Source organism: Janthinobacterium darwini, assembly GCF_051380905.1.
Lineage (GTDB): Bacteria > Pseudomonadota > Gammaproteobacteria > Burkholderiales > Burkholderiaceae_D > Janthinobacterium.
Genome location: NZ_JBNYXX010000004.1, coordinates 336,078 through 391,741 on the forward strand (window position 1 = coordinate 336,078; position 55,664 = coordinate 391,741).

The following is a 55,664-nucleotide window of genomic DNA, read 5'->3' on the forward strand; positions in this document are numbered from 1 at the left end:
CTGCTGGCCGAGCTGGAACGCCAGCGCCGCGTGCTGGGCATGCTGGTGGGCGGCGCCGTGCTGCTGGCGGCCGTGCTGGCCACCTGCTTCGGCTTTCTATTGTCGCGCCCGCTGCGCCGCATCGAGACGGCCATCGAGCGCCTGGGCGAAAAGCGCTATGACCAGCGCATCGTCGTCGGTGGCCCGGCCGACACGCGCCGCCTGGGCCAGCAGCTCGACTGGCTGCGCCAGCGCCTGGCGGACCTCGATGCCGACAAAGAACGTTTTCTGCGCCACATCTCGCACGAATTGAAGACGCCGCTGGCGGCCCTGCGCGAAGGCGTGGCCTTGCTGGAAGATGAAGTGGCCGGCAAGCTCAGCGATGGCCAGCGCGAAATCGCCGGCATCCTGCAGCAAAACACGGCCTCGTTGCAAAATCAGATAGAAGACTTGCTGCGCTACAATACTGCCGCCTTTGACGCCCAGCACCTGGCGCATAGCAAGGTGGACTTGCTGGTCTTGCTGCAAGATGTGGTGGCCGGGCAGCGCCTGCAATGGCTGGCGCGCCGCCTGACGGTCGAGGTGCAGGGCGTGTCCCTGATCGTGCAGGCCGACCGCGACAAGCTGGCCACCGCCCTGGCCAACCTGCTGTCGAATGCAGTGCGCTTCAGCCCGGAAGGCGGCATCGTGCGGTTCAGCTTGTCCAGCGAAGGCGGCCGCGTGTGCATCGACTGCATCGACGAGGGCGCTGGTGTGGCGCCCGAGGATGCCGAGCGCATCTTCGAGCCGTTTTACCAAGGCGTGCGCCAGGTGGCCGGCGCGCGCAACGGCAATGGCATCGGCCTGTCCATCGTGCGCGAATATATTGCCGCCCACGATGGCAGCGTCACTCTTTTACCGCGCCAGGCTGGCGCGCATTTTCGGATAGAACTGCCCATATGATGACGAGAACCTCCCTGGCCGGCATGGCCACCTGCGCGCTGCTGTTGGGCGCATGCGCCGCCAAGCCTTCCACCCAGACTCCCGTGCTGGTGCAAACGCCGCCGCGCGTGGTGGTGGTGGCCGATCCCCAGCTCACGGAACTGCTGGCGTATCAAAGCGCCGTGCGCCTGATGACGCCGTCGGAACTGGTGAAGGCGCAGCTGGACCTGGCGAAGGCCGATCACGCGCCGCACAACACCATCCGCCGTGCCATGCTGCAAGCGACCGTGCGCGGTGCCGGCGACCTGGCCCGCGCGCAAGCCTTGCTGGAACCGCTAGCCACGGCCACGGGCAAGGACGCGCAACTGCTGGCGCCGCTGGTGCAATTGCTCAGCAGCCAGTACGCAGAGCTGCGCCGCCAGGAAGAGAGCATCGACAAGCTCAATGGCCAGCTGCGCGATGCCCAGCGCCGCATCGAGCAGCTCAATGAAAAACTCGAGGCGTTGAAAAACATCGAACGCAGCCTGTCCGTGCGCCCTGCCGCGGGAGCGCCGAAATGAGCGAGCAGGCCCACATTTTATTGGTCGACGACGATCCCGACCTGCTGCGCCTGCTGACCATCCGCTTGAAAGCGGGCAACTATCGCGTCACGGCCGTGGGCAGCGCGGAAGCGGCGCTGGCGCGCCTGGCGGTGGAATTGCCGGCCCTGGTCATTACCGATGTGCAATTGCCGGGCCGCGACGGCCTGGCCCTGTTCGATGAAATCCGCCGCCAGCATGCGGCCCTGCCCGTCATTTTGCTCACCGCCCACGGCACTATCCCCGACGCCGTCGAAGCCACGGCGCGCGGCGCGTTTGCGTATCTGACGAAACCGTTCGATGGCAAGCTGCTCATGGAAAAGGTGGCGTATGCCATTAACTTGTCGACCGTCATGCCGGCGCCTGCGTCCGGCGACGAGAGCTGGCGCGCCGAGCTGATCAGCCGTAGTTCGCAGATGGCCGAGCTGCTGGCCGAAGCCAAGCTGGTGGCCGGGTCCGATGCCAGCATCCTGATCCGCGGTCCCAGCGGCACGGGCAAGGAGTTGCTGGCGCGCGCCCTGCACAATGCCAGTCGCCGCGCCAAGGCGCCGTTCATCGCCGTCAACTGCGGCGCCATTCCCGAGCAGCTGCTGGAATCGGAACTGTTCGGCCATGTAAAAGGCTCGTTTACGGGCGCCGTCGGCAACCGCGAAGGCCTGTTCCTGGCGGCCGATGGCGGCACCCTGTTTTTAGATGAGATCGGCGACATGCCGCTGCCGCTGCAGGTCAAATTGCTGCGCGTGCTGCAGGAGCGGGCCGTGCGCCCCGTGGGTGCCGACCAGACGCGTCCGGTCGATGTGCGTCTCCTGTCGGCCACGCACCGTGACCTGGACGTGGCCATGGCGGATGGGCAATTTCGCGAAGACTTGTATTACCGCCTGAACGTGGTGACCTTGACCCTGCCGCCGCTGGCCGAGCGCCGCGAAGACATCTCCCTGCTGGCGAACCATTTCCTGCAGAAACTGGCGGCCAAGTACCAGAAGCCCCTGAACGGCTTCGCCCCCGATGCCTTGACGGCCCTGGTGGCCGCGCCATGGCCCGGCAACGTGCGCCAGCTGGTCAATGTGGTCGAGCAAGTGTGCGCGCTGGCCACGGCGCCGCTGGTGCCCTTGTCCCTGGTGCAACGGGCCTTGCGCGTGCCATCGCTGGAAGCGCTCAGCTACAACGAAGCCAAGCAGCGTTTCGAGCGCGACTACCTGATTCAATTGCTGCGCCTGACGGACGGCAACGTGGCCGATGCGGCGCGCCTGGCCGACCGCAACCGCACGGAGTTCTACCGTTTATTACAGAAATACGAGCTGACTCCGGCCCTGTTCCGCACGGATGGCGACCCTGTCGCTGATTAACGACAAAAATAAAGCGTGAATAATCAGAGGCTTACGAATAAATATTGATGATCTTGCCACAGGCTGTCGTCGTCAGGCGACAAAAAGCCCCGATTTTCGGGCCAGATCCGGCTGAAACGGGCTGAAAAAATCGAATTTTACTGTAAGCCTTTGATTTTGAATGAAATTTAAAAGCTGGCACGGTGCTTGCTGTATGGGTAGATGTGACGCTTCAACGTGTTGCTTTATCCAAGTAAGAAGCTTTTAACTTCATTGAGAGGAACTACCATGCAAACATCGAAACTGTTCAATACCCTGGTCGCCGCTATCGTACTGTCGGGCGCCTCGATCACCGCTTCGCATGCAGCTGACTCCGCAACAAAAGCACAAGCTCCTGCTAAGACTGTCGTGGCCGCCAACGCCGCCGCTGCCGTCCCTGATGAAACCATCACTTCCTCGGCCAAGGCCGCCCTGAGCGCCGATGCACAAGCCGCTACCCTGCCAGTCAAGGTAGCAACCCAGCAAGGTGTCGTCGTCCTGTCGGGCGATGTACCGAGCGCCGAAGCGGGTGACCGGGTCGTGCAGATCGTCGCCTCCGTGAGCGGCGTGAAAGAAATCAAGAACGAGCTGAAAGTCAAAGCCGCCGGTTAATCCCTCGCGCTGTACTTTACTCCGGGTTGCCCTGTCTGCGGACAGGGCATTTTTTTTGCCCGCAGAGTTTTTGCCGGGCAGCGATGCCCATGCCGCCAGGCAAGGAGCTCGATAATACAGGTAGAATAGCCAGCACTGGCGCCGCTCCCGGCGCTGTTTGTCATCCCCGGCACAGTGTTGCAAGGCTGCGCCGCTACCAGGCTACCGCATGTCTTCCTTCTCTCCCGCTGCCCTGTTGCGCAATCTGAAACCCGATAATTTCACCATCGCCCTGCTCGTCACCGTGGCGCTGGCCACGTTCCTGCCCTGCACGGGCCAGACGGCCGTGGTCTTCGGCCACGTCACCACCGTCGCCATCGGCGCCCTGTTTTTCTTGCATGGCGCCAAGCTGTCGCGCGAAGCCGTGGTGGCCGGCGTCATGCACTGGCGGCTGCACTTGCTGGTGCTGGCCAGCACCTTCATCCTGTTTCCACTGCTGGGCCTGGCCCTGCGCCCGCTGGCGCTGACGTTTCTCACGCCCGATTTATATGTGGGCATTTTGTTCCTGTGCGCGCTGCCGTCGACTGTGCAGTCGTCGATCGCCTTGACGGCCATGGCGCGCGGCAATGTGCCAGCCGCCATCTGCAGCGCCTCGGCCTCGAACTTCATCGGCATCTTCCTTGCCCCCATCCTCGTGGGCTTGCTGGTGGCCAAGGGCGCGGAAAGCAAGTCGTCGGTCGATGCGGTGCTCTCCATCGTCATGCAGCTGCTGCTGCCGTTTTTGGCTGGCCAGTTCCTTCGCCGCTGGATAGGCCGCTGGGTCGACCGCCACAAGGCCATGCTGAAATTCGTCGACCAGGGTTCGATCTTGCTGGTGGTCTACACGGCCTTCAGCGAAGCCGTCAGCGAAGGCCTGTGGCATACGATCTCGGTGGAAACCCTGGTAGCGCTGGGCCTGTTCAGCATCTTGCTGCTGGCGCTGGTCCTGGGCCTGATGACGTTCATCAGCCGCCGCCTCGGTTTTTCCAAGGAAGACGAGATCGCCATCGTCTTCTGCGGCTCGAAGAAAAGCCTGGCCAGCGGCGTACCCATGGCCAAGGTGCTGTTTGCCACCCATTCGCTGGGCATGGTGATCCTGCCGCTGATGCTGTTCCACCAGATTCAGCTGATGATCTGCGCCGTGATTGCGCAGCGCTACGCGCGGCGTGACGAGGGGCAGGAAGTGCCAGCGTCGACGCTGTGATCCTGGCCTTGTAGTAGCCGCATCGCCTGGTTCAAGCCGTCGACTATCACCGCATACGCCTGCCGCCGGGTCGCCTCGTCCGGCGCGCGCAGCACATACGACGGGTGATATACGGTCACCACCCAGCGTCCGTCGTGCTCGATGGGCGTGCCGACCAGCGGCGTCATGGTGGCTGAGCCATCTTGCAGAACGGACTTTAACGCCGTGCTGCCCAGCGCCACGATCACCTCTGGTTTGACACGCTCGATCTCTTCTTCCAGCCAGCCATGGCAGGCGAGGATTTCGCGTTGCGCGGGTGTCTTGTGCAAGCGGCGCTTGCCGCGTGGTTCCCACTTGAAATGCTTGACGGCGTTGGTCAGATAGATGCTGTCGCGCGCCATGCCCGCATCGTGAATCGCCTGGTCCAGCAGCGCGCCAGCCGGGCCAACGAACGGCAAGCCCGCCAGGTCTTCCTGGTCGCCCGGTTGTTCGCCGACGAGCATGATGCGCGCCTGTAGCGGCCCGACGCCGGGCACGGCTTGCGTGGCGTGCTGCCACAGCTCGCAGCGGCGGCACTGGTCCAAGGTGGTGGGCAGTTCGCGCGCTGGCTGGGCGCGCCCGGCGGCAATCGGGATCATGGTGGCGCCGCTGCGCTGGCCTACGCTGGCCGTCTGGCCCGTGCGCCGTTCGCCGTTGGCGGCGCCGCTGAGCATGGCAGGCACGATGGCGCCTTCCGGCAGATTTTTCCAGAAACGCGAGGGGATATGGCTATGCAGCAAATCCGCATTCACGCGCGCGGGATTGAAGATGCTGCGGTAGTAGGTCAGCCACAGGGCTTCACCGGCATCGTCGATATCGGCAGCGCCGCGCAGCAGCGCCGGTCCCGCATGCAAGGATGCGCCATCCCACAGCATGCTGGCTTGGGGCGTGGCGATCATCCAGCTGGTAGATCCCATGCGGCGCGCGAAGTGGCGCGCCACTTGCGGCAGCACGTCGTGCGTGGGTTCGAACCAGGCAACGAAGCGGGGGGCGCCCTCGGCCTCGCTGCGTTCGCGGAAGCGTACATACGCATGCATGTCGTGCTCCTCGCGGCGCACGGCCTTGGCCATCGCGTGCAGGCGCGCGCCGTCCGTATCGGCAGACGACATCACGTCGTGCTGGCCCAGCTGCCAGCGCCAGAGCACTTGATATAAGAATGCCCAGCGGTCATGCACGTTGAAACAGGCGGCGCCTTCCAGCAATTCGACCAGGGGACGGGGCAGGCGCAGCAGCGGAGCGCTGTTATCCGTTGCCTCCGGCGTGGAGGAAAACAGGTCGCCATCGCCGGGTTGCGATTGCCAGGCCACGTCGGCAGGCGGCACGCCGCGCGCGATCAGTTCACGTGCGGCCGCGCGCCACTCGTCGAACGACTGCGCCAGCCGCACCACTGTACTCATGCGACCTGCAGCTCCGGCCATAAATTCATCTGCTGCGGCGCTTCCGCCATGGCGCGGCGCAGGTGTTCGGAGGCGGTGGTATCGCGCGCGGGAAAGTAGTCGGCCGTGATGATGAAGGGGGCGATTTTCTTCATGCTGCAGCGCAGGCGCGACAAGTCGGCGTAGCGCACTTGCCGCAGCCGGCGCAGGTCGACGATGCGCTGCGCGTTGCGCAGGCCGATGCCGGGCACGCGGGCGATCATGTGCTGCGCCGCACGGTTCAAGTCCAGCGGAAAATGTTCGCGGTGCGCCAGCGCCCAGGCCAGCTTGGGATCGATATCGAGCGCCAGATTGCCGCCCGTGGCGGGCAGCAGTTCGCTGGCCTGGAAACCATAGCTGCGCAGCAGGAAATCGGCTTGATACAGCCGGTGTTCGCGCAGCATCGGGGGCGGCGCGAGCGGCACGCTTTTCGGGCTGTCGGGGATCGGGCTGAAAGCCGAGTAGTAGACGCGCTTGAGCTTGTAGCTGCCGTACAAGGTCTCGGCAGTGGAGAGAATTTGCTGGTCGTCGCTGGCGTCGGCGCCGACGATCATTTGCGTGCTTTGCCCGGCCGGCGCGAAGCGCGGCGAGCGCGGTTCTTCCGCTTTCTCATCGAGCTTGCGGCGGATGGCGCCCATTGCCAGTTTAATCGTATGCACGCTTTTTTCCGGCGCCAGCTTTTGCACGCTGTCTTGCGTCGGCAGTTCGATATTGACGCTGAGCCGGTCGGCATAGCGGCCCGCCTGCGCGATCAGGGCCGGATCGGCGTCGGGGATGGTTTTCAGATGGATATAGCCGCGGAACTGGTGTACCTCGCGCAACTCGCGCGCCACCTGCACCAGCTGCTCCATCGTGTAGTCGGCCGACTGGATGATGCCGGAGCTGAGGAACAGGCCGTCGATATAGTTGCGCAGGTAAAAGTCGCTCGTCAGCTTGACCACCTCGGCCACCGTAAACCGCGCGCGCGGCACGTTCGAGCTACGGCGGTTGACGCAGTACTGGCAATCGTACAGGCAGTAATTGGTCAGCAGCACTTTCAGCAGCGAAACGCAGCGCCCGTCCGGCGTGTAGCTGTGGCAGATGCCCATGCCGGAGGTGGCGCCAAAGCCGTCCTTGCCGATGGAATCGCGTTTGGGCGCCCCGCTGCTGGCGCAGGACGCGTCGTACTTGGCCGCGTCGGCCAGGATTTCCAGCTTGTCCGTCAGTTCCATGGGGTGCCTCAATATACTGTGTTTATATACAGTATATCAGGGAATGCACTTTGTGCTGGCTTGACTTGTGCCATGGCAGAACGCTGTATATCGGTGTATATTACGCTCCTTGTTCACCGTTCACTTACAAGGATACGATCATGCGTCTCACCTCGCCCGCCCGCCTGCTTGGCACCGCTCTTCTCGCTACCGCCACCACCTCCGCTTTTGCCGGCGAAGTGGTGGTGTCGGCCGCGGCCAGCCTGACGAATGCGTTCAAGGATGCGGCGCAAGGCTATGAGGCGCAGTATCCGGGCAGCAAGGTGTCCCTGAACTTTGCCGCCTCGGGCGTGCTGCTGCAGCAGATCGTCAAGGGCGCGCCCGTGGACGTATTTGCCTCGGCCGATCAGGAAACCATGGATGCGGCGCAAAAGCAGGGCCTGGTGCTGCCGGCGGACCGCATGGACTTCGTCGGCAACAGCCTGGTGCTGATCGTGCCGCACGACAGCAAGCTGGGCATCAAGAGCTTGAGCGACCTGACGCACAAGGGCGTGACCCGCGTGGCCATCGCCAACCCGGCCAGCGTGCCCGTTGGCCGCTATTCGGAAGGCGCGCTGAAAAAGGCGAATCTGTGGCAAGCCGTGCAGACTAAAGCCATCGGCACGCAGAACGTGCGCCAGTCGCTCGACTACGTGGCGCGCGGCGAAGTCGATGCAGGCTTTGTCTACGCCACCGACGCGGCCATCATGAAGGATAAAGTGAACGTGGTAATGGACGTGCCGTTGGAGGCGCCCGTGCTGTACCCGATTGCCACCATCAAGGGCAGCAGCAATGCCGCCGAAGCGAAGCGCTTCGTCAGCTACCTGCAAACGGCACCGGCGCAAGCCATTCTCGCCAAGTACGGTTTCAAGAAGCCATAATTTAAGCACGCGCCCGCATGGATATCGCCTGGACCGCGCTGGCCCTGTCGCTCAAAGTAGCGGCCTGGGCCACGGCGCTCAATTTGTTGCTCGGCATCGGTACGGGCTATCTGCTGGCGCGCGCGCGTTTTCCCGGGCGCGAGCTGCTCGACGCCCTGTTGACCCTGCCGATGGTGATGCCGCCCACCGTGCTCGGCTACTATCTGCTGGTGCTGCTGGGCCGGCGCGGCACCCTGGGCATCTGGCTGCAGGATAACTTCGGCATTAACCTGATCTTTACCTGGCAGGGCGCCGTGATCGCTTCCACGGTGGTGGCTTTTCCCCTCGTCTTCAAGCCGGCGCGGGCCGCCTTCGAGGCGGTCGACGGCCAGCTGGAGCAGGCGGCTCGCGTGCTGGGCATTTCTGAAATCGCCATCTTTTTCCGTGTAACCTTACCGCTGGCCTGGCGTGGCATCCTCGCTGGCGTGCTGCTGGGCTTTGTGCGCGCGCTGGGCGAGTTTGGCGCCACCCTGATGGTGGCCGGCAGCATCCCCGGCAAGACACAAACCCTGTCGGTGGCCGTGTATGAAGCCGTGCAGGCGGGCCAGGACGACGTGGCCAACACCCTGGTGCTGATCACTTCCTTTGTCTGTATCGTGGTGCTGCTGTCGGCTGGCCGCCTGGCGCCCGGGCGCATCGCGCACAAATGACGCCAATGACGACGCCTATGCAACTCGACCTCGACCTTCGCGCCACCTTGCGCTCCGGCAAACGCCGCTTCGACTTGCAGGTGAAATGCACGTCCGAGTGTCAGCGCATCGCCATGTATGGCCCGTCTGGCGCCGGCAAGAGCATGACCCTGAAAGCCATTGCCGGACTCTTCACGCCTGACGCCGGCCATATCCGCCTGAACGGGCGCACCCTGTTCGATTCGGCCGCTGGCATCAATTTGCCGCCGCAGCAACGCAACGTGGCGTATTTGTTCCAGGATTACGCGCTGTTCCCGCACCTGACGGTGCGCCAGAACGTGGGCTTTGGCCTGGCGCGGGGCTGGTTCAACCCGCGCGCGCGCGAAAAGCTGGCCAAGGTCGAGCATTGGCTAGCCGCATTTCATTTGCAGGAACTGGCGCACCAGTTTCCCGACGAGTTGTCCGGTGGCCAGCGCCAAAGGGTGGCGCTGGCGAGGGCGCTCGTGGCCGAGCCGGCCGCGCTGCTGCTCGACGAGCCTTTTGCCGCCCTCGATCCGGCCCTGCGTGTCAAAATGCGTCTGGAACTGAGCCAGTGGCAGCAACGCCTGGACGTGCCCATGATCCTGATCACCCACGATCCGGAAGATGCGCGCATCCTGGGCGAGCATGTGCTGTACTTGCGCGACGGACAGATCGATAACGGGGAAGAACACATGGCTTTGGGTGAACGCATTGGATAAATCAGCGACAGCGGAAATCGGCCTGCAAGGCTCGGTATGGATGACGGTGGGTGGAGAGCATCTGGGCGGCGCCGGCCGCGTGGAATTGTTGGGCGCCATTGCCGAGTGCGGCTCCATCACGCAGGCGGCGAAGCTTGTGAAGATGAGCTACAAGGCCGCCTGGGACGCCATCGACGCCATGAACAACCTGGCCGGCGAGCCGCTGGTCGAGCGCTTGACGGGCGGCAAGGGCGGCGGTGGTACGCGGCTGACGCAGCGGGGACGCCAACTGGTCGACAATTTCCGCATCATCGAGCGCGAGCATGCCCGCTACCTGTGTCAGCTGGGCAGTCAGGCGGAAGGCATCGCCGACGATCTTTTACTCATACGGAGAATGGCCATGAAAACCACGGCACGCAATCAATTCCTGGGCAAGGTAGCCGAACTGAAACAGGGCGCCGTCAACGATGAAGTCACCCTGGAATTGCCCGGTGGCCAGCACATCGTCGCCATCGTCACGCAGGGCAGCAGCGAGAGCCTGGGCCTGGTGCCGGGCGCGGAAGCGTTCGCGCTGATCAAGGCGTCGTCCATCATCCTCGTGACTGACAGCGCAGGGGCGCGCTTTTCCGCGCGCAATCAGCTGGCCGGGCTGGTGACGCGCGTGCAGACGGGCGCCGTCAACACGGAAGTGGTGCTGGATTTGCCGCGCGGCGGCACGATCGCCGCCATCATCACGAACCAGAGCAGCAGCGAGCTGGGTATCGAGCTTGGCAGCAATGTGACGGCCATTTTCAAGGCGTCCAGCGTGATTCTGGGCGTGCCGGCGTAAATTGCGTAGGTCGGATTAGCGGCGGCACGCCGCGTAATCCGACAATATTGTTGGCGTATCATGTCGGATTACGCGCAAGCGCTAATCCGACCTACTCTTTTAATCCTTCAACCGCGACAACCAATCGGACGCCGCCGCCAGCGCCTGCTCCAGTTCCTGCGCCGTGTGCGCCAGTAGCGCCGGCACCTCGTCGAGTCGACCGGCGTCGATGGCTTCCTCGGTGGCAAACGCGGCGCGGATCAGGCGTTTCGTGCCCAGGGTGCCCACGGAACCGCGCACGCCGTGCAAGATGCGCGCCACGTCGCTGTGGCGGCCCGTTTGCAACGCTGTTTCAGCGTCGCGCACGGGCGTCATGCCCTTGTTCAGCGCATCTTCCACCATGCGCCGCAGCACGCCGCGCCCTTTCGCATCGCGTCCCATCACGCGCATCAGCGGCGCCATGGAAAACACTTCCTCATCGGCAACGGGGGCCGCCTCGGTCGTCTGCACTTGCGGGCGTTTGGGCAGGTGGCGCAGGATGACTTCCATCATCTCTTCCACCACCACGGGCTTGGCGATGAAATCGCTGATGCCGGCCGTCATGCAGCGCTCGCGCTCCGACGCCAGCACGCCGGCCGTCATGGCGATCACGGGCAAGTTCAAGCGCAGTTCCGTGCGGATGATGTGGGTGGCGCTGAAGCCGTCCATGACGGGCATTTGCATATCCATCAGCACGATGTCGTAGCGCAGCGCCTCCGTGCGCAGCCGCTCCACCGCTTGCAGGCCGTCGCCCACCACGTCCAGGGTGGCGCCCATGTGTTCGAGGATGCCGCGCGCCACGGCCTGGTTCAAATGATTGTCTTCCACCAGCAGGAAATGTACGCCGGCCAGCTCCGTGCCCAGCGGCTGGTGCAGCATGCGCTGCTCGCCGCCGTCGTTCTTGGCGATCAGTGCCTGGTGCAGGGCATCGAACAGGCTCGATCCCGTGATCGGCTTCATCAGCACGACATCGGCCTCGGCCGCGCTGGAAATCTCTTCCAGGTGGTTGCGGGCGAAGGCGTTGACCATCACCACGATGGGCTGGCGCTGGCCACTGGCCGCCTGGCGGATGGCCTTGGCCGTGGCCAGGCCATCCATCACGGGCATGTGCCAGTCGGCCAGCACCACGTCATACGGTTGCTGCTGCGCCAGGCGTTCGCGATACAGTTCGATGGCGGCAAAACCGGAGTCCACTTCGTCGGCCAGCCAGCCCCAGGCCTCGATCAGCTTGACGATCAGTTCGCGTGTAGTGCGGTTATCGTCGGCCACCAGCAGGCGCAGCTGGCCGAGGGCCGGCGTGCGCCGCGTCTCGGCCGGCTGCTCCAGCATCTCGAAGGGCACGCTGAACCAGAAGCGGCTGCCCTTGCCTTCGCTGCTGGCCACGGCGATATCGCCGCCCATCATGTGGATCAGTTGCTTGCTGATGGCCAGGCCCAGGCCCGTGCCGCCGAAGCGCCGCGTGATGCTCTGGTCGCCCTGTGAAAAGGCGGAAAACAGTTGCTGTTGCTGCAGTTCCGTCATGCCGATACCCGTGTCGCGCACTTCGAAGCGCAGCCAGGCGCACCCGTTTTCTCTCTCGGCCAGGCTGACGGCCACCACCACTTCGCCGCTCTCGGTGAACTTGATGGCATTGCCGGCCAGGTTGACGAGGATTTGCTGCAGGCGCTGGGCGTCGCCCACGAGGCGCCGCGGCACGTCGGGCTCGACAGCGATGGCCAGTTCCAGCTCCTTCTCGCCCGCATTCATCGTCATCGTCGTGGCCAGGGTATTCATGACTTCGTCAAGGTCGAACTCGACGGGCGACAATTCCATGCGGCGCGCTTCGATCTTCGAATAATCGAGCACGTCGTTGAGGATGCCCAGCAGCGACTGGCCCGCCACGCGCACCATGGTCAGATACTTGCGCTGTTCCGTGTCGAGCCTGGTATTGCCCAGCAAATAGACCATGCCCAGCACGGCATTGAGGGGCGTGCGGATTTCATGGCTCATGTTGGCCACGAAGTCGCTCTTCGCCCGGTTGGCCGCCTCGGCCCGGTCGCGCTCCAGTTCCAGTTCCGCCGCGCGCGATTCGAGTTCCTGCTGCAGGCGGTCGCGTTCGCACATCAGGCCGTTGAACGCCTCCGTCAGTTCGCCGATCTCGTCGCGCTGCTGCACTGGCACGGGCGTGAAGCGGCTGCCGCTGGTGCGCAGGGCCAGCAGGGTATCGCGCAGGCGCACCAGCGGCGACAGCAGGCGCACGGTAACCCAGCCCAGAACAAAAGCGGCCAGCAGCGAAGCGAGGATGCTCCACAGCACCAGCCGGTACAGCACGCCATCAAACGGTTCGAAGGCGTCCTCGATGGGTAGCGAGGCGGCCAGCAGCCAGTTCACCGATTTCAGGCGCTTGAAGCTGTTGACGGCCGTGATGCCGCGGCTGTTGGTGCTGACCATGCTGCCTTCGCCATCGTCCTTCAGCATCTGGGTGGTCGTCAGGTTGGCGTTCGGCTGGCGCGGCTGCAGCAAACGGCTGGTATCGGGGTGCAGCACGTAGCGCGGCACGGCGCCGCGCGTGAGAATGAAGTAATAGCCGCTCTTGCCGATCTTTTCCGAGCGCAGGCGCCCCAGCAGGTTGTCCTTGTACAGGCGCAGCACGCCGATCACCACACCGGCCACCTGGCCATCGGCGGTGAGCACGGGCGCCACCATCTGCACGATGGGCATGCCGCTCGATTTGCCCAGCATCGGCTCGGTGATCATGGGCTGGCGTGTGCGCAGGACGGTCTGGAAATACTCGCGCTCGGCAACATTGATGCCGGCGCGGCCCGTGACCAGCGGCATGTCGGCCACGATGGCGCCTTGCGCATCGAGCACCAGCACGTCGTCGAACAGCACCAGCATCGAGCGGCGCGAATAGTATTCGCGCAGCTTGGCGGGTTGGGCGATCAATTCCGGCGGCTGCTGCCTGGCCGTCAGGGTGACGATTTGCAGCAGCATGCCCAGCTTGTCGTCGAGCTCGGCGGCGGTGCGGGTGATCAGGGCAGATTGCTGGCTCAGCAGTACTCGCGTGAAGTCAGCGCGCATGTGCTGCAACTGGATCATGGTGACCAGTGCGATCATGGCGATCGAGGTCAGGCTGGTGGCCAAGGCGACTTTTGCTTTGATGCCGAGAGGCTTCATGATTTCCTTTTCAGTACCGGGCGGCACAGGCGGCAGATAATGCTGTCAGGAATTTTCCTATCAATACATCAACTTGGCAAGCGGTGCCGCGCAAATTGCCCTCGCTGCAAGGGCTTTTGACGATGTTGCCATATAATTAAAGTCAGAACGTCGTTTATTCAGCGCAATTGGGGTGAAATTGGCACACGGCAACCGTGTATGCAGTAAACTCGGTATTGCATTTTCTAAAAGGTACCGACATGACTGAAGCGCTCCTCACTCCCACCTTGCCCACAGTGACCGTGGAAGCGTTGCGTGCGCGATGCTCGACCTGCAGCATGCATCAATTGTGCCTGCCGATGGGCCTCGATGTGGGCGACATGGACAGGCTGGATCAGATCATCGGCCGCCGCCGCAAGATCGTGCGCGGCGCCTCGCTGTTCCGCATCGGCGACTCGTTCCAGAACCTGTACGCGATCCGCCTGGGGCACTTCAAGACGTACCAGATCAATCCGGGTGGCGAAGAGCAGGTGACGGGCTTCCAGATGGCAGGAGAACTGCTGGGCATGGACGCCATCAGCGCCGACCGCCACCACTGTAATGCGGTAGCGCTGGAAGATAGCGAAGTGTGTGAAATCCCGTTTTCCAGCCTGGAACAATTGCTGGGCAGTATGCCTACCCTGCTGCGCCATTTCCACCGGATGATGAGCCAGGAAATCACGCGCGAGCAAAGCGTCATGCTGTTGCTGGGCAATATGCAGGCGACGCAGCGCTTTGCCGCCTTCATCGTCAACCTGGCCTCGCGCTATGAGGCGCGCGGCTATTCGGGCAGCAATTTCCAGCTGCGCATGTCGCGCGAGGAAATCGGCAACTACCTGGGCCTGACCATCGAAAGCGTCAGCCGCTTATTGTCCAAATTCAAGAAGGAAGGCTGGCTGCGCGTCTCCAACCGCGAGATCGAGATCTTGCAGCCGGCCAAGTTGAAGGCCATTACGGCCGGTACGGACGTCTGCAAGTAAGTCTTACAGCTCTTCATCCGCGTGCAGCGCGATGCTGCGCTGCAGCGGCCAGGTCCAGATGCCGGACAGGCGCCACTCGCGTTTGTCGTTTTCCACCAGCACTTGCCAGCGGCTGCGCTCGAGCATCGGCAGCGCTACCGAGAAGTTGCCGGCCGCATCGGGCTGCACCAGCAGCTTGATATCTTTTTCCGGCAAGGTCGCATGCGCCAGATGCAGCTGCAGCGGACCCTGGTAAGCCTTGCCGAAGCTGTGCACGGAACCACTGAGGCGCGCTGACGCCACGTCATACGACAGGCTGGTATCCATCGCCAGGTCGCTGGCGACAGTATCGCGCCGCAAGTCCTGGTTGATCGCCTTTCCCTGCTTGTAGTAATCGCCCACCACCAGCGCATCAGGCTGCGTAAACGCGATATAGCCCATGAAGCTGCCGACGACCACGGACAGGCCGGGACCGATCATCAGCAGCCATGGCCAGCGATGCTTGTACCACGGGGCAACGGGGGCTTGCAGCTTGAGACTGTCGGACATGATATTTCTCCTGTTTAATCGGCCAATCCCCATCCGGGGACTGGCCTTCCTACATTAGCGCGGTACGATGAATACCGCGCTTTCACGCACATGCAACGATGGGTCGTCCAGCGAGTGCAATTCGATCGCAATCTTGTTCGAGCCCTTCTCGCCCACGCCGTGCGGCACGCGCAGGCGGATCGGCCAGCCCAGCGTTTCCGTCGGCTGCAAGGTCACTTCTTCGCGCGTCAGCAAGGTCAGGCCCGGCAAGCCGGAAGCGCTGATTTTAAAATGCTGGGTTTGCTCCGAGGTGTTCATGATCTGCAAGCGGTAAACGTTTTCGATCATGCCGTCTTCCACTTCGCGTCCCATCGAACCGCGGTCGCGGATCACGTCCATTTTCAGGGGCGTGCGCAGGGCCAGCGAAGTACACACGGCGATGATGATCAGGGCCAGGATGGAAGTGTAGATCAGCACGCGCGGGCGCATGGCGCGCTGGCGGATCTGCTTCGAACTGAAGTTGTTTTCCATCGCATGGTCGGTACTGTAGCGTACCAGTCCCCGCGGCCGGTCGACCTTGTCCATCACGCTGTTGCAGGCGTCGACGCAGGCGGCGCAGCCGATGCATTCATACTGCAGGCCGTTGCGGATATCGATGCCGGTCGGACACACTTGTACGCACAGGGTGCAGTCGATGCAGTCGCCCAGCTTGTCGTTGTTGCCGGCCTTCTTGCTGATGGCGCCACGCGGTTCGCCGCGCTTGGCATCGTAAGTGATGATCAGGGTGTCCTGGTCGAACATGGCGCTCTGGAAGCGCGCGTAGGGGCACATGTATTTGCACACCTGCTCGCGCAGCCAGCCTGCGTTGCCGTAGGTTGCCAGGCTGTAGAACAAGACCCAGAACCATTCCCAGGGACCGAAATTGAGGGTGGTCACCTCGCGCGCCAGTTCCTTGATCGGCGTGAAATAGCCGACAAAGGTAAAGCCCGTCCACAGGGCGATGGCGCCCCATGCCAGGTGCTTGGCCGTTTTCTTGAAAGCCTTGCGCACGGAGGGTCCCTGCTTGTCGAGGGCCATGCGCGCGCTGCGCGTGCCCTCGATGCGGCGTTCGACCCACAGGAAGATTTCCGTGTATACCGTTTGCGGGCAAGAGAACCCGCACCACACCCGCCCGGCGATGGCCGTGACGAGGAACAACAAATACGCACAGATGATCAGCAGGGCCGCCAGATAGATGAAATCCTGGGGCCACAGCACGACGCCGAAAATGTAGAACTTGCGCGTGGTCAAATCGAACAGCAGGGCTTGCCTGCCATTCCAGGTCAACCACGGCAAGCCGTAGAACGCCAGCTGGGTAAGCCATACGCATACCCATCGCCAGGTAGCGTAGCGTCCTTTGGCCTCGCGAGGGTAGATTTGCTCGCGGGCCGCATACATCTTGATGACTTGAGGTTCCATTACGTCATTTCACGGGCGTCTGGGGATTCGACAGGCTCCAGACATACGCCGACAGCACGTGTACCTTGGACTCGCCGAGGAAATCGCTGAAGGCCGGCATGGTGTTGTTGCGTCCCTTGCGGATGGTTTCCATGATGGTATCGGCACTGCCGCCATACAGCCAGATCTTGTCCGTCAGGTTAGGCGAACCGAGCATCTGGTTACCCTTCGCATCGGCGCCGTGACAGGCCATGCAGGCGCCGAACTTGGCCTTGCCCAGCACGGATTTGACGGGGTCCGAGGTCGAGCCGGATAGGCTCAGCACATAATGGGCCACGTTCTCGACATCCTTTTCGGAGCCCAGGGCGGCGCCCATCGGTGGCATTTGCCCATTGCGGCCATGCATGATAGTGGTCTTGATGATGTCGGGCTCACCGCCATACAGCCAGTCCTTGTCGGTCAGGTTGGGGAAGCCCTTGTTGCCGCGCGCATCCGAACCGTGGCATTGCGCGCAGTAGGTCAGGAACAAACGCTGGCCGATGGCATGCGCCTGCGGATCGGCGGCCACCGTCTTCAAGTCCTGGCTCAGGTACTTGTTGAACAGGGGGCCGTAGTCGGCTTCCGCCTTCTTCAGCTCTTCCTCGTACTGGCCCGTTGATTTCCAGCCCAGGCTGCCGGCATAGTTGCCCAGGCCCGGGTACAGGAACAGATACGCCAGCGCGAAGACGATGGTGATGTAGAACAACCACATCCACCAGCGCGGCATCGGCGTATTGAGTTCCTTCAAGTCCTCGTCCCAGACGTGGCCCGTGGTGCCGTCGGCAGGCGCGCCGTCGACCACTTTGATTTTCGACTGCGAGTACAGCAGCACGCCGCAGCCGATGATGCCCAGCAAGGACAGCACGATGATGTAGATATTCCAGAAGCCATTGGTAAAGTCAGCCATGGTTGCGCTCCCCTTGTGCCGGCACAGGCATGGATACCGGCGCTGCCGGATAGTCGAGCGCCTCGTCGTCGAACGGCAGGCGCGCCGCCGCGTCGAAGTCGCTATTGCTGCGGCTGAAAGTCCACCACAGGATGCCTACGAACGTCGTAAAGGAAACCACCGTCATGACGCTGCTGGCGCTGTCAAACAGGTTTTCGATTGCCATGCTAATTCCTTGTTTTGATTAATGTACCGAGGCCTTGCAGATAGGCGACCAGGGCGTCTTCTTCCGTCTTGTCCTGCAGCTGTGACGGGCCGGCGGCGATTTCCGCATCGCTGTACGGCTGGCCCAGGCGTTTCAGGGCGCGCATCTTCGGCATGATGTCGTCAGGCACCAGCTTGGTCTTCGCCAGCCATGGGTAGGCCGGCATGTTCGACTCGGGCACCACGTCGCGCGGGTTGTTCAAGTGCGTGCGGTGCCATTCATCGCTGTAGCGGGCGCCCACACGGGCCAGGTCCGGCCCCGTGCGCTTGGAACCCCACTGGAACGGACGGTCGTACACGAACTCGCCAGCGACCGAATAGTGGCCATAGCGTTCCGTTTCCGCGCGCAGCGGACGTACCATCTGCGAGTGGCAGTTGTAGCAGCCTTCGCGCACGTAAATGTCGCGGCCCGCCAGGCGCAGCGGCGAATACGGCTTCAGGCCGGCGACCGGCTCCGTCGTGCTCTTCTGGAAGAACAGGGGAACGATCTCGACAGCGCCGCCGATGCTGATCACCACAGTGACCAGGGCGATCAGCAGCCAGGGGTTTCTCTCAATCCATGCATGTGAAAATTTCATTTGCTTTCGCTCCTATCAGGCGTGCGCCGCGTTCAGTTCTGGAATGCGGGCGACGGGGAGTTTGCTGCCGCGCAAGGTCATCCAGGTGTTGTAGCCCATGATGCACATACCCGACAGGTACAGCAGGCCACCGGCCACGCGCACCACGTAGTACGGATACGTTGCTTTCACGCTCTCGACAAAGGTGTAGGTCAGGGTGCCGTCCGGATTGACCGCACGCCACATCAGGCCCTGCATCACGCCGGCGATCCACATTGCGGCGATGTACAGCACGATGCCGATGGTGGCCACCCAGAAGTGCACGTCAACCAGGCGCGTGCTGTGCATCTGCGTGCGGCCCGCCAGGCGTGGCAGCAGATAGTAGATCGAACCCATGGTGATGAAGCCCACCCAGCCCAGGGCACCCGCATGTACGTGGGCAACGGTCCAGTCGGTGTAGTGCGACAGCGAGTTGATGGTCTTGATCGACATCATCGGACCTTCGAAGGTGGCGATGCCGTAGAACGACAGCGAGACGATCATGAATTTCAGGATCGGATCGGTGCGCAGCTTGTGCCAGGCGCCCGACAGGGTCATGATGCCGTTGATCATGCCGCCCCAGCTTGGTGCCAGCAGGACCAGCGAGAAGACCATGCCGATCGATTGCGTCCAGTCAGGCAATGCCGTGTAGTGCAGGTGATGCGGGCCCGCCCACATGTAAGTGAAGATCAGCGCCCAGAAGTGGACGATGGACAGGCGGTACGAGTACACGGGGCGCTCTGCCTGTTTCGGGATGAAGTAGTAGACCATGCCCAGGTAGCCGGCGGTCAGGATGAAACCCACCGCGTTATGGCCGTACCACCACTGGATCATGGCGTCCTGCACGCCCGCATAGGCGGAGTACGACTTGGTGAACGAGGCTGGCATGACGGCGCCATTGACCACGTGCAAAATCGTCACGGCCAGGATGTAGGCGCCGAAGAACCAGTTGGCCACGTAGATGTGCTTGACCTTGCGCTTGATCAAAGTGCCGAAGAACACGATGGCGTAGGCGATCCAGACGACGGCGATGAGGATGGCGATAGGCCATTCCAGTTCGGCGTATTCCTTGCCGCGCGTCAGGCCCATGGGCAGGCTGACGACGGCGCACAGGATCACTGCTTGCCAGCCCCAGAACGTGAAGGCGGCCAGCTTGTCGGAAAACAGGCGCACCTGGCAGGTGCGTTGTACAACGTAGTACGAGGTGGCGAACAGGCCGCAGATGCCGAAGGCGAAAATCACCGCATTCGTGTGCAGCGGACGCAAACGTCCGTATGTCAGCCATGGTATGTCGAGGTTCAGGGCAGGCCAGGCTAGCTGAGCGGCGATGATAACGCCAACCAGCATGCCGATGATGCCCCATACCACAGTAGCGACCGCGAATTGCTTCACGATCTTGTAGTTATAGTTCAGCGATTGATCCACAAAGACTCTCCCTGGAATTACTATTTATGATGGTGGCCAGAGAGTAAGTGTTTGAAGGCGAAAAAACTTTGATGTGGATCAAAATTCCCCGGATGAAATAAGCGTAGCGAACTGGCATCGAAATATAGGCATATTTCGGTCAAAAAAAGCCATGCAATATCCCTACAATCAGGGCTTGATCTGCGTCAAATGGCATAGTTCAACGATGGCCAGGCGCCATCGTGCCGGAGGGGAAACGTCAGGCGTGTGGTTCGTCGGGAGCCGGCTTGGCCGGCATATCGTCGTCCTGCAGCACGCGCAGGCCCGGTCCGACGAGGTCGTCGAACTGGCCGCTGTCGGAGGCCGTGAAATACACCCACAGGGCGATGAAGACGACCACGACGCTTAAGGGGATGAGGAGGTAGAGGGCTTCCATGGTTCAGGCTTTCCGCAGACGCAGGGCGTTGGCGATGACGACCGCCGAGCTGGCAGCCATGCCGACGCCGGACAGCCAGGGGTTCAGGAAACCCAGCGCGGCGGCCGGGATGGCCGTCAGATTGTACAGGGTGGCCCAGCCCAGGTTTTCGCGGATGATGCGCATGCTGCGCGCGGCCGTTTTCGCCGTGTCGAGCACTGAATTCAACTGGCTTGAGAGCAGCACCGTGTCCGCATGCGCCTGCGCCAGCGCGGCGCCGGAACCCATGGCAAACGAGACATCGGCCGCGCTCAGCACGGCGGCGTCGTTGATGCCGTCGCCCACCATCGCCACCACGGCGCCCGTCGCCTGCAGTTGCTGCACGAAATCGAGCTTTTCATCGGGCAGGCATTCGCCGCAAGCCGTGGCGATGCCCAGTTGCGCCGCCACGCTTTGCGTCAGCGCTTCCTGGTCGCCGCTCAGCAGCACGACTTGCTTGCCGCGCTTATGGAAATAATCGACCACTTCGCGCGCCTCCGGGCGCAGCGCATCGCTGAGCAAAAAGCGCGTGAGCCAGTGTCCCTGCGCGCCCAGGTAGAGCGGCGTCATGCCCTGCACGCCGACGGCGGTGTCGCCCAGCGGCGGCCCGGCGATGGCGGCCACAAAGGCCGCATTGCCCAGGCGGTAGCGCACGCCGTCGACGATGCCTTCGAGACCCTGGCCCTGCACTTCCTGCAAATTTTCCGCATGCGCGCGCGGCTGCTGTCTTGACAACCCTTCGGCGGCGCTGAGGATCGCCTGCGCCAGCGGATGGGCGCTGCCCGCTTCCAGCGCGGCGGCCACTTGCAGGCAAGCGTCCTCCGTCATGCTGCCCAGGCCCTCGATTTGCTGCAGCACAGGCCGGCCCAGCGTCAAGGTGCCCGTCTTGTCGAAGACGATGTGGGTGGCGCGGTGCAAGGTTTCCAGCACATGCGGCTGGACGATGAGCACGCCGCGTCGCAGCAGGCTGTCGGTCGCGGCCGCCAGCGCCGTCGGCGTGGCCAGGGACAAGGCGCACGGGCACGACACGACCAGCACGGCGATAGCCACGGGCCAGGCCCGCGACGCATCGTGCCAGCTCCAGAAGGCGAACACGGCGACGGCAAACAGCAGCAGGCCCAGCACGAACCAGGCCGCCACTTTATCGGCCCACTGCGCGATCTGCGGCTTGCCGCTGCCGGCCCGCTCGATGAGTTTTAACAGGTCGGACAGGGTGCTTTCGCGCGCCGGTTTGAGCACGCGCAATATCAGCGCCGCGCTGGCGTTGATGGCCCCGCCCGGCACCTGTTCCCCCGTCTTGCGGCGCTGGGCAGCGCTCTCGCCCGTCAGCAGAGATAAATCGAGCGCGCTCGTGCCTTCGATGATGACGCTGTCGGCGGCGATCGCCTCGCCCGGTTTCACGAGGATGATGTCGCCCACGTCCAGCGTGCCTGCCGGCACCAGGGTGGTGGCGCGGTGCTCTGGAAAGCCCGCCATCAGCGAGGCCGAGGCAGGCAAGGCATGCTGCAGCCGTTCCAGCGCCGAGGCGGCCTTGCGGCGCGCCTGCAATTCGAAATAGCGGCTGCACAGCAGCAGAAAGATGAACATCGTGGCCGAGTCGTAATACACTTCGCCGCGGCCCGTAAAGGTCGCCACCACGCTGCCGAAGAAGGCCGCCAGGATGCCCAGCGCGACGGGCACGTCCATGCCCAGGGTGCGCGCGCGCAGGCTGGCCCAGGCGCCCTGGAAGAAGGGCATGGCTGAATAGCAGATGGCCGGTAAGGTGAGCAGCAGGCTGGCCCAGCGCATCAGGCTGGCCATACTGTCGTCCAGGGTGCCATCCTCGGCGGCCAGGTAGGCGGGCGCCACGTACATCATCACCTGCATCATCGACAGGCCCGCCACGAACAGCTGGCGGCCCAGGGTCTTGCTGGCTTTTTGCAGGCGCTCGCCATGGCGCACGGCGTCATACGGATAAGCCGTGTAGCCCACTTGCCGCACGGCTTGCAGGATGTCGCCCGGCTCGCACTGCGCGCGGCTCCAGCGCACGTACAGGCGCTCCGTGGCGACGTTCAGGCTGGCGGCCTGCACGCCGGGCAGGCGCGTTAACTGACGTTCGATCAGCCAGACGCAGGCGGCGCAGCGGATGCCTTCGACGGAGAGTGTCGCCTCGCAGCTGCTGGCGTCGCGCGCGAATTGTGCGTCATCATTGCTGTACAGACGCAATTCGGGCGGCACCATGGTGGCGTCGGCCGCGTTGACGGCGTATTCGTCGCGGTCGCGGTAGTAGGCGCTTTGGCCGATGTCGACGATGGTTTGCGCCACCGCTTCGCAGCCGGGGCAGCACATGGCGCGTGGCAGCTCGTCGATAGTGACGTGCCAGTGGGAGCCAAAGGGGACGGGCAAGCCGCAATGGAAGCAGGCGGAGGGTTTTAAAACAGCATTCATACAATTCTTTTCATGGATGGCCCGTGACGCACAGGGCGTCGAGCCAGCCCAGCGACACGCCATTCGCGGCACGCAGCAGGCCCAGCAGGCCGAAGCCCAGTACCAGCAAGCCGCTGGCGATGCGCACGGGACGGCGCTGCATCTGCGCGCGCAGGCGCGTGCCCAGCAGGCCCATACCAAACAGCATGGGCAGGGTGCCCAGGCCGAAGGCAGCCATGGCGGCTGCGCCGTCGATGGCCGAACCTTGCAGCATGGCCGTCAGCAGGGCGCTGTAGACCATGCCGCACGGCACCCAGCCCCAGAGGCCACCCACGGCAAGCGCCTTCAGCGGCGTATCCATCGGCATCAAGGGTTTTAGCAAGGGGCGCACGCGGCGCCAGACGACATTGCCTGCCGCTTCCAGATGGGCCAGGCCGCGCCAGGCATCCATCAGGTACAGGCCCAAGGCGACGAGCATCAGGTTGGCCAGCCAGTAGCCGGCCACTTGCAGTGACGCCATATGCAGCATGCCCGCGCCCGCCAGGCTGCCCGCCATGGCGCCGGCCAGCATGTAGCTGCCTATGCGCCCGCCGTTGTAGGCCAATACGCGCAGCACGTTCGATTGCAGCGCCGGTCGCGCCACGGCGATGGCGATCACGGGGCGGCTGGGCGCGGCCGGCGTGCCACCGCCCAGCGACAGGGCGCCGACGATGCCGCCGCACATGCCGATGCAGTGTACGCTGCCGGCCAGGCCGACCAGGAACATGGGCACGAGGCTGAGGGCGTTCATCGGGAAGTGTTACACCGTTTTCGAGTAGCGCAGCGGCTGCACCGCGTCCGGCGCCGCGTTCGCGCGGGCCTGCGTCAGGTAGCGGTCGAAGACCATGCAGATATTGCGGATCAGCAAGCGCCCTTTCGGCGTCACCGTCAGCCAGTCTTCCTCGATGACGAGCAAGCCATCTCTCGCCAGTTCGCGCAGCTTTTCCAGCTCGGCGGCGAAATAGCTGCGGAACTTCACGGGATGCGCTTGTTCGATGGTGGCGATCGACAGTTCGAAATTGCACATCAGCATCTGGATGATGATGCGGCGCAATAAATCGTCCGTATCGAGCTTGATGCCGCGCGCGATCGGCAGCACGCCTTCGTCGAGCTTTTCGTAGTACGCGTCGAGCGTTTTTTCATTCTGGCTGTAGACGGCGCCAATGGAACTGATGGCCGACACGCCGCAGGCGATCAGGTCCGCTTCCGCGCGCGTCGAATAGCCCTGGAAGTTGCGGTGCAAGCGGCCCTGGCGTTGCGCCACGGCCAGGTCATCCGTGGGCTTGGCGAAATGGTCCATGCCGATGTACACATAGCCGGCGGCCGTCAGGCGCGCGATGCACAGGCCCAGCATGGCCAGTTTGGTGGCGCTGTCGGGCATGTCGGCGTCGAGGATGCGGCGCTGCGGCTTGAACAGGTGCGGCATGTGCGCATAGTGGTACAGGGCGATGCGGTCCGGGCTGGCGGAGATGACCTTGCGCAAGGTTTCCGTCATGGTCTCCAGGCTTTGCTTGGGCAGGCCGTAGATCAGGTCGATGCTGATCGAGCGGAAACCGGCGTCGCGCGCGGCCTGCATGATGGCCACCGTTTCCGCTTCCGGCTGGATGCGGTTGACGGCCTTCTGCACGTCGGCGTCGAAATCCTGCACGCCCAGGCTGATGCGATTGAAACCTTGTGCGCGCAGCGAAAAAACGCGTTCGCGCGACACGGTACGCGGGTCGATTTCGATCGAATACTCGCCGTCTTCATCGGAAGCGAACTCGAAATGCTGGCGCAAATGCAGCATCAGCTCATCCATCTGCTTTTCGCTCAGGTAAGTGGGCGTGCCGCCGCCGAAATGCAGCTGTTCGATCTGGTTCATGCCGGCAAACAGCTTGCCCTGCATGGCGATTTCCTGTTTCAGATAGCTGAGATAGGTGGCGGCCTTGCTGCGGTCTTTCGTGATGATTTTGTTGCAGGCGCAGTAGTAACACAGGGTGTCGCAGAACGGCACGTGCACGTACAGCGACAGAGGACGGCGGCCGCCGCGCATGCGCAGCGCGGCCAGCGCTTCGAGAAAATTGCCGTAGCCGAAGTCGGCAGTGAAACGGTCGGCCGTCGGATAGGACGTGTAGCGGGGGCCGGACTGGCTCATCTTGCCGATGATGACCGGGTCGAATTCGACGACGGCGTCCAGGTCGGCGGAAGCACTGCTGAGTAGTGTAGGCATGATGTGTGTAAGGTATTGAAAGGTGTTAGGCGGCCAGGCGTTTCAGAGCGGCGGGTTTGCCAGTGTTCGCGGCGCCTCCCTTGCCGCCAGGCATGGCGACGCGGCGCGGTGGCGGCATCTTGCCGAAATTGAACAGGCTCACGGCTTGCGACAGGCTCGCTGCTTCTTCCGCCAGGCGCGTGGCGGCGGCGGCGGCCTCTTCCACCAGGGCCGCGTTTTGCTGCGTCACCTGATCCATGTGGGCGATGGCCTGGTTGACCTGGTCGACGCCGATGCTCTGTTCGCGCGAGGCGATGGAGATTTCCTGCATGATGGCCGTCACCTGCTTGACGGAACTGACCACCTGTTCCATGGTGGCGCCGGCGCGGTTCACCTGCAGCATGCCGGCGCCCACCTTGCCGACGGAAATTTCAATCAGTTGCTTGATGTCCTTGGCCGCCACGGACGAGCGCTGCGCCAGGTTGCGCACTTCGCCCGCCACCACGGCGAAGCCGCGGCCCTGCTCGCCGGCGCGGGCCGCTTCCACGGCCGCATTCAGGGCCAGGATATTCGTCTGGAAGGCGATGCCTTCGATCAGGCCGATGATGTCGACGATTTTCTTCGACGAAGTATTGATCTCGTCCATGGTGGTGATCACTTCGGCCACGATCTCGCCGCCCTGCACGGCCACTTTCGAGGCGGCCACGGCCAGCTCGTTCGCCTGCACCGAGTTGTCCGCGTTCTGCTTCACCGTCGACGAGAATTCCTCGATGCTCGAGGCCGTCTCTTCCAGGCTGGCCGCCTGCGATTCCGTGCGGCCCGAGAGGTCCATATTACCGACGGCGATTTGCTTGGTGGCCACGGCCATGGTTTCCACGTTGATGCGCACATCGCGGATGGTGGCGATCAGGTTGCTGTTCATCTGTTGCAGCGCGCGCAGCAATTGCCCCACTTCATCCGTGCTGTCCGTTTCAAAACTGCCCGACAGGTCGCCGGCGGCAATTGCCCGCGCGCCGTTCAGGGCCTTGCCCAGCGGCTTGAGCACGGACATGCGCAAGGTGTACCAGAGGAAGACATTGATCAGGAAGCCGAACAGGGTGGCGCCGAAGATGGCGTAATTGGTGATCTTGCCACCGCTGGCGAACAGACTGATGACGCACACCAGCAACTGCAGGCAGTTGACGATGGACGTGGCGGCCCAGATGCGCAAGTTGAGCGACATGTGTGTCAGGTTGTGCAGCAGGTGCGCCAGTCCCGGGCGCACGATTTGCCCGTTCTTGATGACAATCTTGCCGCCTTCCTTGTTGCGGATGGCCGCGTAGGCCTCCTCGGTCGCCTTGACCTGATCCTTGTCGGCCTTCACGCGCACCGACATGTAGCCGATGGTCTTGCCCGCTTCGCGGATGGGCGTGACGTTGGCGCGTACCCAATAAAAGTCGCCGTTCTTGCAACGGTTCTTGACCAGGCCCGTCCACGGCGTGCCGGCCTGGATCGACGCCCACAGGTCGGCAAACGCCTCGGCCGGCATGTCCGGGTGGCGCACGATATTTTGCGGCGATCCGATCAGCTCTGCCTCGCTGAAGCCGCTGACCTGGCTGAAGTAGGGATTCACATACACGATATTGCCGTTCATATCCGTTTTCGACACGATGGCCTGATCGTCCAAGACGAGGACTTCACGGTTAGTCACTGGCAAATTTTGGCGCATGGTCGCGGCTTCCTGATCAGTTAAAGAGCTCATTGGTGAGTAAGACTTGCACGATTGCAAGAATGGAGATCAGTGTAAGGAGTCGCTTGCGCAAATTTATTGATGTAGATCAAAATCCTCCAGATTGGCCGTGCTCGCACGCATTTAGCGATAGCAATGCGGCATTGTTTTAAAGTTACTGGTTGCCTGCGGTGGCTAATCGATGCCTGCCGTCAGGGGCCGCGGGCTGCCTACGGCGTAGCCTTGCGCGTAGTCGATGCCCAGCTCGCGGATGATGGCCAGCGTCTCCGCGTTTTCCACGTATTCGGCCACCGTTTTCAATCCCATCACGTGGCCTACTTCATTGATGGCCTTGACCATGGCGCGGTTGATGGCATTGGTGGCGATGCCGCGCACGAAGACGCCGTCGATTTTCAGGTAGTCGACGGGCAGCGCTTTCAGGTAAGCGAACGAGGAAAAGCCGCTGCCGAAGTCGTCGAGCGAGAAACGGCAGCCCATGGCCTTGAGCTGGCGCATGAATACTTGTGCTTTGGGCAAGTTGGCGATGACAGCCGTTTCCGTGATTTCAAAGCAGATTTGTTCGGGCGCAATCGCGTACTGCACGAATTGCCCCGTGATGTAGTCTTGCAGGCCCGTGTCGGCCAGCGACATGCCCGACAGGTTGACGGAATACAGGGCCGGTGTGCGGCGCCGGTTTTCCGCCAGCACGGCCAAAGGCGGCAGGCTGTCGCGCACGCTCTGGATATGCTGGCAGACGGCGCGGATGACCCAGCGGTCGATGGACAGCATCATGTCGTAGCGTTCGGCGGCGGGAATGAAGGCGCCGGGCAGTATCAGGTCGCCCTGGCTGTTGCGGATGCGGATCAGCACTTCGTCATGTCGTTCCGGACTGTCGCGCAGGTGCACGATGGGCATGGCGTACAGGCGGAAATAATCGTGTGCGAACGCTTCGTTCAGGCGCGAGATCCACAGCATTTCACCATGCCGCTGCGCCAGCATGACGTCGGACTCCTGGTACACGTGCAGGCGATTGCGGCCCTGCTCCTTGGCCAGGCAGCAAGCCTGGTCTGCGGCGCTCAGCAGCTCGCTCATGGACTTGCTGTCCTGGTTGATTTCCGCGATGCCTATGCTCACGCCCAGTTCGAAGCTGTGCTCATCCCAGGCGAAGCGGAATTCGCGGATGGACTGGCGCAGCTGTTCGCCGATCAGGCGCGCATGCTCGAGCGGGCAGTGGGGCAGCAGCACGCCCAGTTCGTCGCCGCCGAGGCGCGCCAGGATGTCGCTGTCGCGCATCTGTCCCTGCAGCATCTTGGCCAGCAGTTGCAGCAGCACGTCGCCGGCGGCGTGGCCGCAGGTGTCGTTGATGATCTTGAACTGGTCCAGGTCCAGGTACAGCAGTGCATGCGCGTGCCCGTCTTCTTTGGCCGTATGCAGGGCACCGGCCACCAGGTGTTCGAATTCGCGCCGGTTGATCAGGCCTGTCAGGGCGTCGTGCGTGGCTTGCCACGACAATTGCTGGCTCAGCTTGCGTTCGTGGCTGACATCGCGAAACACAACGACGGCGCCAAGGATCTCACCGTCGCGCGACCAGAGGGGTGCGGCGGACTCTTCGATGGCGATGCGCCGGCCTTCGCGCGTGATCAGTTGCGTGTGCGTGGATATGCCGATGGCCTGGCGCTGGCGCAGGCACTTGATGGCGACGTGCTCGAGCGGCTGGTTCGGGTGTTCATTGACCAGGCACAGCGTTTCCAGGATGTCGAGCCCCTCGGCCAACTGGTTGCTCCAGCCCGTGAGTTGCTCGGCCACGCGGTTCAGGTAGCGCGTCTTGCCCTGCGGATCGGTGGTGATGACGCCGTCGCCGATGGAGCTGAGCGTCACTTCGGCCAGTTCCTTGCGTTCGGCGATCATGAGTTCGCGCAGTATGTGTTCGGTGACATCCCAGACGATGCCCAGGGTTCGCTCGGGATGGCCGCCGCCGTCCATGAAGACCTGCGCCTTGGCCGCCAGCCAGTGTTCGCTGCCGTCGGGCCAGACGACACGGTATTGCAGGGCGTAGCCGGCGCGCCGGCGCACGCCGTCCTGCAGCACGCCGACCACCTTGTCGCGGTCATCGGCATGCACGCAGTCGAGGAAAGCGTGGAAGGAATGTGTCAGGGCGCGCTCCCCCAAGCCCAGCAGGGCTGCACCCCTGGCCGACCAGATGACCGTGCCGTCGATGACGCGGCCAGCGACGATGCGCGAATCCCAGATCGCCATGTGCGCCGCCTCCAGCGCCATCTGCAAACGTTTCTCCTGGTCGCTCATCGCCCACTCCCGATATGGATATAGAGATAGACGCGTCGCTGGGGCTTAAGTTCCCGGCGCGTCGGCTGTTGTGGTGGCCTGGGCGCGCGCCACATCGCGCACATTTTTTTGCACGGCCACGGCGGCAAACAGGCTGAGCAGAAATGCCATGGCATAAAAGCCCTTTTCGCTGTTTTGCAGGGTGGCATTCCACAGGCCGACGGTGAGCAGCAGCAAGGCCAGCAGCACGGAAATCCAGCACAGGCCGAAATACATGCCGGTCACGGCGATGCCTTCGCTACGGTCGCGCACGGATTTCTGCAGCGAGATGGCAGCGAACAGGCCGTAAGTGAGTATGGTGAAGTAATAGCCCTTTTCGTTGAGGGCCATCGTGGCGTTCCACAGGCCGGACAGGTAAGTGACGATGCCGATCAGCAGGGCCGCCCAGGAGGCGCCGATAAAGGCGCTGCTGGGACGTTGGATGGGGTAAGTCTGCATAGGGTCTCCATGGGCAGGCAGGCGCCGCCGGCATGGCCGGGGCGGCAGGCACGGATGCGCCTGCCGCCCCATCAGACCAGAAAGCTTATTTGCTTGATTTGACCATGCGCAATAAAGCCGACACGGCCGTGACGCCTGCCAGCACCAGGCCACCGGCGATGAGGCCGGCCACCGCATTGATCAGGCTGGGCGTGACGGCCCCCAGCACGGGGCCGATGCCGGCCACGCCGCCGACGGCTTCTTCCGCGTGGTGCAGCATGGCGCTGGCCCATGGCCAGCCATGCGTCAAGATGCCACCGCCCACCATGAACATGGCCAGGGTGCCAACGATGGAGAGAAATTTCATCAATTTCGGCGCCGCCGACACGAGCATGCGGCCAAAGCCGCGCACGCCGTCCATCAGCGCGCCCGTGCCCTTGCGCGCGGCCAGATAAAAGCCCGCGTCATCGAGCTTGACGATGCCGGCCACCAGGCCATACACGCCCACGGTCATGATGAGGGCGATGCCGACGACGACGGCCACCTGCTCGGCGAAGGTGGCTGCGGCCACCGTGCCGAGGGCGATGACGATGATTTCCGCCGACAAAATGAAGTCAGTGCGGATGGCGCCCTTGATCTTGTCCTTTTCCAGTGCGACCAGGTCGACTTGCGGGTCGCGCAGCGCCTGCGCCAGTTCAGCCTTGTGGCTGTCATCCGGATGCAGGTATTGATGGGCGATCTTTTCGAAGCCCTCGAAGCACAGGTAGGCGCCGCCCACCATCAGCAGCGGCGTGATGGCCCACGGCGCAAACGCGCTGATGGCCAGCGCGGCGGGCACGAGGATGGCCTTGTTCTTCAGTGAACCGATAGCGACGGCCCATACGACGGGCAGTTCGCGCTCGGCGCGCACGCCGGCCACTTGCTGCGCGTTCAGGGCCAGGTCGTCACCGAGCACGCCGGCCGTCTTCTTGGCGGCCACCTTGGTCATCAGGGAAACGTCGTCGAGGATGCTGGCGATGTCGTCGAGCAGGGCCAGCAGGCTGGAGCCGGCCATCTCAGCGCGCTCCCGCAGTGGTGGCAGGAAATATTGGAGAGAGGAAAGTGTTGTTTTTCATGATGTTATTCTTGGTTGTACGGTAAGGAAAAGCGTCGCAAAGGTGTAGATAAAGCGTGCCTGCGATCTTACCCCAGAGATGGCCGGCAGGGCCGCACAGGCCGGGTTAAAATTACTCCTCATCACCATTTTGGGATACCGCATGCACTTTGCCACCTGGATCACCTTTGTCATCGCCGCTTCCATCATCGCTGTCTCGCCCGGCTCGGGCGCCGTGCTGTCGATGTCGCACGGCCTGTCCTACGGGGTGAAAAAGGCCAGCGCCACCATCCTCGGCCTGCAACTGGGGCTGCTGGTGGTGCTGGGCATCGCGGGCGCCGGCGTCGGTTCCCTGCTGCTGGCCTCCGAAGTGGCTTCTAATATCGTCAAGACGGTGGGCGCGCTGTACCTGATCTACCTGGGCCTGTCGCAATGGCGCGCCAGGGTGGCGGTGACGGGTGACCTGCACGCCGATGCAGTGGTGCCTTCCATGCGTCGGCGCGTGCTGACGGGGTTTCTGACCAACGTGACGAATCCGAAGGGCATCATCTTCATGGTGGCGGTGCTGCCGCAATTCATCAGCCCCACGGCACCGCTGTTGCCGCAATTGCTGATCCTGGCCGTCACCATGTGCACGATCGATCAGATCGTCATGCACAGCTACGCCTTCCTGGCTTCGTCGATGCAGCGCTTTTTCCGCGATGCCAAGGCCGTGAAGAAGCAGAACCGCTTCTTTGGCGGCTTGCTGATGGCCGTTGGCGCCGCCCTGTTCTTCGTCAAGCGGGGCAGCCAGGCGGCGTCCTGAGCCAAGGCAACATGCAAACCAAGATGCAAACATTTGTAAGCCCGCTTGCGATGCCCGCCCGATGCGGATGTAATCGATAGCGTGTCATCCTTGTAAGTCCTGCCTGGAGCGCTGCCATGCGTCCGACCCTGCCTTTCCCCTTCCTGCGCGCCGTGTGCGCCGTGCTGCTGTCGTCGGCATGCACCTTCGCCCTGGCGCAGGACCCGCCGGCCCGCGTGGGCCGCATTTCCACCGTCGAAGGGCAGGTGCTGGTGCGCGCCGGCGATGGCGATGCGCAAAATGCCCTGCTGAACTGGCCCGTCACGACGGATAACCGGCTCAGCACCATGCGCGGCGCGCTGGCGGAACTTCGCGTGGGCGCGGCCGCCGTGCGCCTCGATGGCGATTCCGAGCTGGAAGTGAGCGAGCTTGATGACGACCATTTCACACTGCACCTCAGCCATGGCACGGTCAGCGTGCGCGTGCGCAATCCCGATGCGCTGCGCGGCTTCGAACTGACCACCGCCCAGGCCCGCGTGACTCTGAGCCAGCCGGGCTGGGTGCGCATCGAGGCAGGGCGCCAGCCCGGCACCAGCGTCGTCAGCGTACTCGAAGGGGTGGCCGACGTGGATGGCGCGACGGGTAGCGTGACCTTGCGTGCAGGCAAGCGCGCCGAGTTGACGGACGAAGAATTGCGCATGGGCGCCGTGCAGAGGATCGCCTTCGACCAATGGCCCGAAGCCGTGCCCGTCGCCACGCCAGCCTTGCGCTATGTCACGGACGATACCACTGGCTATGAGGAGCTGGACCGCTACGGCGCCTGGCAGGACGATGCGCAATATGGACCCCTTTGGCTGCCCAGCGCGGTACCGGCCGGCTGGGCGCCCTACAGCGACGGGCGCTGGACGTGGATCGCCCCATGGGGCTGGACCTGGGTCGACAATGCGCCCTGGGGCTATGCGCCATCGCATTACGGCCGCTGGGTGCTGCTGGGCCAGCGCTGGGGCTGGGCGCCGGGCCGCGAGCGCGGCCGCGTGCCCTGGGCACCAGCCCTGGTGGGCTGGGTGGGCGGAGGTCGCGCGCCGCAGCAGGGCCCGCGTCCTGGCGTGGGCTGGTTTCCCCTGTCGCCGCATGACCGCTATGTGCCCGGCTACCGCGCCAGCGCGGACTATGAACGCCGCATCAACCGCATGGCCGAGGGACGCCGCTCCGTGTCGGGCGAACGCGAACGCCGCGAAGGCATGAGCATGCTGCCTGGCGAGCGTTTTGGCGCGCAGCGCACGGTCGACGTGCCGCGGCGCAACCGCACCACCATGCCGCCACCCGTCATGCAAAGTTTGCCCTTGAGCACGGCGCCTGCGCCGGCCGGCAATTGGCAGCGTCCATTGGATGCGCCGCGCGGCGATAGCGGTGTCCGGCGCGACTGGGTCAACCGTCCTGGCCGCTTGCAGACGGACGATGGCCAGACGCACCTGGCGCCGCGTCCCATGCAGCCGAACCGGCCGCCCGTGCCGGCCCAGCCGCAACAGCCGCCGGTGCCGGCCCAGCCCGTGATGCCGGCGATGCCGGCCTTGCCCCCTGTGCAAGACCAGGTGGGCCGCCCCGGGTGGCATGGCGGGGAGCGGCCGCAGTCACGCCCGGACAGTAACCGCTGGGAGCACGGAGAGCGTGAGCCCCGCCGCGAAATGCGGCAGACGGCGCCGCCGCCTGCCGTGCCTGCGCCGCCGCCCGTGGCCCAGCCGCGGCCCGCGCCGCCGCCGATGCCGGCCCCCGCCGCGCGTCCGGCACAGGAGGCGCGTGGCGGCGAACGCGGCGGGCCGCCACGTGAACGCAGTAATGACAGGGGCAATGAGCGCGGCGGTCCCGGCCGCAATGGCCGGATGCAGGAAGCGGAGCGTTGACGGCCGCGCCGCCTGTCGCGCCGTATCGACGTTCATGCCGAGAAAGCGGCAGTTCGTCACATGCCGGAGGTAAAGCAGCTGTGTTTTTTCTATAGTAGAACCACTGCTACTCCAGCGTGTGACAGCACCGATTTTTCCGGCTATTTTGTCCAAACGAAATAGTTTTCGCCAGCTTACCAAGCTGGCTTTTTTTTTCCGCGCCCCTGGCGCCATGGCGACGGGCGCATCCGCCCCCAAAGTTGGCTACAATACGTCTTTATGCAGCCGCCGCGCGCTATGCGCTGCGCCGCCTGTTCTGACCGGCACTGATAGGATTTCCCATGCAAACCACCCCACCCACCGAAGTCACGATTCCTCCCAGCGAATCGCTGATCGAATACCCGAGCGATTTTCCCATCAAGATCATGGGTCCGACGCATGTCGACTTCGCGCCGACGATGCTGGAACTGGTCATCAGCCACGATCCGACCTTCCACGTGGGCCGCATGGAAGAGCGCCCATCAGGCAAGGGCAATTACACGGGCCTGACCGTCACCGTGCGCGCCATCAGCCGCGAGCAGCTCGATGCCCTGTACATGGCGCTGTCGGGCCACCCGATGGTCAAGATCGTCATGTAAGGCTTGCTGCCGCCACGCTGGCCCTGCTCTTCGTGAGCAGCCAGACGGCGGCAAAGGCACCACTGGCCGCTGCTGTCACCCACAGCAGGGGCTTTTCGCTGCCATCCGTGATGGCGGCGATGACGGCGCCGCAGGCGGCCGTGATGAGCATCTGGATGAAGAAGAACAGGCCCGAAGCGCTGCCCGCCTGGGCGCCATACGGCTGCAGTACGGCCAGCTGGCAGGCCGGAATGGCCATGCCCACCGACACCATCACCAGCAGCATGGGCGCTACCAGCGACGCCACGTGTTGCGGCGCCAGGCTGCCTGCCAGCAACAAGCTGGCCGCGCCCGCCACATTGATCAGCACCGCCACGCCCAGCAGGTAATCGGCGCCCAGGCGCGGCCCCAGGGCGCGGAACAGGCTCGACCCCGCGATATAGCCGCTGACCGTCAGCGCGAACACCAGCGCATACGCGTGCGGCGACAGATGCATGCCCCTTTGCAACAGCACGGACGATTCCGCGATGAAGGGGAAATACGTGCAATACACACAAGCGATGGCCAGCGCATAGCGTAGAAAATACGCGTCGCCCAGCAGGCGGCGGTACAAGGCCAGGGTATTGCCCTGTGGCACGGCGTCGGCGGGTTTCGTTTCCGGCACGTAGGCGGCGATCAGCCACAGCGACAGCGCGCCCAGCAGGCACAACGTGCCAAACACGGCGCGCCAGCCGAAGGCCGCGTCGAGCACGCTGCCGGCCAGCGGCGCCAGTATCGGCGACAGGCCCATCACCATCGATATTCTCCCCAGCATGCGCGCCTGCGTGGCGGTATCGAAGCGGTCGCGCACCATCACCCTGCCGATGATGGTGCCGCTGCAGCCGCCGAACGCCTGCAGCACGCGCGCGGCGATCAGCACGTGCACGTCGGAGGTCACCGTGCAGGCGATGCTGGCGAGCACATAAATGCCCGTGCCGGCCAGCAGCACGGGGCGGCGTCCGTAACGGTCGGCCAGCGGCCCGCAAGCCAGCATCGAGGCGGCCGAGCCGGCCATGAACAGGCTCAGGGTCAGTTGCAACTGGGCATCACTGGCATGCAGGGCATCGGCCATGGCCGGCAGCGAAGGCAAATAGATGTCGATGCTGATGCGCGAGAGGCAGACCAGCAGCAGCACGATGCCGCCCCAGGCCCATAAAGCGAGTTGTTTCTGCATTGTTTTTACACGATCCTAGCAAGCGTGCGCCCCGCTGGCGCACCAGAACGGAGAGAGTAGAATTGTTGTGGTGTAATGCGAAGTGCCAGTCATCAGAAAATTCATTGGACCACTTGGACGATCATCATTATGCCGCGAGGAAAATCACCGCACGCCCTGGACTTGCCTCGTCCCACTAGCTGGCTAGCCAAGGCGGGCGTCAACAAGCAGGATGGCGCGTATGAAGCGCTGCGCTCGGCCATCCTGACGAAGATGCTGCCGGCGGGCAGCCGTTTGCCGTCCAGCCGCACCCTGGCCGAACGGTGGGAGTTATCACGCGGCACCATCGAAACCGTGTTCGACCGTCTGCACGCGGAAGCCTATGTGACGCGCGTGCCCGGCTCCGGCACGCGCGTGTGCGCCGTGGTGCCGGAACGCTTCCTGATGGCAGGCTTCGCCGATGCCACCCCGGCTGCACCGGCTGCCGTGCCCGCGCCCGCTCCGGACACGGGCGTGCGCGACGGCTTGCCTTTCGTGGCACGGCGCGCCGACGCCAGCCTGTTTCCCATGGCAGCCTGGTCCAAGTGCGCCACACGGGCGCTGGCGGCCGCCACGCCGGAGCAGTTGTGCAGTGCCGATCCGGCCGGCCTGCCCCAGCTGCGCCAGCAGATCGCCGACTTCCTCGCCAAGTACCGCGGCATCCGCTGCGACCCGCAAGACATCGTTGTCACCACCGGCATCCGCCACGCGATCGACTTGCTGGCGCGCGGCATCGTGCGCGATGGCGACAAGGTTTGCCTGGAAGAGCCCGGTTATCCGGCCGCGCGCGCCCTGTTCGCCCTGGCGGGCGCCATGCCCATGGATATTCCCGTCGACGCCGAGGGCATCGATTGCGCCGCCCTGGCTGTGCACACCGACGCCTGCCTTGCGTATGTGACGCCGGCGCACCAGTCGCCGCTGGGCGTGACCATGTCCGTCACGCGCCGCCTGGCCTTGCTGGAATGGGCGAATGACAGCGGCGCCTGGGTGGTGGAAGACGATTACGACAGTGAATTCAATTACCACAGTGCACCGCTGGCAGCCCTGAAGGCACTGGATCAGTACCAGCGCGTGATCTACTGTGGCAGTTTTAATAAGACCCTGTTTGCGGGCTTGCGCGTGGGCTTCATGGTGCTGCCGCCCCCCTTGCGCCCGCAACTGCTGCGTATCGTGCAGTTGACGGGCCGTTCCGTGGGCGTGACGGAACAGCTGGCGCTGGCCGCCTGGATGGAGGAAGGCGCTTTCGTGCGCCATTTGCGCCAGGCGCGCCTTGCCTACAAGGAGCGGCGTGACCTGCTGCTGGCCTGCCTGGAGCAGGTCGCCCCAGGCCGTTACACGATTTCGGGCCAGCAGGCGGGCTTTCACTGCGTGCTGTGGCTGCCGCAGGATGCCGACGAACGGGCGTTTTGCGCGCGCGCCGCGCAGGAGGGGCTGGCGCTGCAGCCGCTCGGTGACTTTTGCCGTAGCGCCAGGCTGGCGCCCGCCGTGCTGCTCGGCTACACGGCGCTGAGTCTGGCCCAGGTGCGCCACGCTGCACAAAAATTGGGCAGCTTGCTGCTGTTGCCTGTGCCCGGGGCTGAATGAAACGGCGGCCTGGCTTATAATCACGGCTTCGCCGCAGCGTCCGCAGGGCGCCGGCAGCTGATTACAGAATCTGTCATGACCACCACCCGAACCGAAGCGGCGCTGATCCGCGAGCTGGGCCGCGTCGATTACGAGCCGACCTTTGCCGCCATGCGCGCCTTTACCGACGCGCGCACGACGGACACGCGCGACGAACTGTGGATCGTCGAGCATCCGCCCGTGTTCACCCTGGGCCTGGCGGCCGACCGCGGCCATCTGCTGGCCGGCGCGGACGCGATCCCCGTGGTGCAGACGGACCGTGGCGGCGAAGTGACGTTCCACGGCCCCGGCCAGGTGGTGATTTATCTGCTGATGGACTTGCGCCGCAACAAGCCTGGCGGCAAGCTGTATGCGCGCCAGTTCGTGCATAAAATCGAGCAAGCCATCATCAATGTGCTGGCGGCGTATAATCTTGCTGGCGAGCGCATCGATGGCGCGCCCGGCATCTATATCGCCGGCGGACCAAGCAAGGGTGCGAAGATCGCCGCGCTGGGATTGAAGGTGCGCGGCAACGGCTGCACCTACCATGGCGTATCGCTCAACGTGGCGATGGACCTGGCGCCGTTTTCCTGGATTAACCCTTGCGGTTATTCCGGCCTGAAGACGGTGGACATGCGCAGCATGGGCGTTTCGGCGCCGCTGGCCGAAGTGCAGCGGGCCCTGGCCCATGAATTGACCGTATTACTCGATGTAAGCGAAGTAAACAGCGCCGCAGGCGCGCCTCAGGCAGCAGATGCCTGAGCAAACAAACCAACACGCCCGTCAAGGGCTTGCAGCCATGACTTCTGAGACCATTTCCAGCACCGCCCCCGCCGCTCCAGCGTACAACCCGAGTGAAAAGCAAAAAGGCGCCAGCAAGACTTCGCGCATTCCGATCAAGATCGTCCCTATCGAGCAGATCGAGCGCCTGAAAAAGCCGGACTGGATCCGCGTCAAGGCCGCTTCGGCATCGACCCGTTTCTATGAAATCAAGGACATCCTGCGCGAAAACAAGCTCGTGACGGTGTGCGAGGAAGCCAGCTGCCCGAATATCGGCGAGTGTTTTGGCAAGGGCACCGCCACCTTCATGATCATGGGCGACAAGTGCACGCGCCGCTGCCCGTTCTGCGACGTCGGCCATGGCCGCCCGGACCCGCTGGACAAGGAAGAGCCGGCCAACCTGTCGAAGACCATCGCCAAGCTGCGGTTGAACTACGTCGTCATCACTTCCGTCGACCGCGATGACTTGCGCGATGGCGGCGCCGGCCATTTCGTCGAGTGCATCCAGCAAACGCGCGCCCTGTCGCCGAACACCCGCATCGAAGTGCTGGTGCCCGACTTCCGCGGCCGCCTGGAAAAAGCGTTGGACCTGTTCAAGGATGGCTTGCCTGACGTCATGAACCACAACCTGGAAACGGCGCCGCGCCTGTACAAGGAAGCGCGTCCCGGCTCCGACTACATGCATTCCTTGAAACTGCTGAAGGATTTCAAGGCCATGTACCCGGACGTGAAAACCAAATCCGGCATCATGGTGGGCCTGGGCGAGACGGACGAGGAAATCCTGCAAGTCATGCGCGACATGCGCGAGCACGACATCGACATGCTGACCATCGGCCAGTACCTGGCGCCATCGAACAGCCACTTGCCCGTGCGCCGCTACGTGCACCCGGACGTGTTCAAGATGTTCGAAGAGGAAGCCTATAAAATGGGCTTCACCCACGCTGCCGTGGGCGCCATGGTGCGCAGCTCGTACCACGCGGATGAACAGGCGCACAGCGCCGGCGTGGAATCGGCGCTGAATTTCTAAGCCCTTTACGCCAAATCAAGGCCGCCTGCTAACGCTGGCGGCTTTTTTTTTGCCTGCCCGCAGCGTATGCACGCCATGCTGCCGAGCGTCCCGTGCTGGCATGCTGAAAAAGCATGGTTAATAAATTGGCCATGAGGTGACGCATGGACACACGCATCGACGCATCGTGGAAGGCGCGGCTGGAGGGGGAGTTCGCCCGGCCCTGCCGGGAACGCCTGGCCGCCTTCCTCAAGGCGGAATAGGTGGCGGGACCGTGTTTTTCGCCGGGCTAGGCCATCTTTCGGGCCTTCGACCTGACGCCGTTCAAGCAAGTCAAAGTCGTCATCCTGGGGCAAGACCCCTATCACACGCCAGGCGTGGCCATGCAGCGCCTGGTGCTGGTGGCGCCCCACCCTTCGCCTAGTGGGGCGGTAGCTGTGTAGGACGGCAACCGACAGCGGCAGGCGTTGCACCCTGCCGCTGTCTTCGCGCGTAACTCTTAGAAGCTGGTCGACAGGCCGGCGTAGATGCTGCGGCGGGCGCCATACTGCGGCGCCCCCACGCCCACGCCGGAACCGTCGCGCAGCAGGTACGATTTATCGAACAGGTTGATCAGGGCCAGCCGTCCTTCCACTTTGCCGACCGGCGTGTTTTTCCACGTGTGCGTGAGCGCCGTGTTGACGGTAAAGTAAGCGGGCAGATGGCCGGAATTCGGCGTGCCGCCTTCCGGGGTCATGCGCAGGCCGCTGCCGTACAGGAAGTCAGCGCTCACTTGCGAATCGCCAAAGTGATAATGGCCGCCACCGGACAGCGTGTATTTCTGGTCATGATCGAGGTAGACATAGTGCTTGCTGATGGTGTTCAACTCATCGGCGCCAAACAGGGCCTGGCCCGAATTGATGTTGCGTCCCTGCGCCTTTTGCGTGCTGGCATTGAGGAACAAGCCCCAGTTTTTCTCGCTGTAGATGGCGGATAACTCCAGGCCCTTGGCGTAGCCATCCGCATAGTTGAACGGCGTCAGTATCAATGCCTGGCCGAACTGGCCTTCGTCCAGCAGGTTGTTGATCTTTTTATAGTACACATCGGCCGTCACGGTCAGTTTCGGACTCACCTGGTGGCTGATGCCCACGTCGTAGTAGTGCGTGCGCTCGGCCTTGACGTTGTCCGACTGGCCGATCTCCGGCGCATTCGTCGTATTCGCATACAGGTCGATGCTGCCTTGCGCGGCCAGTTCCTGCGGCGGCGGCGTGAAGTAGCGCGAATAGCCCGCATGCAGGGCCGTGCCCGGTGCGATCTGGTAGGCCAGGTTGACGCGCGGACTCCATTGCTGCTCGCTCGTGTAGGCCGAAACCTTGTCGTAGCGGGCGCCATAGTTCAGGGTCAGGGGCTTGCTGATATGCCATTCATCCTGCAGGTAAAAGCTGGCCAGGGTGCCCGTCTTGCCGCTGTTGTCGGCAATGCTGATCGGCTTGGTGGAGGTTTGCGTCCCGTCAATGGCGGGGAAGACGGCCACCGTGTTGTCGCTCGTCGTCTTCTGGCGCGTATAGGCCAGGCCGGCGCGCACGGTGTGGTCCTGGTGCAATTTGTAGCTGATATCGAACTGGGCACCGGAAGCGCTGTTCGCACGGCGCGAGTCCGAGGCCACGCCGTTGTAGATCAGGTCGCCGATGGCATCTGGCGTGAAGTGCAGTTCCGAATACTGGTGGAAGGCCGACACCTGGTAATTGACGTCGCCCAGGCTCTTTTGCAGCGACAGCACGAGGAAGCGGTTCACTTCGCGCTGGTTTTCATTCAACTGCGATGAAGGGATACTGGATGTGCCCGCCTGCGCATCGCTGTGGCCATCCAGGGAAAAGCCCGGCGCCTGGTTGGGGTTGTTGGGAATCTGGAAGCGGCCGTTGTACGTGCCGAACATGGCGCCCAGGCGGGTGTTGTCATCGAGGAAATACGACAGACTGCCAAACGATTTGTTCTGGCGCGTCTTGTCGTGCAGTGCGCTGCGCGTGTCTTGCGGGTTTTCCACACCCAGGGAATTGCCTAGGTAGCTGCCGGACAGGTAGTAATTGAACTTGCCCACGCTGCCGAAAAATTCGGCACTCGGCTCCACATGGTCGTGGCTGCCGACCATGATGCCGATGCGCCCGCCCGGTGTCAGTCCGCCCTCCTTCGTTTCAATATCGACGATGCCCGCCGTGCGCAGGCCGAACTGGGCCGGCAAGGCGCCCGTCATGAAATCGGTCTTGTCGATCAAACGCGTGTCGATGGACTGGCCGAAGCCGCTGATGCTTTCGGGCAATTGCACGCCATTGATGCGGTATTGCACGTTGGCATGGTCGTCGCGCACGTGCAGGGCGCCGGAACCCTTCGAATCCTGCGATACGCCTGGCAGGCGCAGCAGTACTTCATTGAACGGCGTATTGTCGCCCTGGCCCAGCATGTCGACCATGTGGCTGTCGATGCTGTAGATGGTGGTGCCGACTTTCGGCGACAGCTCGATGCGCGCGCTTCGCAAGTGGGCGGAGGTGACTTCGACCTTTTGCATTTCTGGCTGAGCGGCATCAGCCGGGCTGGCATCTGCGGCAGGGACGGCATCTGCGGCATGAGCGGATAGGCTGAACAGACTGGCAAGGGCGAGCGACAGCGCGCTCAGGCGTGGTGTGTGTTGCATGGTAAACCTCAAAAATAGTCAACGCCAGGCGGCCCGGCGCGCATGAAAGCGCGACAAGGGGCAGCCTGAAAAAGGAAAAACAGCGTGGGAACTACAGTGAGGCGGCAGGCGGGCCGCGCACGGGCGGCAGGATGAGGGCGGCGGCGGGCGCCAGGATGGCGGGCGCGATGGCCAGCAGGCGGTAGGGCAGTAACTGGGCGGGCGGCTCGGCGATGGCCGGCGGCACGGCGATATCGGCCACCTTGTCGATGACCGTGGCGCACAGCGCGCACTCTTCCGCGTCGAGAGTCGTCTTGTGCAGGTGCGAAGCGGCCGTCGACAGCAGGAACACGAGAGCAAGCGCACTGAACAGGGCCACGCACAGCTGCCACGGCGTGCGCGCGAGGGCGGCGGCACCGTGATGGGCAAGCTTGCGGGTGGGCTGGCGGGAAGACATGGGCGCATAGTAGCAAGAAAATCGCGCCCCGTCAGCGCTTGTTGCGTCATTTGCGCTGGGTGGGCACGACAGAATGCCATCTGATAATGATTTTCACTCCATGCCTTTCATGCTATCGTTCCGCAGCCCAAAATTTCCCAGAGTTTCCATGTCGCAACTCCCGATCAAGTGGTTGTTAGCCAAGCTGCACCTGTATGTGGGCCTGTGGTTCGGCGCCCTGTTCGTCCTGCTGGGCTTGACGGGGTCCGCCATCGCCTGGATGCCGGAGCTCGATGCGTATCTGAATCCGGATTTGCTGCAGGCGAGCGCGCCCGCGCCTGGCCAGGTGTTCGAGGTCACGCCGCGCACGCTGCAAGCGGTGGTGGACGGACTCGCGGCCGACCCCGCCTACGGTACGCCGAGCCAGCTCAATCCGCCCGCCGATGGGCGCGACGTGTATGTGGCCTCGTACCGCCAGACCGGCAAGCCGTCCCCCTTCAGCCAGGCCATCGTGCGCCAGGTGATGGTCGACCCCTACACCTTGCAAGTCAAAGGCGAGCGCGACTGGGGCCGCTTTGGCCTCACGCGCCCGCTGCTGATGTCGGGCATGTTTCATTTACACCGCTATCTGCTGACGGGCGACGCGGGCAAGACGGTCACGGGGATTTCCGGCGTGGCCCTGCTGCTGATGGCCTTGAGCGGCATCTACCTCTGGTGGCCGCGCTTGCAGTGGACGGCGATCAAGCGCGCCTTGACGGTGTCGCATGGCGGCTCCTGGCCGCGCTTCAATTACACGTTCCACAAGGCGGCCGGCTTCCTTGCCGCGCCCGTGCTGGCCGTGATCGCCTTTTCCGGCATTTATTTCAATTTGCCGCAGCTGATCGTGCCCCTGGTGGGCCTGGTATCGACGGTGCCGGACACGGCCAAACTGAAAAATGTGGCCCAGGATGGCGCCCTGCTCGATGCGGGCCAGGCCATGGCCGCCGCGCAGCTGCTCTATCCGCAGGCGCGCGTGTCGCGCATCGTGCTGCCGGCCAAGAAGGACCAGCCATACGAGATCCGCGTGCGCCAGCCAGGTGAAATCGCCCACGGCGACGGCGCCACGCGCCTGACCCTGGATGCGCGCAGCGGCTTGCCCCTGCGCATACGCGATCCCTTGCGGGCGCCGGCCGGAGACGTTTTCCTGGGCTGGCAATTCCCACTGCATTCGGGCCAGGCGTTTGGCGTGGCCGGGCGCAGTTTCATGACGGTGTTCGGCCTGATGCCCTTGCTGTTCCTGCTGACGGGGACTTTGGTGTGGTGGAAACGGCGGCGTAGCCGGAAATAAGTGGCCGTCAAACCGATACGGGGAAAGTTGCTATCATCATAGTATTTTCCGGCAGATCCGCTGCCCGGATTCACCCGCACAAGGACCAGCATGAGCAATCCCGACATCACCGTAGCAATGTTGAACGAACGCGGCACAGGCCGCCTGCCCGGCCACCTGGGCATCGTCATCACGGAAGTGGGCGACGGCCAGCTGACGGCGGAATTGCCCGTGCTGCCCCATTTGCTGGCGCCGAACGGCTATCTGCACGCGGGCAGCGTGGTGACCCTGGCCGATACGGCGTCCGGCTATGGCTGCATCGTCAACCTGCCTGAGGGCGCCAGTAACTTCACCACCATCGAGTTGAAATCGAACCACCTGGGTACGGCCCGCGAAGGCACGCTCACCTGCACGGCGAAAGTCGAGCACAAGGGCCGCAACACGCAAGTGTGGGATGCCGTGGTAAAAAGCAAGGAAACGGGCAAGACCATCGCCCTGTTTCGCTGCACGCAGATGATTTTGTATCCGAAGTAAGGTAAGCAAGCCAAATCAACTGCAGTAGGCTTGGTCAGGCGTTACTAAATTTTCACCCAGTTACCCTTATACAAAACCGGTCCCGTCGGTCCGTTCGGATTCGGCGAGCCGCCTTTCGGTTCCAGGGTGACGGCCAGCAAGGCCACGTCGTTGCCGATGGCGCGCTGCGACAGGGCCAGTTTCACGTTGCCCTTGTCGGCCAGCAAGCCCAGTGAACGGGGGTTGCCGCTCTTCGGCACGGCCCACAGTTCCAGGTCGCGGTCAGCAGGCACGGGCGCGTTGCCCACCATGCGCACCTCGAGTGCGCCATGGCGGCTGTCGGCTGTCAGCAGCAGGGCCGTTTGCGCTTTCTCGTCCGTCAGGCTGGCCACATAGCTGATTTGCGGCGCGTCCAGCAGGCGCGTGGCCACGACGATGACCAGCAGCGCGGCGATGGCGCTCGAGGCCATGCCCAGCGAACGCCAGAACGACAGCGAATCGCGGAACAAGGACCAGCCGCCCTGCGGCGCCAGGTGCAAGCGCTGCTCGATCTGTTGCCACACGCGCTTGGGCGGCGCCACGGGCGTGGCAAATTCCGCCATCGGTTCCAAACGCTGCCGCCATTCGGCCGTGATATTGCGCAAATCGGCGTCGTTGTGCAGCCAGCCTTCGAAACGCCGCCGCGCGCCCCCTTTCAGGGTGCCCAGCACGTATTCGGACGCCAGTTTCTGGCGCAGCACGTCATTGCTGCGGATATTCATGATGTCTCCCGTTTTGCCAGGCACGTGCGCAGCCGTTCCAGGCTGCGCCGTATCCAGGTCTTCACGGTGCCGATTGGCAGCGACATCTGCTGCGCCACTTCGCTGTGCGACAGGTCATGATAGAACGCCAGGGCGACCACCTGCCGGTGCACCCCTTCCAGGGCCGACATGCAAAACGCCAGCGCCTTCGCATCACCGCTCAGTTGCAGTGATTCGATGGGCGTGGCCTGGGGGTCTCGGAGTGCATTCATGACTTCGCTATCAAACTGTTCGGCATCGATTTCCACGGTATCGTCGCTGCGCCGCAGCACATCGAACGCCTTGTTGCGCACGATGGTGGCCATCCAGGTCATCGGCGCCGCCAGATGGCTCTGGTAAGCGGCGGCGTTGTTCCAGATGGCGACGAAACCCTCTTGCAAGGCTTCTTCAGCGAGCTCTTGCTTATGCAATATACGCAGCGCGAAGCCAAACAGTTTCGATGAGGTGGAGTTATATAGCTGGCGGAACGCCGTGGCGTCCTTGTTCCCGGCGGCAAGCAGCCAGGTTTTGAGTTGTTGCGGGTCAAGCGATTGAGCGGCTAGGGACACGGCTGGCCTTCACAAGGTGAATGGGATCACGCAAGAGAAGGTTATAACAGGTTGATAACAGTTGGCAACAAGGTTTTATACCGTGTTTGTGCGCGGTCTTAGCCGGCGATGGCGGTTTCCAGCAGCTTGTGCAGTTCGGCAAATTCCGGCTTGCCCACATAGCGCTTGAGGATCTTGCCCTGCTTGTCGAGCACGAAGGTGGTGGGCGTGAGGGCCACGTCGCCATAGGCCTTGGCCGCCTCGCCCGTCACGTCGAGCGCCACCTTGAATGGCAACTGGCGCGTTTCGGCGAAGTTCAGCACGTAGTTGGCCGGATCGTATTTCATGGCCACGGCCACGAATTCCAGGCCCTGCCCCTTGTATTTGTTGTAGGTGTCGACCATGTCCGGCATCTCCGCCACGCAAGTGGTGCACGAGGTGGCCCAGAAATTGACCATCACCACCTTGCCGCGCAGGCTGGCCGAGGTGATCTTTTCGCCATGGATGCCGTGGAAGGTCACGTCCGGCGCGCTCTGCTTGTCATTCAGCGACAGATAGCCGGCTGCCGCCACGCCTGCCACGAAGACGGCGATCAGGGCTGGCTTGATCCAGGACTTGCTTGCGGATGGCGAAGTTGACATGGCGAAGTTGAAATAAGTTCACTTGAAAAGCGCGGCTATGCGGCAATTATAGCCGTATCGCTGCATCAAAGCCGTAGGTCAAACGACGTACAGGCTTACTGCTGGGGCCTGTCGCCGACGCTGCCCGTCGTGCGCTGCTGCGGCGGGTCCGGCTGCAATTGCTTCAGTTCCGCTTCCGAAATGTAGTCGAACAGCTTGACCACTTTCTGCACGCCGCCCACGCCGCGCGCCACGTCGGCCGCGACCGTGCCTTCGCGCTGGGTAACGCGGCCCATCAGGAAGACGGTGCCGTTCTCGGTGACGACCTTGAACGAGGCTGCCGAGATGGTTTTCATGTCGACCAGGCTGGCCTTGACCTTGGTGGTGATCAGCGCGTCGTTCGAGCGCGAGGTGTAGCTGGCCGGGCCGGCGATGATCAGTTCATTGGCCACCGATTCCACGCCCTCGATATTGCGCACTTCGCGCTCGACGGCATTTTTCATCGCGTCATCGCGCACTTCGCCCGTCAGCAGGACGCGGCGGTTGAAGCTGGTGACATTCACATGGCCGGCATCGCCGACGATGGAAGGGATGCGCGACTCGCCTTTGACGGCGATCGACTTGTCTTCGGTTTGGGCGCCCAGGGTGCGGCGGTCTGCCGCGGCAACGCCGCCCATCACGGCGCCGCCGACCATCAGTTCGATGCAGCCGGTGAGCGAGGTGAGCATGGCGCCGCACAGGAGTGCGGTGGCCAGCGGGCGTTGTACGCGTTTCCAGCCTGGGCCAGTACCGAATTTAGTCATTCACGTCTCCTCCGAATAGCGCGACGTCGATGCCGTCGCAGATGCAATGTATGGTGGTCAGATGGACTTCCTGGATGCGCGCCGTGCGCTCGGCCGGTACGCAGATATGCACGTCGGCATCCGTCAGCATCTTGCCAATGGCGCCGCCGTCCTTGCCCGTCAGCGCCACGACGCGCATTTCGCGCTCGAGCGCTGCTTCCACGGCGGCCATTACGTTGGCCGAATTGCCCGACGTGGAGATGGCCAGCAGGATGTCGCCGGCCTGGCCGAAGGCCTGCACCTGCTTCGAGAAAATCTCGCGGTAGCTGTAGTCGTTGGCCACGGCCGTCAGGATCGACGTATCCGTCGTCAGCGCCAGGGCCGGCAGCGGAAAGCGCTCGCGTTCGAAGCGTCCCACCAGCTCGGCCGCGAAATGCTGGCAGTCGGCGGCGGAACCGCCGTTGCCGCAGGCCAGGATTTTGTTGCCGTTTGACAATGCATAAAACATCAGGTCGATCGCCTGCGCAATGGGTTGCGCCAGTACGGTGGCGGCCTGGATCTTGAGTTCGGCACTTTCGTGGAAGTGCGAGAGGATGCGTTGATTATTCATAGTCTGCCGATTATAGTGCAGGCGCGCGGCATGGCGGACAAGCACTGTTAAAAATGCTTACATATCGAGGATGTTTTTCAGCCAGCTGATGCGCCCGCCATCGATGGCCAGCGCGTCGAAGCGGCAAGGTGGCAGTGTCTTTTGTCCTTGTAGCCAGGTTTGTGCCGCGTACACCATGCGCCGCTGCTTGGCTGGCGTGATGCTGGCCAGGGCGCCGCCGAAGGCTGCACTGCTGCGTAGCCGCACTTCCACGAAGACGACTGATGGGCCATCGCGCATGATCAGGTCCAGCTCGCCACCCTTGCACAGATAGTTGCGTTCCAGCAGCACCAAGCCTTGCAGCAGCAGATACGCGAGCGCATCGTCTTCCCCTTGCCGTCCCCGTGCCTGTTTGTTCTGGAACGGCAGGGGTGGCATGGTGCATCCTTATTGGGCTGGCGGCACGGCGACAGGCGCGGCCGGCGGCCAGGTGCCCAGCACGCCCTGCTGGTAGCTGGCGGCCTGTTCCGTGCGTTCGAACACGCTTTGATCGTTCTCAAAGCGCACGGCCAGGCGCCCCGTCACGCCATCGAGGGTAAATGGCGTGTTCGGCCGCAGCGCCACTTCGCGCGCCACGCGGAAGGCATCGATGCCCAGCGCATACAGGCGTTCCATGTCGGCCGTCAGGCGGCGTTCGGCAGGCTGCTCGGGCTGTGGATACACCATTACTTGGGGATGGTCGCGCTGCACTTGCCAAGGCAAGTCCAGCAGGCGCGCACCGTCGAGTTCAGGGCCGCTGGCGCCGCGTCCGACGCCGGGATTCAAGGACGAGGTGCCATACAGGGGTAGATCGCTGCCGATGGCCACGCGCAGCTGGCGTGCCTGGTCGGCGTCGAGCGCGGCAAACAGCAGGCCTGGGGGCGTCGCTGCCAGGCGCGCGCGCAGCTGCACCAGTTCCGCATCGCTCAGGTAGCCATTCGTGGCCGTCAAGTCCATCGCCTCGATCTTGCCGCCCTGGCGCAGCCATTCCTGCTTGAAGGCGGCGCTGATGCGGCGCTGCGAGGGCGAACCGGCGGACAGGATCAGCGCGCTGGCGCCCGGCTGTTCGCTGGCGGCCCAGGCGGCGACCTGGCGCGCTTCCGCTTCGATCGACAGGCCCATCACCAGCAGCTTGGCAGGCAGGCGCGCCTCGCCGCGGTTGTCGGGGTGGTTCAGGGCGATCGTCGGCTTGCGCACCAGGTCGCTATTCGCCACGGCCGTGACGGCCGAGCGCGACAGGGGGCCCACGACGATGTCCTGTTCCTCTTGTGCTTGCGCAAACTTGTTCAGGACGTCGCTGCTGCCATCGCCCGTGTCGATCACCGTCACTTCAAAGCCGCTGCGGTCGCGTTCATACGCGGCCATGAAGCCGGCGCGCAGCAATTCGGCGGCCGGGCCCAGGGAAGCCGAGCGCAGCGGCAGCAGCAGGCCGATGTGGTGGACCTGGCCGTCGGCGGGCGCCGGCGCCGTGGCGGCCGGCATGTCCTGCGGCGTGCCGGTCGCCGGCTTGGTGGTAATGGGCGCCAGCGGCGCGCCATTGCCGTCGTACGCGGTAATATCGGGCACGGCCACGGCAAACGTCACCGGTTCGGGCGCGGGCGGCTTGGGTGGCACGGGTGGTGGCAGCGGCTTCGGAGGCGGCAGCGCCCTTGTGTTAGATTCAATAGGCGCGCACAATTGCCCGGGCGCGTCGCAAGGCGTGCTGCAAGCGCTCAGCATGCCGGTCGCGGCACAAACAAGCAGTAACTTCACACTATTAGCAAGCATTTAACCTCCAAAATGACCGTACAAGAAATCAGTTCCATCGCCAGCCTGCCCATCATGACAGAGGCGGCGCACCAGGTCTATCCTATCGCAACATTGTATATAGTGGCCACGCCGATCGGCAATGTGACCGATATCAGCCTGCGCGCGCTACACTTGCTGAGCCTTGCAGACGCCGTCGCCTGTGAAGATACGCGCAACACGGCGCACCTGCTGACGCGCTTTGGCCTGAACAAGCCATTAATTGCTGCGCATCAACATAATGAGCGCGAAGTGGCGCAAACCCTGATTGCACGCCTGCAGGCCGGCGAGCGCATCGCCCTCGTTTCCGACGCGGGTACACCCGCCGTTTCCGACCCCGGCGCGCGCATTGTCGACGCCGTGCGCGCGGCCGGCTTGCGCGTGCTGCCCCTGCCCGGCCCGTCGGCGGCGATCACCGCCATTTCCGCCAGCGGTCTGTTGAATGACCAGTTTTACTTCGTCGGCTTCCTGCCAGCCAAGGCCAAGCAGCGCGAAAACATGCTGCACAGCCTGCGCGGCGTGACGGCGACGATGGTCTTCTATGAAGCGCCGCACCGCATCCTCGATTGCGCCACGGCCCTGGTGGAAGCGTTCGAGCCCACGCGCCAGGTGGTGTTTGCGCGCGAGCTGACGAAAATGTTCGAGGAAATCCACCGCTGTCCCCTGTCCGAGGCGGAAAGCTGGATCCGCGCCGACGCGCACCGCGAAAAGGGAGAATTTGTCGTCCTGCTGGAAGGCGCCACGGAAGCGCAGGACGCGGAAGACGTGGAAGCGGAGCGCATCCTGAACATCCTGCTGGCCGAATGCAGCGTCAAGCAGGCGGCGAATTTGACGGCGCAGATTACGGGGCGCAAGAAAAACGCCCTGTATGAGCGGGCGCTGCAGTTGAAGGGGCAGGAATAGGCTGCTCTCTGCATGCCCGGTGATGATTGTTAAGTAACTACCACTTGCAGCCGCTATCCTTCTTGTCGAGCAACATCAGGACTGGCGCCAGCAAGCCAGCACCTGAATAGGCGGTGCGGCAATCGCCGCGCTTGCCTTGTGCGATGTCGCGCGCCAGCTGGGTTTCCGTTTGCAGCGGCATGTCGGGGATTTGCCCCACGGCCGTGCCCACCTTGGAGGGATCGCGCTCGCCGGCCATCTTGCGCGCCGTGCGTTTGGCCGCGTCCATGTCGAATTTCGGTGTTTCTTGCGTCAAGGTATCGGCACTGGCTGCCGGCATGGCCGGTGATGCCGGCACGACCATGATGGCTTGCGGGCTGGCCGCCGGCGCCGTGGCCGCCGCTGGCGTTTCCCGGGTCGTGGCAAGTTTCGGCTTGCTGAGGGGTTTTGCTTCCCGCTTCGGCTTGACGACTTCGACGGGCGGTGGAGGCCTGGCGGCAAGCGGGCGTATCCAGACGGCAATCGATTCCACGCGCGGGGCCGTGTCCGGCCGGATGGGTGGCTGCACATGGCGCCACAGATAGATCAAGGCGCCATGCAGCAGCAAGGACACGGCTATGCCCAGCACGATGCCGCGGCCCTTAGGCATGGTTCGGCCGCCGTCGCTGCTTTCTATCCTGAACTCCATTGCCGTCGTCGCCTTCATGTCTGATCGGGAAAACTTGCAAACTTAGTGTCGCATACTTCAATCGTTTTGAAAAATACAGGGCTTCCTGTGTTGCGCGTAAATAATTTACACAGAGTTTCACCTGACCCTTGACCGAAGTCGATACGGCCTGTATTATCTTGGTCTTCGGAGTGTGGCGCAGCCCGGTAGCGCACCTGGTTTGGGACCAGGGGGTCCAAGGTTCGAATCCTTGTACTCCGACCAAATTTGTAGAAAAAAACCCAAGAGTTTAGGCTCTTGGGTTTTTTTTCGTCTGTACGGTTGATCGCTGCGTTCACACTGCAGAAGTCTTCACAGCCGGGGTCAGACCCCCGGCTGTGCTGGCGCTGAGCTTGACGCTAGCGGCATTGAGGGTCTGACCCCAGATCTCAGCCTGCCCGTTTCGCCGCAATGGCGTTACCCGCGCGGCTGGAACCCTTGCGCCCCAGCTGCTGCGAGATGAACTGCCCCGCATCGACCACCAGGTCCAGGTCGATGCCGGTGGCGATACCCAGTCCCTGCATCATGTACAGCACGTCTTCGGTCGCCACGTTGCCGGTGGCGCCCTTGGCGTAGGGGCAGCCGCCCAGGCCGGAGACGGACGAATGATAAATCGCAATGCCCGTTTCCAGGCTGGCGTAAATATTCGCCAGCGCCTGGCCATAGGTGTCGTGGAAGTGGCCGGACAGGCCGCCCACGTGGAAAGCCGCAATGGCGCGTTCCATCACCGCCTGCGTTTTGCGCGGCGTGGCCACGCCGATGGTGTCGGCGATATCGATCTCGTCGCAGCCGAGGTCGCGCATGCGTCCCACCACGTCGGCCACGGCGTCGAGCGGCACGTCGCCCTGGTAGGGGCAGCCAAAGGCGCAGCTGATGCTGCCGCGCAGGCGCAAGCCGTGTTCCTTGGCCGCCTTCGCCACGCCTTCGAAGCGGGCGATCGATTCGGCGATCGAGCAGTTGATGTTCTTTTGCGAGAACGCCTCGGAGGCCGAGCCGAAGATCACCACTTCATCGGCCTTCGCCGCCAGCGCTGCATCGAAACCCTGCATGTTCGGCGTCAGCGCCGAATAAATCGTGCTTGGGCGGCGCGCGATTTTTTCCATCACTTCGGCGCTGGTGGCCATCTGCGGCACCCATTTCGGCGAGACGAACGACGCCGCCTCGATATTGGCGAAGCCCGCCAGGGTCAGGCGGTCGACCAGCTCGATCTTGACGGCGGCACTGATGGTTTCCTTTTCGTTTTGCAGGCCGTCGCGCGGGCCCACTTCGACGATCTTGACCTGTTTCGGCAAATTCGGTTGATTGCTCATCTCAATATCCTTGCAAACGGTTGACGATGCCGGCGACAGAGTCTCCGGCGTGCAGGCGGCGCATCTTGGCGGCGATTTGCGCCACGCTTTCGCGGCGCAGGGTGGCGGCCGAAATATGCGGCGTGATGGTGATGCGCGGTTCCAGCCAGAACGGGTGCTGCTGCGGCAGCGGCTCGTTGCGGAACACGTCCAGGGTCGCCCCGGCGATATGCCCGGAGCGGATCAGGGTCAATAAGTCCGGTTCGGCGAGATGCGCGCCGCGCGCCACGTTGATGACGTAGGCGCCAGGCAGCAGCATCGACAGGCGCGCACGGTCGAGCAGGTTGTGCGTCTCCGGCGTGAGTGGCAGCATGCACACCAGCACGCGCGTGCCGCGCAAAAATGCATCAAGGCCTTCCTCGCCCGCAAAGCACTGCACGCCATCGATGTGCTTGCGGTTACGGCTCCATCCCCGCAGCGGGAATTCGAACTGCGCCAGCGCTTGCAGCACGCGGGTGCCCAGCACGCCCATGCCCAGTACGCCGACCGGGAAATCCGCCTTGTCAAACGGGGGCAGCGGCTGCCAGATGCCCGCGCGGCCCTGGGCTTCGTAATCGTCGAAGCGGCGGAAGTGGCGCAGCACGGCGTGGCTCACATATTCGGCCATCTGCACGCCCATGCCCGCGTCGTCCAGGCGCACCAGCGGCACGTGGGCGGGCAGCGCCTCGCCAAATTTCAGGAGCGCGTCGACGCCCGCGCCCGTGTTGAAGATGGCTTTGACTTCGCGCAATGCCGGCAGCATGGCCGCTGGCGGCTGCCACACCACGGCGTAGTCGCATGGCGCGAACGTGTCGCCTTCGCGCCAGAAATGGATTTCGGCCTCGGGCAGCAAGTCCTTGAAATCGGCGACCCACGCCGCTTCCTTGCCGTCCGCGCGCTGTAAAAGGATGCGCATCGTGGCCGCCTCTATGCGGCGGCCTTGAAAGCCAGCAGCGGCGCGCCATCGGCTACCTGGTCGCCGACCGCGTACAGCACGTCTTCCACCAGGCCGTCGTGCGGCGCAGCGATCGTGTGCTCCATCTTCATCGCTTCCATGATGACCAAAGGCTCGCCTTTCTTGACGTCCTGCCCTTTGTTCACCAGCACGGCGACAACTTTGCCCGGCATCGGCGCCGTCAGGCGTCCGCCTTCCGCTTCCACTTCGCCCGCATGCGCCATCGGGTCGCTGTAGTGCAGTGTGGTGTGCAAGCCGCTGCTGAACACGTGGAACTGCTCCCCGTCGCGCAGCACGGTACCGTGCACGGCACGCTCGCCCAGCTTGATGTGCAGCTCGTTGCCTTTGTGCGCCGTCAGGGTGAGGGGCTGGCCGTTGAACAGCCAGCCATCCGTCTTGTAGGCGATGCGCGCGGCATAGGCCTTGCTGTCGCCAGCCAGCGCGAATTCATCGGCGAACGCCAGGCTGCGTCCGAGGGTGCTGTTCAAACGCCAGCCCAGGGCATTGCCCCACGGGTCGGCGCGATTGGCCGATTGCGTTTCGGCAGCCGCCTTCTCTTCCAGCAGCAGGGCGACGGACGCCAGTGCCAGGGCCGTGTCGGGCGCCGGCTGCAGGGCGGGGAACAGGGCGTCTTGATTGCGCTCGATCAAACCCGTATCGAGGTCGGCGCTGGCAAATGCCTGGCCTTCGACCAGGCGCTTCAAAAAGGCGATATTGCTGGCCAGGCCCACGATCTGGTATTCGGCCAGCGCCTGCGCCATGCGCGCCAGCGCTTCGCGGCGGTCCGCGCCCCAGACGATCAGCTTGGCGATCATCGGGTCGTAGAACGGCGAAATTGCATCTCCCTCGCGCACGCCCGAATCGATGCGCACGGCGGCCGGAACCAGCGTTCCACCCAGCTCGAACGTCACGGCTTGCGGCGACTGCATGTGGCGCAGCGTGCCGATCGATGGCAGGAAGCCCTTTTCCGGATTTTCCGCATAGATGCGCGCCTCGATGGCGTGGCCGTGGATCGTCAATTCGCTTTGTTTTTTCGGCAGCGGCTCGCCAAAGGCGACGCGCAACTGCCATTCCACCAGATCCGTGCCGGTGATCATTTCCGTCACCGGGTGCTCCACTTGCAAGCGCGTGTTCATCTCCATGAAGTAAAACGAACCATCCTGGTTGGCGATGAATTCCACCGTGCCCGCGCCGACGTAACCGACGGCCTTGGCGGCGGCGACGGCCGCCTCGCCCATGGCGGCGCGACGTTCAACCGGCATGCCGGGCGCAGGCGCTTCTTCCAGCACCTTTTGATGACGGCGCTGTACCGAGCAATCGCGCTCGAACAGGTAGATGCAGTTGCCCAGGGTATCGGCGAACACCTGGATTTCGATATGCCGCGGGCGCGACAGGTATTTCTCTGCCAGCACCTTGTCGTCGCCGAAAGAGCTGATCGCTTCGCGCTTGCACGAGGCCAGCGCCGCCTTGAAGTCGGCGGAGTGTTCGATGACGCGCATGCCCTTGCCGCCGCCGCCAGCAGACGCCTTCAGCAGCACGGGATAGCCGATCTTGTCGGCCTGCCCGTGCAGGAAGTCCGCATCCTGTTCGTCGCCGTGGTAGCCGGGCACCAGCGGCACGTTGGCTTTTTCCATCAGCGACTTGGCGGCCGACTTGGAGCCCATGGCGCGCATGGCGGAAGCCGGCGGGCCGATGAAGACCAGGCCCGCTGCATGGCAGGCGTCGGCGAAATCCGCGTTTTCGGACAAAAAGCCGTAGCCGGGGTGGATCGCCTGCGCGCCTGTCGCCAGCGCTACAGCGATGATCTTGTCGCCGCACAGATAGCTTTCCTTGGCCGGCGCGGGGCCGATCAAGACGGCTTCGTCGCACACGGCGACGTGCTTGGCGTTGGCGTCCGCCTCGGAATACACGGCGACAGTCTGGATGCCCATGCGGCGTGCGGTAGCGGCGACTCGGCAAGCGATTTCGCCGCGGTTGGCGATCAGGATTTTAGTGAACATGGTCTCTCTCTATTCTCTCAAAAAGGGGCAGCTGTCTCTTGTCATGGACGTTGTGTGCTGGCGTGTCGGCTTACGCATTGGTGAGGCGGCATTCGTAGGTCGGGTTAGCCGGCACGGCGTAACCCGACAAGGCTTTCATCAGCAGCCGCACTTCTCTTTCTGTACCGAATCCAGCATGGCGCCGCGCGTTTGCAGGCCCAGTTTGTTCAACAGGGTGCGGTCGTCTTCCGCTTCCGGGTTGTCGGTGGTGAGCAGCTTGTCGCCGTAGAAGATGGAATTGGCGCCAGCCAGGAAGCACATGGCTTGCACGGCTTCGCCCATCTGGCGCCGGCCCGCCGACAAACGCACGCGCGCCTTCGGCATGGTGATGCGGGCGACAGCGATCGTGCGCACGAACTCGAACGGGTCCAGCGCTTCCAGGCCATACAAAGGCGTGCCTTCCACCTGCACCAGGTGGTTGACGGGCACTGATTCCGGGTAGGGATTCAAATTGGCCAGCTGGGCGATCAGGCCCGCGCGCTGCAAGCGCGTCTCGCCCATGCCGACGATGCCGCCGCAGCATACTTTCAAGCCGGCTTCGCGCACGCGGCCCAGGGTGTCCAGGCGGTCCTGGTATTCGCGCGTGGAGATGACGTTGTCGTAAAACTCGGGCGCCGTATCGAGGTTATGGTTGTAGAAGTCGAGGCCGGCGTTCTTCAGGCGGTCCGCCTGTCCCTCTTCCAGCATGCCCAAAGTAGCGCAGGTTTCCAGGCCCAGCGCCTTGACCTTGGTGACCATCTCTTCGACTTTTTCCATGTCGCGCTCTTTCGGGCTGCGCCAGGCGGCGCCCATGCAGAAGCGCGTGGCGCCGTTGGCTTTGGCCTGGCGGGCCGCGTCGAGCACCGTATCGATGTCGAGGATCTTCTTCGCTTCCACGCCCGTGTCGTAGCGGGCCGCCTGCGGGCAGTAGCCGCAGTCTTCTTCGCAGCCACCCGTCTTGATCGACAACAAGGTCGCCAGCTCCACGTCGCCATCGGGGAAGTTGATGCGGTGCGTTTGCTGGGCCTTGAACATCAGCTCATTGAATGGCAGGTCGAACAGGGCCAGCACATCGGCGACGGGCCAGGTGGCCGCTTCCGGCACGGTGATGCGCGCCGCAGGGCGGTGCAGTTCGACGGTTTTTGCTGCTTCTTGGACGTGAGACATGTGATTCCTTCGTTTCTATTTTTTAGCTACATTAAGTGTTTGGATGCTGCGCCGGCCAGTTGGGCAAGCCGGTGAAATCGAGATAGGCCGCCGCCGCTTCCGCGCCGGGTTGCGCCAGGCGCGGCACCCTGCCCAGCAGCGGCGCCGGGATGCGCTCGATCAGCGCTTCGATATTTTCTTCGAGGAAGCGCATTTCCACTTCCAGGGTGTTGGCGACCCAGCCGATTACCGTCAGGCCGCGCGCTTCGATGGCTTCCACCGTCAGCAAGGCCTGGC

Annotated in this window: 52 protein-coding genes, 1 tRNA gene and 1 pseudogene (2 of these 54 cut by a window edge); 21 read left to right on the plus strand and 33 right to left on the minus strand. The window is 63.5% G+C overall.

Translation table 11 applies throughout. The annotated features are described in order from the left end of the window. The 5 genes from ACQ4WZ_RS22800 to ACQ4WZ_RS22820 all read left to right on the plus strand — a co-directional run. On the plus strand, positions 1-921 hold the 3' portion of the coding sequence (locus ACQ4WZ_RS22800) for a HAMP domain-containing sensor histidine kinase (RefSeq protein WP_436574586.1). It extends 492 nt beyond the left edge of the window; 921 of the gene's 1,413 nt are visible here — the last part of the coding sequence; the start codon falls outside the window, past its left edge; its stop codon occupies positions 919-921. After that, positions 918-1,460, plus strand: a complete 543-nt coding sequence (locus ACQ4WZ_RS22805; RefSeq protein ID WP_436574587.1) for a hypothetical protein — start codon at positions 918-920, stop codon at positions 1,458-1,460. Before ACQ4WZ_RS22800 ends, ACQ4WZ_RS22805 begins: the two co-directional genes overlap by 4 nt. Continuing rightward, complete coding sequence (locus tag ACQ4WZ_RS22810; protein ID WP_436574588.1) at positions 1,457-2,824, plus strand: sigma 54-interacting transcriptional regulator; 1,368 nt, start codon at positions 1,457-1,459, stop codon at positions 2,822-2,824. The genes ACQ4WZ_RS22805 and ACQ4WZ_RS22810 overlap by 4 nt, the downstream gene beginning before the upstream one ends. Before the next feature lie 267 nt (positions 2,825-3,091). Continuing rightward, positions 3,092-3,454 (plus strand): BON domain-containing protein, encoded by a 363-nt coding sequence (locus tag ACQ4WZ_RS22815; RefSeq protein ID WP_101483314.1) that lies wholly within the window; start codon positions 3,092-3,094, stop codon positions 3,452-3,454. 208 nt (positions 3,455-3,662) lie between these two features. Further along, positions 3,663-4,676 carry a bile acid:sodium symporter family protein gene (locus tag ACQ4WZ_RS22820; RefSeq protein WP_133989003.1) on the plus strand — a complete coding sequence of 338 codons (1,014 nt, stop codon included), beginning with the start codon at positions 3,663-3,665 and terminating at the stop codon, positions 4,674-4,676. Here ACQ4WZ_RS22820 and ACQ4WZ_RS22825 read toward each other — a convergent pair. Both ACQ4WZ_RS22825 and ACQ4WZ_RS22830 read right to left on the minus strand, forming a co-directional pair. Then, on the minus strand, positions 4,628-6,091 hold the full coding sequence (locus ACQ4WZ_RS22825; RefSeq protein WP_436574589.1) for a UdgX family uracil-DNA binding protein: 1,464 nt from the start codon (positions 6,089-6,091) through the stop codon (positions 4,628-4,630). The genes ACQ4WZ_RS22820 and ACQ4WZ_RS22825 overlap by 49 nt on opposite strands. After that, the gene (locus ACQ4WZ_RS22830; RefSeq protein ID WP_133989005.1) at positions 6,088-7,320 is read right to left on the minus strand and encodes a putative DNA modification/repair radical SAM protein; all 1,233 of its coding nucleotides are present in this window, start codon (positions 7,318-7,320) and stop codon (positions 6,088-6,090) included. The genes ACQ4WZ_RS22825 and ACQ4WZ_RS22830 overlap by 4 nt, the downstream gene beginning before the upstream one ends. A 140-nt stretch (positions 7,321-7,460) precedes the next feature. Between ACQ4WZ_RS22830 and modA the strand changes: the two genes are divergently transcribed. From modA to ACQ4WZ_RS22850, 4 genes are read left to right on the plus strand one after another with little or no spacing between them, the layout of a single operon-like run. Continuing rightward, positions 7,461-8,219 (plus strand): molybdate ABC transporter substrate-binding protein, encoded by a 759-nt coding sequence (gene modA / locus ACQ4WZ_RS22835; protein WP_436574590.1) that lies wholly within the window; start codon positions 7,461-7,463, stop codon positions 8,217-8,219. A 17-nt stretch (positions 8,220-8,236) separates the two neighbouring features. Further along, the gene (modB, locus tag ACQ4WZ_RS22840; protein ID WP_133989007.1) at positions 8,237-8,908 is read left to right on the plus strand and encodes a molybdate ABC transporter permease subunit; all 672 of its coding nucleotides are present in this window, start codon (positions 8,237-8,239) and stop codon (positions 8,906-8,908) included. Between the two features lie 17 nt (positions 8,909-8,925). Further along, positions 8,926-9,627, plus strand: a complete 702-nt coding sequence (locus tag ACQ4WZ_RS22845) for a sulfate/molybdate ABC transporter ATP-binding protein (RefSeq protein ID WP_436574615.1) — start codon at positions 8,926-8,928, stop codon at positions 9,625-9,627. A 40-nt stretch (positions 9,628-9,667) separates the two neighbouring features. Next, positions 9,668-10,435, plus strand: coding sequence for a TOBE domain-containing protein (locus tag ACQ4WZ_RS22850; RefSeq protein WP_101483308.1), 768 nt, complete (start codon positions 9,668-9,670; stop codon positions 10,433-10,435). A 99-nt stretch (positions 10,436-10,534) separates the two neighbouring features. On the opposite strand, the gene ACQ4WZ_RS22855 is transcribed toward ACQ4WZ_RS22850, so the two are convergent. Next, entirely contained in the window at positions 10,535-13,609 is a 3,075-nt protein-coding gene (locus ACQ4WZ_RS22855; RefSeq protein WP_436574591.1) for a response regulator, read from the minus strand. 239 nt (positions 13,610-13,848) lie between these two features. Here ACQ4WZ_RS22855 and fnr point away from each other — a divergent pair, with 239 nt between their 5' ends. Further along, positions 13,849-14,607, plus strand: a complete 759-nt coding sequence (fnr, locus tag ACQ4WZ_RS22860; RefSeq protein WP_101483307.1) for a fumarate/nitrate reduction transcriptional regulator Fnr — start codon at positions 13,849-13,851, stop codon at positions 14,605-14,607. A gap of 3 nt (positions 14,608-14,610) precedes the next feature. Here fnr and ACQ4WZ_RS22865 read toward each other — a convergent pair whose 3' ends face one another. From ACQ4WZ_RS22865 to ACQ4WZ_RS22930, 14 genes are all read right to left on the minus strand, one after another. Continuing rightward, entirely contained in the window at positions 14,611-15,135 is a 525-nt protein-coding gene (locus ACQ4WZ_RS22865; protein WP_101483306.1) for a FixH family protein, read from the minus strand. 54 nt (positions 15,136-15,189) lie between these two features. Beyond that, positions 15,190-16,572 (minus strand): cytochrome c oxidase accessory protein CcoG, encoded by a 1,383-nt coding sequence (gene ccoG, locus ACQ4WZ_RS22870; protein ID WP_101483305.1) that lies wholly within the window; start codon positions 16,570-16,572, stop codon positions 15,190-15,192. A 4-nt stretch (positions 16,573-16,576) separates the two neighbouring features. Further along, a complete protein-coding gene (gene ccoP, locus ACQ4WZ_RS22875) occupies positions 16,577-17,497 on the minus strand; it encodes a cytochrome-c oxidase, cbb3-type subunit III (RefSeq protein ID WP_133989010.1) in 921 nt (306 codons plus the stop codon). Continuing rightward, positions 17,490-17,702, minus strand: a complete 213-nt coding sequence (locus ACQ4WZ_RS22880; protein WP_101483303.1) for a cbb3-type cytochrome oxidase subunit 3 — start codon at positions 17,700-17,702, stop codon at positions 17,490-17,492. The genes ccoP and ACQ4WZ_RS22880 overlap by 8 nt, the downstream gene beginning before the upstream one ends. A gap of 1 nt (position 17,703) precedes the next feature. Continuing rightward, positions 17,704-18,318, minus strand: a complete 615-nt coding sequence (ccoO, locus tag ACQ4WZ_RS22885) for a cytochrome-c oxidase, cbb3-type subunit II (protein WP_436574592.1) — start codon at positions 18,316-18,318, stop codon at positions 17,704-17,706. 15 nt (positions 18,319-18,333) lie between these two features. Continuing rightward, positions 18,334-19,761, minus strand: coding sequence for a cytochrome-c oxidase, cbb3-type subunit I (gene ccoN / locus ACQ4WZ_RS22890; protein WP_046681775.1), 1,428 nt, complete (start codon positions 19,759-19,761; stop codon positions 18,334-18,336). A 238-nt stretch (positions 19,762-19,999) separates the two neighbouring features. After that, positions 20,000-20,176 (minus strand): cbb3-type cytochrome oxidase assembly protein CcoS, encoded by a 177-nt coding sequence (ccoS, locus tag ACQ4WZ_RS22895; protein WP_101483301.1) that lies wholly within the window; start codon positions 20,174-20,176, stop codon positions 20,000-20,002. 3 nt (positions 20,177-20,179) lie between these two features. After that, on the minus strand, positions 20,180-22,621 hold the full coding sequence (locus ACQ4WZ_RS22900; protein ID WP_133989011.1) for a heavy metal translocating P-type ATPase: 2,442 nt from the start codon (positions 22,619-22,621) through the stop codon (positions 20,180-20,182). A 10-nt stretch (positions 22,622-22,631) separates the two neighbouring features. Beyond that, positions 22,632-23,390, minus strand: coding sequence for a sulfite exporter TauE/SafE family protein (locus tag ACQ4WZ_RS22905; protein WP_436574593.1), 759 nt, complete (start codon positions 23,388-23,390; stop codon positions 22,632-22,634). A gap of 9 nt (positions 23,391-23,399) precedes the next feature. Continuing rightward, positions 23,400-24,848, minus strand: a complete 1,449-nt coding sequence (gene hemN / locus ACQ4WZ_RS22910; protein WP_101483298.1) for an oxygen-independent coproporphyrinogen III oxidase — start codon at positions 24,846-24,848, stop codon at positions 23,400-23,402. Positions 24,849-24,873: 25 nt separating this feature from the next. Continuing rightward, the gene (locus ACQ4WZ_RS22915; protein WP_101483297.1) at positions 24,874-26,535 is read right to left on the minus strand and encodes a methyl-accepting chemotaxis protein; all 1,662 of its coding nucleotides are present in this window, start codon (positions 26,533-26,535) and stop codon (positions 24,874-24,876) included. Positions 26,536-26,730: 195 nt separating this feature from the next. Further along, positions 26,731-28,839 (minus strand): EAL domain-containing protein, encoded by a 2,109-nt coding sequence (locus ACQ4WZ_RS22920; protein WP_436574594.1) that lies wholly within the window; start codon positions 28,837-28,839, stop codon positions 26,731-26,733. A gap of 45 nt (positions 28,840-28,884) precedes the next feature. Then, positions 28,885-29,316: an inner membrane protein YiaA gene (gene yiaA, locus ACQ4WZ_RS22925; protein ID WP_101483295.1), complete on the minus strand. Its 432-nt coding sequence runs from the start codon at positions 29,314-29,316 to the stop codon at positions 28,885-28,887. A gap of 85 nt (positions 29,317-29,401) precedes the next feature. Beyond that, positions 29,402-30,349 (minus strand): DUF808 domain-containing protein, encoded by a 948-nt coding sequence (locus ACQ4WZ_RS22930; protein ID WP_101483294.1) that lies wholly within the window; start codon positions 30,347-30,349, stop codon positions 29,402-29,404. 202 nt (positions 30,350-30,551) lie between these two features. Here ACQ4WZ_RS22930 and ACQ4WZ_RS22935 point away from each other — a divergent pair, with 202 nt between their 5' ends. The 3 genes from ACQ4WZ_RS22935 (at position 30,552) to ACQ4WZ_RS22945 (ending at position 33,690) form a co-directional block, all read left to right on the plus strand. After that, a complete protein-coding gene (locus ACQ4WZ_RS22935) occupies positions 30,552-31,193 on the plus strand; it encodes a LysE family transporter (RefSeq protein WP_436574595.1) in 642 nt (213 codons plus the stop codon). Positions 31,194-31,309: 116 nt separating this feature from the next. Further along, positions 31,310-33,073: a DUF6600 domain-containing protein gene (locus ACQ4WZ_RS22940; RefSeq protein ID WP_436574596.1), complete on the plus strand. Its 1,764-nt coding sequence runs from the start codon at positions 31,310-31,312 to the stop codon at positions 33,071-33,073. A 320-nt stretch (positions 33,074-33,393) separates the two neighbouring features. Further along, positions 33,394-33,690, plus strand: coding sequence for a DUF493 family protein (locus ACQ4WZ_RS22945; protein WP_070223235.1), 297 nt, complete (start codon positions 33,394-33,396; stop codon positions 33,688-33,690). Here the strand turns inward: ACQ4WZ_RS22945 and ACQ4WZ_RS22950 are convergent. After that, positions 33,683-34,882 (minus strand): multidrug effflux MFS transporter, encoded by a 1,200-nt coding sequence (locus tag ACQ4WZ_RS22950; RefSeq protein WP_101483291.1) that lies wholly within the window; start codon positions 34,880-34,882, stop codon positions 33,683-33,685. The two genes, ACQ4WZ_RS22945 and ACQ4WZ_RS22950, sit on opposite strands and share 8 nt — an antisense overlap. A 129-nt stretch (positions 34,883-35,011) precedes the next feature. Between ACQ4WZ_RS22950 and pdxR the strand changes: the two genes are divergently transcribed. The 4 genes and pseudogenes from pdxR to ACQ4WZ_RS22970 all read left to right on the plus strand — a co-directional run. Beyond that, positions 35,012-36,484, plus strand: a complete 1,473-nt coding sequence (gene pdxR / locus ACQ4WZ_RS22955; RefSeq protein ID WP_133989015.1) for a MocR-like pyridoxine biosynthesis transcription factor PdxR — start codon at positions 35,012-35,014, stop codon at positions 36,482-36,484. 75 nt (positions 36,485-36,559) lie between these two features. After that, on the plus strand, positions 36,560-37,264 hold the full coding sequence (lipB, locus tag ACQ4WZ_RS22960) for a lipoyl(octanoyl) transferase LipB (protein ID WP_101483289.1): 705 nt from the start codon (positions 36,560-36,562) through the stop codon (positions 37,262-37,264). Between the two features lie 37 nt (positions 37,265-37,301). After that, a complete protein-coding gene (lipA, locus tag ACQ4WZ_RS22965) occupies positions 37,302-38,309 on the plus strand; it encodes a lipoyl synthase (protein WP_101483288.1) in 1,008 nt (335 codons plus the stop codon). Between the two features lie 278 nt (positions 38,310-38,587). Then, a pseudogene (locus ACQ4WZ_RS22970) lies at positions 38,588-38,671 on the plus strand (uracil-DNA glycosylase); the annotation flags it as partial. A gap of 116 nt (positions 38,672-38,787) precedes the next feature. Here the strand turns inward: ACQ4WZ_RS22970 and ACQ4WZ_RS22975 are convergent. Both ACQ4WZ_RS22975 and ACQ4WZ_RS22980 read right to left on the minus strand, forming a co-directional pair. Continuing rightward, entirely contained in the window at positions 38,788-40,956 is a 2,169-nt protein-coding gene (locus ACQ4WZ_RS22975) for a TonB-dependent receptor (RefSeq protein ID WP_436574597.1), read from the minus strand. Between the two features lie 91 nt (positions 40,957-41,047). Then, positions 41,048-41,392 carry a hypothetical protein gene (locus ACQ4WZ_RS22980; RefSeq protein ID WP_133989017.1) on the minus strand — a complete coding sequence of 115 codons (345 nt, stop codon included), beginning with the start codon at positions 41,390-41,392 and terminating at the stop codon, positions 41,048-41,050. Positions 41,393-41,540: 148 nt separating this feature from the next. Here ACQ4WZ_RS22980 and ACQ4WZ_RS22985 point away from each other — a divergent pair, with 148 nt between their 5' ends. Both ACQ4WZ_RS22985 and ACQ4WZ_RS22990 read left to right on the plus strand, forming a co-directional pair. Continuing rightward, on the plus strand, positions 41,541-42,698 hold the full coding sequence (locus ACQ4WZ_RS22985) for a PepSY-associated TM helix domain-containing protein (protein ID WP_436574598.1): 1,158 nt from the start codon (positions 41,541-41,543) through the stop codon (positions 42,696-42,698). 90 nt (positions 42,699-42,788) lie between these two features. Next, entirely contained in the window at positions 42,789-43,211 is a 423-nt protein-coding gene (locus tag ACQ4WZ_RS22990; protein WP_034752471.1) for a PaaI family thioesterase, read from the plus strand. A 44-nt stretch (positions 43,212-43,255) separates the two neighbouring features. Here the strand turns inward: ACQ4WZ_RS22990 and ACQ4WZ_RS22995 are convergent, their stop codons facing one another. From ACQ4WZ_RS22995 to ACQ4WZ_RS23025, 7 genes are all read right to left on the minus strand, one after another. Beyond that, positions 43,256-43,951: an anti-sigma factor gene (locus tag ACQ4WZ_RS22995; RefSeq protein WP_101483284.1), complete on the minus strand. Its 696-nt coding sequence runs from the start codon at positions 43,949-43,951 to the stop codon at positions 43,256-43,258. After that, on the minus strand, positions 43,948-44,538 hold the full coding sequence (locus ACQ4WZ_RS23000; protein WP_101483283.1) for a sigma-70 family RNA polymerase sigma factor: 591 nt from the start codon (positions 44,536-44,538) through the stop codon (positions 43,948-43,950). Before ACQ4WZ_RS23000 ends, ACQ4WZ_RS22995 begins: the two co-directional genes overlap by 4 nt. A gap of 98 nt (positions 44,539-44,636) precedes the next feature. Next, positions 44,637-45,158 (minus strand): peroxiredoxin family protein, encoded by a 522-nt coding sequence (locus ACQ4WZ_RS23005; protein WP_152258939.1) that lies wholly within the window; start codon positions 45,156-45,158, stop codon positions 44,637-44,639. A 95-nt stretch (positions 45,159-45,253) separates the two neighbouring features. Then, complete coding sequence (locus tag ACQ4WZ_RS23010) at positions 45,254-45,940, minus strand: BON domain-containing protein (RefSeq protein ID WP_133989020.1); 687 nt, start codon at positions 45,938-45,940, stop codon at positions 45,254-45,256. Continuing rightward, positions 45,933-46,529 (minus strand): phosphoheptose isomerase, encoded by a 597-nt coding sequence (locus ACQ4WZ_RS23015; protein WP_034752465.1) that lies wholly within the window; start codon positions 46,527-46,529, stop codon positions 45,933-45,935. Before ACQ4WZ_RS23015 ends, ACQ4WZ_RS23010 begins: the two co-directional genes overlap by 8 nt. A gap of 57 nt (positions 46,530-46,586) precedes the next feature. Next, positions 46,587-46,946 (minus strand): YraN family protein, encoded by a 360-nt coding sequence (locus tag ACQ4WZ_RS23020; protein ID WP_101483280.1) that lies wholly within the window; start codon positions 46,944-46,946, stop codon positions 46,587-46,589. Between the two features lie 9 nt (positions 46,947-46,955). Then, on the minus strand, positions 46,956-48,161 hold the full coding sequence (locus tag ACQ4WZ_RS23025) for a penicillin-binding protein activator (protein WP_133989022.1): 1,206 nt from the start codon (positions 48,159-48,161) through the stop codon (positions 46,956-46,958). A gap of 165 nt (positions 48,162-48,326) precedes the next feature. Here ACQ4WZ_RS23025 and rsmI point away from each other — a divergent pair, with 165 nt between their 5' ends. Beyond that, positions 48,327-49,235: a 16S rRNA (cytidine(1402)-2'-O)-methyltransferase gene (rsmI, locus tag ACQ4WZ_RS23030; protein WP_101483278.1), complete on the plus strand. Its 909-nt coding sequence runs from the start codon at positions 48,327-48,329 to the stop codon at positions 49,233-49,235. 37 nt (positions 49,236-49,272) lie between these two features. On the opposite strand, the gene ACQ4WZ_RS23035 is transcribed toward rsmI, so the two are convergent. Then, complete coding sequence (locus tag ACQ4WZ_RS23035) at positions 49,273-49,863, minus strand: hypothetical protein (protein WP_436574599.1); 591 nt, start codon at positions 49,861-49,863, stop codon at positions 49,273-49,275. Positions 49,864-50,068: 205 nt separating this feature from the next. Between ACQ4WZ_RS23035 and ACQ4WZ_RS23040 the strand changes: the two genes are divergently transcribed. Next, a tRNA-Pro gene (locus ACQ4WZ_RS23040) sits at positions 50,069-50,145 on the plus strand. Between the two features lie 164 nt (positions 50,146-50,309). Here ACQ4WZ_RS23040 and ACQ4WZ_RS23045 read toward each other — a convergent pair. The 5 genes from ACQ4WZ_RS23045 to bioD all read right to left on the minus strand — a co-directional run. Continuing rightward, positions 50,310-51,230, minus strand: coding sequence for a hydroxymethylglutaryl-CoA lyase (locus ACQ4WZ_RS23045; protein ID WP_101483276.1), 921 nt, complete (start codon positions 51,228-51,230; stop codon positions 50,310-50,312). A 1-nt stretch (position 51,231) separates the two neighbouring features. Next, positions 51,232-52,164 (minus strand): 2-hydroxyacid dehydrogenase, encoded by a 933-nt coding sequence (locus ACQ4WZ_RS23050; RefSeq protein ID WP_436574600.1) that lies wholly within the window; start codon positions 52,162-52,164, stop codon positions 51,232-51,234. Positions 52,165-52,175: 11 nt separating this feature from the next. Beyond that, entirely contained in the window at positions 52,176-54,203 is a 2,028-nt protein-coding gene (locus ACQ4WZ_RS23055; protein WP_101483274.1) for an acetyl/propionyl/methylcrotonyl-CoA carboxylase subunit alpha, read from the minus strand. Between the two features lie 138 nt (positions 54,204-54,341). Beyond that, a complete protein-coding gene (bioB, locus tag ACQ4WZ_RS23060) occupies positions 54,342-55,388 on the minus strand; it encodes a biotin synthase BioB (protein WP_101483273.1) in 1,047 nt (348 codons plus the stop codon). Positions 55,389-55,419: 31 nt separating this feature from the next. Further along, positions 55,420-55,664 carry the 3' end of a dethiobiotin synthase gene (gene bioD, locus ACQ4WZ_RS23065; RefSeq protein ID WP_436574601.1) on the minus strand. It continues 547 nt past the right edge of the window, so only the last 245 of its 792 coding nucleotides appear in the window; its start codon lies beyond the right edge, outside the window; its stop codon occupies positions 55,420-55,422.

Excerpts from the sequence above, each read along its gene's own strand:
- ACQ4WZ_RS22865 (WP_101483306.1), bottom strand. The coding sequence starts at position 15,135 with ATGTCCGACAGTCTCAAGCTGCAAGCCCCCGTTGCCCCGTGGTACAAG.
- ACQ4WZ_RS22985 (WP_436574598.1), top strand. The coding sequence starts at position 41,541 with ATGTCGCAACTCCCGATCAAGTGGTTGTTAGCCAAGCTGCACCTGTAT.
- ACQ4WZ_RS23005 (WP_152258939.1), bottom strand. The coding sequence starts at position 45,158 with ATGTCAACTTCGCCATCCGCAAGCAAGTCCTGGATCAAGCCAGCCCTG.
- ACQ4WZ_RS23050 (WP_436574600.1), bottom strand. The coding sequence starts at position 52,164 with ATGCGCATCCTTTTACAGCGCGCGGACGGCAAGGAAGCGGCGTGGGTC.
- ACQ4WZ_RS22845 (WP_436574615.1), top strand. The coding sequence starts at position 8,926 with ATGCAACTCGACCTCGACCTTCGCGCCACCTTGCGCTCCGGCAAACGC.
- ACQ4WZ_RS23020 (WP_101483280.1), bottom strand. The coding sequence starts at position 46,946 with ATGCCACCCCTGCCGTTCCAGAACAAACAGGCACGGGGACGGCAAGGG.
- modB (WP_133989007.1), top strand. The coding sequence starts at position 8,237 with ATGGATATCGCCTGGACCGCGCTGGCCCTGTCGCTCAAAGTAGCGGCC.
- ACQ4WZ_RS22935 (WP_436574595.1), top strand. The coding sequence starts at position 30,552 with ATGCACTTTGCCACCTGGATCACCTTTGTCATCGCCGCTTCCATCATC.
- fnr (WP_101483307.1), top strand. The coding sequence starts at position 13,849 with ATGACTGAAGCGCTCCTCACTCCCACCTTGCCCACAGTGACCGTGGAA.
- lipA (WP_101483288.1), top strand. The coding sequence starts at position 37,302 with ATGACTTCTGAGACCATTTCCAGCACCGCCCCCGCCGCTCCAGCGTAC.
- bioB (WP_101483273.1), bottom strand. The coding sequence starts at position 55,388 with ATGTCTCACGTCCAAGAAGCAGCAAAAACCGTCGAACTGCACCGCCCT.
- hemN (WP_101483298.1), bottom strand. The coding sequence starts at position 24,848 with ATGCCTACACTACTCAGCAGTGCTTCCGCCGACCTGGACGCCGTCGTC.
- ACQ4WZ_RS22805 (WP_436574587.1), top strand. The coding sequence starts at position 918 with ATGATGACGAGAACCTCCCTGGCCGGCATGGCCACCTGCGCGCTGCTG.
- ACQ4WZ_RS22980 (WP_133989017.1), bottom strand. The coding sequence starts at position 41,392 with ATGTCTTCCCGCCAGCCCACCCGCAAGCTTGCCCATCACGGTGCCGCC.
- ACQ4WZ_RS23015 (WP_034752465.1), bottom strand. The coding sequence starts at position 46,529 with ATGAATAATCAACGCATCCTCTCGCACTTCCACGAAAGTGCCGAACTC.
- yiaA (WP_101483295.1), bottom strand. The coding sequence starts at position 29,316 with ATGCAGACTTACCCCATCCAACGTCCCAGCAGCGCCTTTATCGGCGCC.
- ccoO (WP_436574592.1), bottom strand. The coding sequence starts at position 18,318 with ATGAAATTTTCACATGCATGGATTGAGAGAAACCCCTGGCTGCTGATC.
- ccoG (WP_101483305.1), bottom strand. The coding sequence starts at position 16,572 with ATGGAACCTCAAGTCATCAAGATGTATGCGGCCCGCGAGCAAATCTAC.
- ACQ4WZ_RS23045 (WP_101483276.1), bottom strand. The coding sequence starts at position 51,230 with ATGAGCAATCAACCGAATTTGCCGAAACAGGTCAAGATCGTCGAAGTG.
- ACQ4WZ_RS23035 (WP_436574599.1), bottom strand. The coding sequence starts at position 49,863 with ATGCCTAAGGGCCGCGGCATCGTGCTGGGCATAGCCGTGTCCTTGCTG.
- ACQ4WZ_RS22905 (WP_436574593.1), bottom strand. The coding sequence starts at position 23,390 with ATGAACGCCCTCAGCCTCGTGCCCATGTTCCTGGTCGGCCTGGCCGGC.
- ACQ4WZ_RS22855 (WP_436574591.1), bottom strand. The coding sequence starts at position 13,609 with ATGAAGCCTCTCGGCATCAAAGCAAAAGTCGCCTTGGCCACCAGCCTG.
- ACQ4WZ_RS22990 (WP_034752471.1), top strand. The coding sequence starts at position 42,789 with ATGAGCAATCCCGACATCACCGTAGCAATGTTGAACGAACGCGGCACA.
- ACQ4WZ_RS22810 (WP_436574588.1), top strand. The coding sequence starts at position 1,457 with ATGAGCGAGCAGGCCCACATTTTATTGGTCGACGACGATCCCGACCTG.
- ccoP (WP_133989010.1), bottom strand. The coding sequence starts at position 17,497 with ATGGCTGACTTTACCAATGGCTTCTGGAATATCTACATCATCGTGCTG.
- ACQ4WZ_RS22930 (WP_101483294.1), bottom strand. The coding sequence starts at position 30,349 with ATGGCCGGCTCCAGCCTGCTGGCCCTGCTCGACGACATCGCCAGCATC.
- ACQ4WZ_RS22815 (WP_101483314.1), top strand. The coding sequence starts at position 3,092 with ATGCAAACATCGAAACTGTTCAATACCCTGGTCGCCGCTATCGTACTG.
- modA (WP_436574590.1), top strand. The coding sequence starts at position 7,461 with ATGCGTCTCACCTCGCCCGCCCGCCTGCTTGGCACCGCTCTTCTCGCT.
- ACQ4WZ_RS22920 (WP_436574594.1), bottom strand. The coding sequence starts at position 28,839 with ATGAGCGACCAGGAGAAACGTTTGCAGATGGCGCTGGAGGCGGCGCAC.
- ACQ4WZ_RS22850 (WP_101483308.1), top strand. The coding sequence starts at position 9,668 with ATGACGGTGGGTGGAGAGCATCTGGGCGGCGCCGGCCGCGTGGAATTG.
- ACQ4WZ_RS22940 (WP_436574596.1), top strand. The coding sequence starts at position 31,310 with ATGCGTCCGACCCTGCCTTTCCCCTTCCTGCGCGCCGTGTGCGCCGTG.
- ACQ4WZ_RS22950 (WP_101483291.1), bottom strand. The coding sequence starts at position 34,882 with ATGCAGAAACAACTCGCTTTATGGGCCTGGGGCGGCATCGTGCTGCTG.
- ACQ4WZ_RS22915 (WP_101483297.1), bottom strand. The coding sequence starts at position 26,535 with ATGCGCCAAAATTTGCCAGTGACTAACCGTGAAGTCCTCGTCTTGGAC.
- pdxR (WP_133989015.1), top strand. The coding sequence starts at position 35,012 with ATGCCGCGAGGAAAATCACCGCACGCCCTGGACTTGCCTCGTCCCACT.
- ACQ4WZ_RS22945 (WP_070223235.1), top strand. The coding sequence starts at position 33,394 with ATGCAAACCACCCCACCCACCGAAGTCACGATTCCTCCCAGCGAATCG.
- ACQ4WZ_RS22900 (WP_133989011.1), bottom strand. The coding sequence starts at position 22,621 with ATGAATGCTGTTTTAAAACCCTCCGCCTGCTTCCATTGCGGCTTGCCC.
- rsmI (WP_101483278.1), top strand. The coding sequence starts at position 48,327 with ATGACCGTACAAGAAATCAGTTCCATCGCCAGCCTGCCCATCATGACA.
- ACQ4WZ_RS22825 (WP_436574589.1), bottom strand. The coding sequence starts at position 6,091 with ATGAGTACAGTGGTGCGGCTGGCGCAGTCGTTCGACGAGTGGCGCGCG.
- lipB (WP_101483289.1), top strand. The coding sequence starts at position 36,560 with ATGACCACCACCCGAACCGAAGCGGCGCTGATCCGCGAGCTGGGCCGC.
- ccoS (WP_101483301.1), bottom strand. The coding sequence starts at position 20,176 with ATGGAAGCCCTCTACCTCCTCATCCCCTTAAGCGTCGTGGTCGTCTTC.
- ACQ4WZ_RS23055 (WP_101483274.1), bottom strand. The coding sequence starts at position 54,203 with ATGTTCACTAAAATCCTGATCGCCAACCGCGGCGAAATCGCTTGCCGA.
- ACQ4WZ_RS23010 (WP_133989020.1), bottom strand. The coding sequence starts at position 45,940 with ATGACTAAATTCGGTACTGGCCCAGGCTGGAAACGCGTACAACGCCCG.
- ACQ4WZ_RS22975 (WP_436574597.1), bottom strand. The coding sequence starts at position 40,956 with ATGCAACACACACCACGCCTGAGCGCGCTGTCGCTCGCCCTTGCCAGT.
- ACQ4WZ_RS22830 (WP_133989005.1), bottom strand. The coding sequence starts at position 7,320 with ATGGAACTGACGGACAAGCTGGAAATCCTGGCCGACGCGGCCAAGTAC.
- ACQ4WZ_RS22880 (WP_101483303.1), bottom strand. The coding sequence starts at position 17,702 with ATGGCAATCGAAAACCTGTTTGACAGCGCCAGCAGCGTCATGACGGTG.
- ACQ4WZ_RS22820 (WP_133989003.1), top strand. The coding sequence starts at position 3,663 with ATGTCTTCCTTCTCTCCCGCTGCCCTGTTGCGCAATCTGAAACCCGAT.
- ACQ4WZ_RS22995 (WP_101483284.1), bottom strand. The coding sequence starts at position 43,951 with ATGAATATCCGCAGCAATGACGTGCTGCGCCAGAAACTGGCGTCCGAA.